Annotated in this window: 49 protein-coding genes and 3 tRNA genes (1 of these 52 running past the window's edge); 20 read left to right on the plus strand and 32 right to left on the minus strand. The window is 61.5% G+C overall.

Annotated features, from left to right (window positions below):
* Positions 1-172: 172 nt before the first annotated feature.
* A complete protein-coding gene (syd, locus tag AC4PR2_RS14825; protein WP_038878762.1) occupies positions 173-721 on the minus strand; it encodes a SecY-interacting protein in 549 nt (182 codons plus the stop codon).
* Positions 722-784: 63 nt separating this feature from the next.
* Between syd and queF the strand changes: the two genes are divergently transcribed.
* The 3 genes from queF to xni all read left to right on the plus strand — a co-directional run bounded on the left by queF (position 785) and on the right by xni (position 4,000).
* Positions 785-1,630, plus strand: coding sequence for an NADPH-dependent 7-cyano-7-deazaguanine reductase QueF (gene queF, locus AC4PR2_RS14830; protein ID WP_055312351.1), 846 nt, complete (start codon positions 785-787; stop codon positions 1,628-1,630).
* A 192-nt stretch (positions 1,631-1,822) separates the two neighbouring features.
* The gene (ppnN, locus tag AC4PR2_RS14835) at positions 1,823-3,187 is read left to right on the plus strand and encodes a nucleotide 5'-monophosphate nucleosidase PpnN (RefSeq protein ID WP_038878760.1); all 1,365 of its coding nucleotides are present in this window, start codon (positions 1,823-1,825) and stop codon (positions 3,185-3,187) included.
* 54 nt (positions 3,188-3,241) lie between these two features.
* Positions 3,242-4,000, plus strand: a complete 759-nt coding sequence (gene xni / locus AC4PR2_RS14840) for a flap endonuclease Xni (protein ID WP_197804241.1) — start codon at positions 3,242-3,244, stop codon at positions 3,998-4,000.
* Between the two features lie 39 nt (positions 4,001-4,039).
* On the opposite strand, the gene rlmM is transcribed toward xni, so the two are convergent.
* The 4 genes from rlmM to AC4PR2_RS14860 all read right to left on the minus strand — a co-directional run bounded on the left by rlmM (position 4,040) and on the right by AC4PR2_RS14860 (position 7,110).
* Complete coding sequence (gene rlmM / locus AC4PR2_RS14845; RefSeq protein ID WP_047729979.1) at positions 4,040-5,143, minus strand: 23S rRNA (cytidine(2498)-2'-O)-methyltransferase RlmM; 1,104 nt, start codon at positions 5,141-5,143, stop codon at positions 4,040-4,042.
* Complete coding sequence (locus AC4PR2_RS14850) at positions 5,136-5,531, minus strand: DUF423 domain-containing protein (protein ID WP_004931896.1); 396 nt, start codon at positions 5,529-5,531, stop codon at positions 5,136-5,138. The genes rlmM and AC4PR2_RS14850 overlap by 8 nt, the downstream gene beginning before the upstream one ends.
* 51 nt (positions 5,532-5,582) lie before the next feature.
* Positions 5,583-6,500: a transcriptional regulator GcvA gene (locus AC4PR2_RS14855; protein ID WP_025304049.1), complete on the minus strand. Its 918-nt coding sequence runs from the start codon at positions 6,498-6,500 to the stop codon at positions 5,583-5,585.
* Between the two features lie 385 nt (positions 6,501-6,885).
* Positions 6,886-7,110, minus strand: a complete 225-nt coding sequence (locus AC4PR2_RS14860; RefSeq protein ID WP_025304050.1) for a YgdI/YgdR family lipoprotein — start codon at positions 7,108-7,110, stop codon at positions 6,886-6,888.
* Positions 7,111-7,306: 196 nt separating this feature from the next.
* Here AC4PR2_RS14860 and csdA point away from each other — a divergent pair, with 196 nt between their 5' ends.
* The gene (gene csdA / locus AC4PR2_RS14865; RefSeq protein ID WP_337046870.1) at positions 7,307-8,512 is read left to right on the plus strand and encodes a cysteine desulfurase CsdA; all 1,206 of its coding nucleotides are present in this window, start codon (positions 7,307-7,309) and stop codon (positions 8,510-8,512) included.
* 19 nt (positions 8,513-8,531) lie between these two features.
* Positions 8,532-8,966, plus strand: coding sequence for a cysteine desulfurase sulfur acceptor subunit CsdE (csdE, locus tag AC4PR2_RS14870; RefSeq protein WP_038878734.1), 435 nt, complete (start codon positions 8,532-8,534; stop codon positions 8,964-8,966).
* Here csdE and tcdA read toward each other — a convergent pair.
* Positions 8,957-9,763, minus strand: a complete 807-nt coding sequence (tcdA, locus tag AC4PR2_RS14875) for a tRNA cyclic N6-threonylcarbamoyladenosine(37) synthase TcdA (protein WP_004931886.1) — start codon at positions 9,761-9,763, stop codon at positions 8,957-8,959. The two genes, csdE and tcdA, sit on opposite strands and share 10 nt — an antisense overlap.
* Before the next feature lie 84 nt (positions 9,764-9,847).
* The gene (gene mltA / locus AC4PR2_RS14880) at positions 9,848-10,984 is read right to left on the minus strand and encodes a murein transglycosylase A (protein ID WP_084827226.1); all 1,137 of its coding nucleotides are present in this window, start codon (positions 10,982-10,984) and stop codon (positions 9,848-9,850) included.
* A gap of 216 nt (positions 10,985-11,200) precedes the next feature.
* Between mltA and AC4PR2_RS14885 the strand changes: the two genes are divergently transcribed.
* The 3 genes from AC4PR2_RS14885 (at position 11,201) to AC4PR2_RS14895 (ending at position 11,554) form a co-directional block, all read left to right on the plus strand.
* Positions 11,201-11,277: transfer RNA gene (locus AC4PR2_RS14885), tRNA-Met, on the plus strand.
* Positions 11,278-11,334: 57 nt separating this feature from the next.
* Positions 11,335-11,411 (plus strand) — tRNA-Met (locus AC4PR2_RS14890).
* Between the two features lie 66 nt (positions 11,412-11,477).
* Positions 11,478-11,554: transfer RNA gene (locus AC4PR2_RS14895), tRNA-Met, on the plus strand.
* A gap of 90 nt (positions 11,555-11,644) precedes the next feature.
* Here AC4PR2_RS14895 and amiC read toward each other — a convergent pair.
* Positions 11,645-12,898 carry an N-acetylmuramoyl-L-alanine amidase AmiC gene (gene amiC, locus AC4PR2_RS14900; RefSeq protein ID WP_047729977.1) on the minus strand — a complete coding sequence of 418 codons (1,254 nt, stop codon included), beginning with the start codon at positions 12,896-12,898 and terminating at the stop codon, positions 11,645-11,647.
* Between the two features lie 221 nt (positions 12,899-13,119).
* On the opposite strand from amiC, the gene argA reads away from it, so the two are divergent.
* Complete coding sequence (gene argA / locus AC4PR2_RS14905; protein ID WP_048234611.1) at positions 13,120-14,463, plus strand: amino-acid N-acetyltransferase; 1,344 nt, start codon at positions 13,120-13,122, stop codon at positions 14,461-14,463.
* Between the two features lie 37 nt (positions 14,464-14,500).
* Here the strand turns inward: argA and recD are convergent, their stop codons facing one another.
* The 12 genes from recD to rppH form a co-directional block, all read right to left on the minus strand.
* Entirely contained in the window at positions 14,501-16,351 is a 1,851-nt protein-coding gene (gene recD / locus AC4PR2_RS14910) for an exodeoxyribonuclease V subunit alpha (RefSeq protein WP_492175259.1), read from the minus strand.
* A complete protein-coding gene (gene recB, locus AC4PR2_RS14915) occupies positions 16,348-19,899 on the minus strand; it encodes an exodeoxyribonuclease V subunit beta (RefSeq protein ID WP_492175260.1) in 3,552 nt (1,183 codons plus the stop codon). The genes recD and recB overlap by 4 nt, the downstream gene beginning before the upstream one ends.
* Positions 19,896-22,784 (minus strand): pitrilysin, encoded by a 2,889-nt coding sequence (gene ptrA, locus AC4PR2_RS14920; RefSeq protein ID WP_492175261.1) that lies wholly within the window; start codon positions 22,782-22,784, stop codon positions 19,896-19,898. Before ptrA ends, recB begins: the two co-directional genes overlap by 4 nt.
* Positions 22,785-23,016: 232 nt before the next feature.
* Positions 23,017-26,388, minus strand: coding sequence for an exodeoxyribonuclease V subunit gamma (gene recC, locus AC4PR2_RS14925; RefSeq protein WP_147840315.1), 3,372 nt, complete (start codon positions 26,386-26,388; stop codon positions 23,017-23,019).
* Between the two features lie 32 nt (positions 26,389-26,420).
* Positions 26,421-26,777, minus strand: coding sequence for a prepilin-type N-terminal cleavage/methylation domain-containing protein (locus tag AC4PR2_RS14930; RefSeq protein WP_060441346.1), 357 nt, complete (start codon positions 26,775-26,777; stop codon positions 26,421-26,423).
* Entirely contained in the window at positions 26,767-27,213 is a 447-nt protein-coding gene (locus tag AC4PR2_RS14935) for a YgdB family protein (protein WP_087763673.1), read from the minus strand. Before AC4PR2_RS14935 ends, AC4PR2_RS14930 begins: the two co-directional genes overlap by 11 nt.
* Positions 27,210-27,788 carry a prepilin peptidase-dependent protein gene (locus AC4PR2_RS14940; RefSeq protein ID WP_060423012.1) on the minus strand — a complete coding sequence of 193 codons (579 nt, stop codon included), beginning with the start codon at positions 27,786-27,788 and terminating at the stop codon, positions 27,210-27,212. The genes AC4PR2_RS14935 and AC4PR2_RS14940 overlap by 4 nt, the downstream gene beginning before the upstream one ends.
* Entirely contained in the window at positions 27,782-28,285 is a 504-nt protein-coding gene (locus AC4PR2_RS14945; protein WP_492175262.1) for a prepilin peptidase-dependent protein, read from the minus strand. The genes AC4PR2_RS14940 and AC4PR2_RS14945 overlap by 7 nt, the downstream gene beginning before the upstream one ends.
* A 174-nt stretch (positions 28,286-28,459) precedes the next feature.
* Positions 28,460-29,254, minus strand: a complete 795-nt coding sequence (gene thyA / locus AC4PR2_RS14950) for a thymidylate synthase (RefSeq protein ID WP_016929918.1) — start codon at positions 29,252-29,254, stop codon at positions 28,460-28,462.
* 7 nt (positions 29,255-29,261) lie between these two features.
* Positions 29,262-30,134, minus strand: a complete 873-nt coding sequence (gene lgt / locus AC4PR2_RS14955) for a prolipoprotein diacylglyceryl transferase (RefSeq protein WP_492175263.1) — start codon at positions 30,132-30,134, stop codon at positions 29,262-29,264.
* Positions 30,135-30,356: 222 nt separating this feature from the next.
* A complete protein-coding gene (gene ptsP, locus AC4PR2_RS14960) occupies positions 30,357-32,603 on the minus strand; it encodes a phosphoenolpyruvate--protein phosphotransferase (RefSeq protein WP_038878700.1) in 2,247 nt (748 codons plus the stop codon).
* A gap of 12 nt (positions 32,604-32,615) precedes the next feature.
* Positions 32,616-33,143 carry an RNA pyrophosphohydrolase gene (rppH, locus tag AC4PR2_RS14965; protein WP_004931849.1) on the minus strand — a complete coding sequence of 176 codons (528 nt, stop codon included), beginning with the start codon at positions 33,141-33,143 and terminating at the stop codon, positions 32,616-32,618.
* 696 nt (positions 33,144-33,839) lie between these two features.
* On the opposite strand from rppH, the gene mutH reads away from it, so the two are divergent.
* The 4 genes from mutH to AC4PR2_RS14985 all read left to right on the plus strand — a co-directional run bounded on the left by mutH (position 33,840) and on the right by AC4PR2_RS14985 (position 36,964).
* Entirely contained in the window at positions 33,840-34,526 is a 687-nt protein-coding gene (gene mutH / locus AC4PR2_RS14970; protein ID WP_038878695.1) for a DNA mismatch repair endonuclease MutH, read from the plus strand.
* Between the two features lie 100 nt (positions 34,527-34,626).
* Positions 34,627-35,343 (plus strand): TerC family protein, encoded by a 717-nt coding sequence (locus AC4PR2_RS14975; protein WP_049273516.1) that lies wholly within the window; start codon positions 34,627-34,629, stop codon positions 35,341-35,343.
* A gap of 155 nt (positions 35,344-35,498) precedes the next feature.
* Complete coding sequence (locus AC4PR2_RS14980; RefSeq protein WP_038878690.1) at positions 35,499-35,717, plus strand: YgdI/YgdR family lipoprotein; 219 nt, start codon at positions 35,499-35,501, stop codon at positions 35,715-35,717.
* Between the two features lie 206 nt (positions 35,718-35,923).
* On the plus strand, positions 35,924-36,964 hold the full coding sequence (locus AC4PR2_RS14985) for an NADP(H)-dependent aldo-keto reductase (RefSeq protein ID WP_060423007.1): 1,041 nt from the start codon (positions 35,924-35,926) through the stop codon (positions 36,962-36,964).
* A gap of 35 nt (positions 36,965-36,999) precedes the next feature.
* On the opposite strand, the gene lplT is transcribed toward AC4PR2_RS14985, so the two are convergent.
* The 3 genes from lplT to AC4PR2_RS15000 all read right to left on the minus strand — a co-directional run bounded on the left by lplT (position 37,000) and on the right by AC4PR2_RS15000 (position 42,944).
* The gene (gene lplT, locus AC4PR2_RS14990; RefSeq protein WP_049202156.1) at positions 37,000-38,184 is read right to left on the minus strand and encodes a lysophospholipid transporter LplT; all 1,185 of its coding nucleotides are present in this window, start codon (positions 38,182-38,184) and stop codon (positions 37,000-37,002) included.
* Entirely contained in the window at positions 38,184-40,337 is a 2,154-nt protein-coding gene (gene aas, locus AC4PR2_RS14995; RefSeq protein WP_492175264.1) for a bifunctional acyl-ACP--phospholipid O-acyltransferase/long-chain-fatty-acid--ACP ligase, read from the minus strand. The genes lplT and aas overlap by 1 nt, the downstream gene beginning before the upstream one ends.
* A gap of 348 nt (positions 40,338-40,685) precedes the next feature.
* Entirely contained in the window at positions 40,686-42,944 is a 2,259-nt protein-coding gene (locus AC4PR2_RS15000) for a molybdopterin guanine dinucleotide-containing S/N-oxide reductase (protein WP_492175265.1), read from the minus strand.
* A 220-nt stretch (positions 42,945-43,164) separates the two neighbouring features.
* On the opposite strand from AC4PR2_RS15000, the gene galR reads away from it, so the two are divergent.
* The 3 genes from galR (at position 43,165) to AC4PR2_RS15015 (ending at position 44,996) form a co-directional block, all read left to right on the plus strand.
* Complete coding sequence (galR, locus tag AC4PR2_RS15005) at positions 43,165-44,184, plus strand: HTH-type transcriptional regulator GalR (protein WP_060422992.1); 1,020 nt, start codon at positions 43,165-43,167, stop codon at positions 44,182-44,184.
* Between the two features lie 159 nt (positions 44,185-44,343).
* Complete coding sequence (locus tag AC4PR2_RS15010) at positions 44,344-44,688, plus strand: type II toxin-antitoxin system RelE/ParE family toxin (protein WP_004931830.1); 345 nt, start codon at positions 44,344-44,346, stop codon at positions 44,686-44,688.
* A gap of 5 nt (positions 44,689-44,693) precedes the next feature.
* On the plus strand, positions 44,694-44,996 hold the full coding sequence (locus AC4PR2_RS15015) for a helix-turn-helix domain-containing protein (protein WP_330113034.1): 303 nt from the start codon (positions 44,694-44,696) through the stop codon (positions 44,994-44,996).
* A gap of 27 nt (positions 44,997-45,023) precedes the next feature.
* Here AC4PR2_RS15015 and lysA read toward each other — a convergent pair whose 3' ends face one another.
* A complete protein-coding gene (gene lysA / locus AC4PR2_RS15020; protein ID WP_197808347.1) occupies positions 45,024-46,286 on the minus strand; it encodes a diaminopimelate decarboxylase in 1,263 nt (420 codons plus the stop codon).
* 133 nt (positions 46,287-46,419) lie between these two features.
* Here lysA and AC4PR2_RS15025 point away from each other — a divergent pair, with 133 nt between their 5' ends.
* On the plus strand, positions 46,420-47,343 hold the full coding sequence (locus AC4PR2_RS15025) for a LysR family transcriptional regulator (protein WP_060422988.1): 924 nt from the start codon (positions 46,420-46,422) through the stop codon (positions 47,341-47,343).
* A gap of 27 nt (positions 47,344-47,370) precedes the next feature.
* Here AC4PR2_RS15025 and AC4PR2_RS15030 read toward each other — a convergent pair whose 3' ends face one another.
* Complete coding sequence (locus AC4PR2_RS15030) at positions 47,371-48,279, minus strand: LysR family transcriptional regulator (RefSeq protein WP_015378928.1); 909 nt, start codon at positions 48,277-48,279, stop codon at positions 47,371-47,373.
* A 108-nt stretch (positions 48,280-48,387) separates the two neighbouring features.
* Here AC4PR2_RS15030 and AC4PR2_RS15035 point away from each other — a divergent pair, with 108 nt between their 5' ends.
* Together AC4PR2_RS15035 and AC4PR2_RS15040 are read left to right on the plus strand one after the other, a co-directional pair.
* On the plus strand, positions 48,388-49,272 hold the full coding sequence (locus tag AC4PR2_RS15035) for an MBL fold metallo-hydrolase (protein WP_330113036.1): 885 nt from the start codon (positions 48,388-48,390) through the stop codon (positions 49,270-49,272).
* 68 nt (positions 49,273-49,340) lie between these two features.
* On the plus strand, positions 49,341-49,988 hold the full coding sequence (locus tag AC4PR2_RS15040; RefSeq protein ID WP_038878652.1) for a DsbA family protein: 648 nt from the start codon (positions 49,341-49,343) through the stop codon (positions 49,986-49,988).
* A gap of 32 nt (positions 49,989-50,020) precedes the next feature.
* Here the strand turns inward: AC4PR2_RS15040 and AC4PR2_RS15045 are convergent, their stop codons facing one another.
* Positions 50,021-50,728 carry a tetratricopeptide repeat protein gene (locus AC4PR2_RS15045; protein WP_197786573.1) on the minus strand — a complete coding sequence of 236 codons (708 nt, stop codon included), beginning with the start codon at positions 50,726-50,728 and terminating at the stop codon, positions 50,021-50,023.
* A 205-nt stretch (positions 50,729-50,933) separates the two neighbouring features.
* Here AC4PR2_RS15045 and AC4PR2_RS15050 point away from each other — a divergent pair, with 205 nt between their 5' ends.
* Positions 50,934-52,661 (plus strand): ABC transporter ATP-binding protein/permease, encoded by a 1,728-nt coding sequence (locus tag AC4PR2_RS15050; protein WP_070914504.1) that lies wholly within the window; start codon positions 50,934-50,936, stop codon positions 52,659-52,661.
* Positions 52,662-52,683: 22 nt separating this feature from the next.
* On the opposite strand, the gene agaF is transcribed toward AC4PR2_RS15050, so the two are convergent.
* The 6 genes in view from agaF to agaR are tightly spaced (at most 23 nt apart) and all read right to left on the minus strand, a layout consistent with a single transcriptional unit that may run on beyond the window.
* The gene (gene agaF, locus AC4PR2_RS15055; protein ID WP_033635782.1) at positions 52,684-53,118 is read right to left on the minus strand and encodes a PTS galactosamine/N-acetylgalactosamine transporter subunit IIA; all 435 of its coding nucleotides are present in this window, start codon (positions 53,116-53,118) and stop codon (positions 52,684-52,686) included.
* 10 nt (positions 53,119-53,128) lie between these two features.
* Positions 53,129-54,022: a PTS system mannose/fructose/sorbose family transporter subunit IID gene (locus AC4PR2_RS15060; RefSeq protein ID WP_060441338.1), complete on the minus strand. Its 894-nt coding sequence runs from the start codon at positions 54,020-54,022 to the stop codon at positions 53,129-53,131.
* Entirely contained in the window at positions 54,012-54,791 is a 780-nt protein-coding gene (gene agaW / locus AC4PR2_RS15065; protein WP_019455697.1) for a PTS N-acetylgalactosamine transporter subunit IIC, read from the minus strand. The genes AC4PR2_RS15060 and agaW overlap by 11 nt, the downstream gene beginning before the upstream one ends.
* A gap of 14 nt (positions 54,792-54,805) precedes the next feature.
* On the minus strand, positions 54,806-55,282 hold the full coding sequence (gene agaV, locus AC4PR2_RS15070; protein ID WP_019455696.1) for a PTS N-acetylgalactosamine transporter subunit IIB: 477 nt from the start codon (positions 55,280-55,282) through the stop codon (positions 54,806-54,808).
* A 1-nt stretch (position 55,283) separates the two neighbouring features.
* Positions 55,284-56,567 carry a D-tagatose-bisphosphate aldolase, class II, non-catalytic subunit gene (locus AC4PR2_RS15075; RefSeq protein ID WP_060422965.1) on the minus strand — a complete coding sequence of 428 codons (1,284 nt, stop codon included), beginning with the start codon at positions 56,565-56,567 and terminating at the stop codon, positions 55,284-55,286.
* Positions 56,568-56,590: 23 nt separating this feature from the next.
* On the minus strand, positions 56,591-57,190 hold the 3' portion of the coding sequence (agaR, locus tag AC4PR2_RS15080) for a transcriptional repressor AgaR (RefSeq protein WP_004931804.1). Its footprint extends 174 nt past the window's final position; only the last 600 of its 774 coding nucleotides appear in the window; the start codon falls outside the window, past its right edge; it ends in the stop codon at positions 56,591-56,593.

Consider the following 57,190-nt stretch of genomic DNA (forward strand, 5'->3'; position numbering starts at 1 on the left):
GGGAGGTGTCTCACACTAAATTAAGACTAAGAGTTATCCTAAAGAAATTCTAACCAATTGATCTGGATAACAATAATCTCATAGCCTGGAGAAAGGCGGGAAAAATTAAGAGCGATCTCTCACAGGCCGTGTGAGAGATCTCTCACACGGGCGACGGCGAATCCGTCGCGATTCAGTCCAACACCGGGCGCAGCGCATCGAGGAAATTCCCCAGCGTCGCCGCCAGCAGGGTGCGCTTATCGCTGCCGAATTGTTCCAGCACCACGTTGCCGCTGACGTTGCACAACGACACCATCGTCATCTCGGATTCGGTGGTCGCCAGGAACAGCGTTGGCGACAGCTTGAGACGTTTTTGCGTCACCAGATGGCCGATCAGGTTCTCCTGCAGGCGGATAAAATCCTCTTCGCTCCAGACCTGCAGCAGGCTCAGGCGATGCTCGCCGAACTGCGCGCTCATGTCACCGGCGTATTGCTGCGTGTAGAAGCGGTGCGCATCCGGCTGCAAACGCAGCTCCAGCGCGGTTTCTACCTTTTCCAGCGTCGCCGCCGGTTCGAAAGGCCGCGGCAACCACAGCACTTCGTCCTCGCGGTTCTCCACGATGCAGGGCGACGGCACGCCGTACAGCGCCTGGCTGGCCGGCGCGTGGCCGCGCTCTTGCTGCCACAACTCGACATAACGTTGAGTGAATTCACGCAGAGCGTGCGATACATCATGGTCCATATTCTTTCTCGCATACGTTAAACTGACGGCCATTGTACCTATCTCTGACCGAGGTGACAGCAGATGTCCTCATATCAAGACCACCAGGCCCTGTCGGGGCTGACGCTGGGCAAACCCACCGCCTACCGCGATCGCTACGACGCCACGCTGCTGCAGGCGGTGCCGCGCAGCATGAACCGCGAGCCGCTGGGCCTGTATCCCGATAACCTGCCCTTCCACGGCGCGGACATCTGGACGCTGTACGAGCTCTCCTGGCTGAACGCCAACGGCTTGCCGCAGGTGGCGGTCGGTGAAATCAGCCTCAACGCCGACAGCCTGAACCTGATCGAATCGAAAAGCTTCAAGCTGTACCTCAACAGCTTCAACCAAACCCCGTTCGCCGATTGGGAAACGGTGCGCAGCACCCTGCAGCGCGATCTGTCCGCCTGCGCCCAGGGCGAAGTCAGCGTCACCCTGTTCAGCGTCGAGCAGTTGGAAGGCACGCCGATCGCCCGCCTGGCCGGCGACTGCATCGACCAGCAGGATATCCGCATCGACAATTATGAGTTCAACGCCGACTACCTGCTGAACGCCGCCGGAGAAGAGGTGGTGGAAGAGCGCTTGGTCAGCCACCTGCTGAAGTCCAATTGCCTGATCACCCATCAACCGGACTGGGGCTCGGTGCAGATAAGCTACCGCGGCGGCAAGATCGATCGCGAAGCGCTGCTGCGCTATCTGGTCTCCTTCCGCCACCACAACGAATTCCACGAGCAGTGCGTCGAGCGCATCTTCAACGATCTGATGCGCTATTGCCGGCCGCAAAGCCTGACGGTCTACGCTCGCTATACCCGCCGCGGCGGGCTGGATATCAACCCGTGGCGCAGCAACGTCGCGTTCGCTCCCGAGCACGGCCGCCTGGCGCGCCAATAAGTGCGAAACATTGCTCAACAACTGAGCTAACGAGCGGTTTGTGTTGGTAAAAGCACAGGGACGGCGGTAAGGTTAAAACGAGGCTGCGGCCGGGCAGAGCGCCCGCTTCGCCGCAGCACGCCAACCATAACGAGATGCTGTTTTGCTGCGTATGGATTACTACCGCCCCGCACCGGGTGCAAAGGAGTTACCTTGATTACACACATCAGCCCGCTTGGCTCTATGGATTTATTGTCGCAGCTGGAAGTAGACATGCTGAAGCGCACCGCCAGCAGCGACCTGTACCGCCTGTTCCGCAACTGTTCGCTGGCCGTGTTGAACTCCGGCAGCCAAACCGACAACAGCAAGCAGCTGCTGTCGCGCTATGAAACCTTCGACATCAACGTGCTGCGCCGCGAGCGCGGGGTGAAGCTGGAGCTGGTCAATCCGCCGGAAGAGGCGTTCGTCGACGGCCGCATCATCCGCTCGCTGCAGGCCAACCTGTTCGCCGTGCTGCGCGACATCCTGTTCGTGCATGGCCAAATCGCCAGCGCCGGCCGCTTCCAGCACCTGAACCTGGAAAACTCGGCCCACATCACCAACCTGGTGTTCTCGATCCTGCGCAATGCACGCACGCTGCATCTGGATGAAGATCCCAATATGGTGGTGTGCTGGGGCGGCCACTCGATCAACGAAAACGAATACCTGTATGCGCGCAAGGTCGGCAGCCAGCTGGGCCTGCGCGAGCTGAACATCTGCACCGGCTGCGGGCCGGGCGCCATGGAAGCGCCGATGAAAGGCGCGGCGGTCGGTCACGCGCAGCAGCGTTACCGCAACAGCCGCTTCATCGGCATGACCGAGCCGTCGATCATCGCCGCCGAGCCGCCTAACCCGCTGGTCAACGAGCTGGTGATCATGCCGGACATCGAAAAACGCCTGGAAGCCTTCGTGCGTATCGCACACGGCATCATCATCTTCCCGGGCGGCGTCGGCACCGCCGAAGAGCTGCTGTACCTGCTGGGTATCCTGATGAACCCGGAGAACAGCGAACAGGTGCTGCCGCTGATCCTGACCGGGCCGAAAGAGAGCGCTGACTACTTCCGCGTGCTGGACGAGTTCATCATGAACACGCTGGGCGACGAAGCGCGCCGCCATTACACCATCATCATCGACGATCCGGCGGAAGTGGCGCGGCAGATGAAGCAAGCCATGCCGCTGGTGAAGGAAAACCGCCGCAACACCGGCGACGCCTACAGCTTCAACTGGTCGATCCGCATCGCGCCGGATCTGCAGCTGCCGTTCGAGCCGACCCATGAGAACATGGCGAACCTCAATCTGTATCCGAACCAGCCGCCGGAGCAATTGGCCGCCGCGCTGCGCCGCGCGTTCTCCGGCATTGTGGCCGGCAACGTGAAGGAAAACGGCATCCATGCCATCGAGCAGTTCGGCCCGTACAAGCTGCACGGTGAACCGCAGATGATGAAGCAGATGGACAGCCTGCTGCAGGGCTTTGTCGCCCAGCACCGCATGAAGCTGCCGGGCAGCGCCTATGTGCCCTGCTACGAAATCGTAGCCTGACCCTCAATCCCGGGCGGCGTAACAGCCGCCCTGTTTTTTCTGACCTTACCGCCCATGATGATACACCTACTGATTGTCGACGCCCTGAACCTCATCCGCCGCATTCACGCCGTGCAGGGCTCCCCCTGCGTCAACGCCTGCCGCCACGCGCTGCAGCAGCTGATCCAACACAGCCGCCCGACCCACGCGGTGGCGGTCTTCGACGAGGACGATCGCCGCGACAGCTGGCGCCACCAAATTCTGCCGGACTACAAGGCCGGGCGCTCGCCGATGCCGGAAAACCTGCAGCAGGAGATGCCGCAGCTGCGCGAGGCCTTCGCCGAACTGGGCGTCGCCAGCTGGCATTCTCCCGGCAACGAGGCGGACGATCTGGCGGCCACGCTGGCGGCGAAGGTCGCCGGCGGCGGCCACCAGGTGACCATCGTCTCCACGGACAAAGGCTACTGCCAGCTGCTGGCGCCGAACGTGCAGATCCGCGATTACTTCCAGAAACGCTGGCTGGACATACCCTTCGTGCAGCAAGAATTCGGCGTACAGCCGCAGCAGCTGCCGGACTATTGGGGGCTGGCGGGGATCGGCAGCAGCAAGATCCCCGGCGTGGCGGGCATCGGGCCGAAAACCGCCGTGCTGCTGTTGCAGCAGTCGGGCAGCCTGGACGGGCTCTATCAGCACCTGGAGCAGGTGCCGGAGAAATGGCGCGGCAAGCTGGAGCAACACCGCGAGCTGGCCTACGTCAGCAAACAGGTCGCCACGCTGCGCACCGATCTGTCGCTGGACGGTAACCTGCAGCAGCTGCGCCTGCCGATACAATAAGGGCGCTGCAAGCAGCGCCCTTCATCAGGCTTAACGCGATTAATCGCGCTCGTCGCGCCGGCCCGGCACCGCCGACCACATGCGGCGCACGTGTACGGTGATCTCTTCGCGGTCGTGATACAGCTGCTTGGCGTGCACTTCGACGCTGATGCCGGCGGCGCCCAGCGCTTCGCGGATGCTCGTCAGGTTTTGCGACACTTCCTCATAGCGCTTTTTCATCGGCAGCTTGAGGTTAAAGATCGCTTCGCGGCACCAGCCTTTCACCAGCCACTGAATCATCAGGCTGGTCACCTTCGCCGGTTTCTCTACCATGTCGCACACCAGCCAGTAGATCTTGCTGCTGTTCGGCTCGAACTTGAAGCCGTCGGCGCGGTGGTGCGTCACCTGGCCGGTTTCCATCAGGCTCGGCGCCATCGGGCCGTTATCCACCGAATGCACCATCATGCTGCGTTTCACCAGCTGATAGGTCCAGCCGCCCGGGCAGGCGCCCAGATCGACCGCGTGCATGCCGCTGGCCAGGCGTTCGTCCCACTCGTCGGCGGGGATAAACACGTGGAACGCTTCTTCCAGCTTCAGCGTCGACCGGCTCGGCGCATCGGCCGGGAAGCGCAGACGCGGAATGCCCATGTAGAACGGCGAGTTGTTGTTGCTGTAGGAGTAACCGACGTAGCAGCAGCCCGGCGCGATGAAGAACACGTGCACCACCGGGCGAGTCGGGTTCTCGCGCGCCATCAGCACCTTCTGCTCGCGCATCGCGCCGCGCAGCGGCACCGTCAGCTTGCGGCAGAACTTCATCAGCTCTTTGCTTTCGTTGGTGTCCGGCACTTCCACCCGCAGCTCGCCGCCGCGATCCACCACGCCGATCAGCATGCCGACGATCGGCGATACCCGATCTTCCGGCGGCAGATCGCGCAGCAGCTCACCCACCACGATCATCTGGCGGGCGAAAATCAGTTCGCGGAACGGAATTTCCCGCGCCAGGCGGTCGGCATCGTCCGGCTGATAGCATTCGAACAGCACGTAACCGCTGTGCTCTTTTACCCGCGCAAAGCCGTAAATCTCCAGTTGGGCGGCTTTGTCGGTGATCTCCGCCGCACACTCTTTTTCAAAGCCGGGACGGCAGTACAACGCAATCTTATTCATGGCGCTCGGCCTTTTTCCTCAGACGCAAAGCGCCAATCAACATCAATATCCAGCCGATCAGGAAGCACACGCCGCCAACCGGCGTGATATATACCCAGACCTTCAGGTGCGACAGCGCCAGGCAATAGAGGCTGCCGCTGAACAACACGGTGCCGAACGCCAACAGCGCTCCGCTCCAGTAAAACCACAGGCTCACTCGGCGCTGCATCGCGACCGCCAGCGCCAGGATGGCCAGGGTGTGGAATCCCTGATATTCCAGCCCGGTGCGGATCCAGGCCATTTCGTTGGCGCCGAGCGTACCACTTAGCACATGCGCGCCGAATGCGCCCAACGCGACAAACACAAAGCCGCTGATAGCGGCGAAAACCAGCATGGAACGGCTGCTCATCGTGATCTATCCCATTAAAAATCACCGGCCGCGGCAAGGCGGCGGCCGGCCTTATTGTTCGTAGCGGAAGCGGAACTTCTCTTGTTCGCTGGCGGCACGCGCCAGGATCCACTGCCGGAAGGCGGCTATTTTACCCAGTTCTGCTTGGCTGTCATGACATACCAGATAAAAAGCGTTTTTACTGACCAGCACATCGTTGAACGGGCACACCAGGCGACCGGCTTCAATCTCGGTTTGCGCCATCACGTTGTTCACCAGCGCCACGCCCTGGCCGTGTACCGCCGCCTGCACCACCATGGCGCTGTGGCTGAAGATCGGCCCCTGCTGCACGTTGATGTGCTGCAACCCCAGCTGGCGCGTATAGGCCAGCCAGTCGCGGCGTGAAACGTCGTGCAGCAGCGTATGATAAGCCAGATCCTCGGCGGTTTTCAGCGGATGATCGCCGGTCAGCAGGCTCGGCGAACACACCGGCAGCAGATATTCCGCATACAGGCGCTCGGCACGCAGCCCCGGCCAGTTGCCGCGGCCGTAGAAAATCGCCACGTCGACGTCATCCGCCAGCTTGTCTTCTTCGCGGTCCACCGCCTGGATGCGCACGTCGATCCCCGGATAAGCTGAGTTAAAGCCGGACAGGCGCGGCACCAGCCACTGAATGGCGAAGCTCGGCGGCAGGCTGACGGTCAATGCCCCCTTGGCGCTGCGCGCCTGCAGCTTGCGCGTCGCCTCGTTGATCGAAGAGAAGATCTCCTTGATATCAAGGTAGTAACTTTGCCCCTCTTCGGTCAGCAGCAGCGAGCGGTTGCGCCGGCGAAACAGCTTCAGCCCGAGGAAGTCCTCCAGCGACTTGATCTGGTGGCTCACCGCGGCCTGGGTCACGAACAGCTCTTCCGCCGCCTTGGTGAAACTCAGGTGGCGAGCGGCCGCATCGAACACACGCAGCGCATTGAGGGGAGGTAAGCGTTTAGACATTAAATTAGCTACTTTTGTGTAACATTAATCCGAATGATTCGGTGCCGAAAATCGGGCGGCTTTGCGTGGCAAGCCATCGGTAAACGCTAACGGCGTATTGCCATTAGTTTTTTTAATCCGAGCCATTATAATTTGTCCGTTGAGGATGCGCCAGCAAATACCTATAGTGGCGGCACTTCCCGGGCCGGAACGAAAAGGGAGTGGGTGTCGAGGACGCCGATGAACTTTTGGCTTGTGGTTGTGATGTTGTGTTTGCAAATTGTCCGGCGATTCCGGACATGGTAGCTAGGCTACTGTTTTTTCACTTCCTGTACATTTACCCTGTCTGTCCATAGTGATTTTATGCAGCACCGCAAAACTTGCGGTGCTTTTTTTTGCCTGACGGTTACTGGTTGCTTTCAACCATCTCTTTCACATCGGCGCGGTTGATCTGCTGCTCGACGCCGTTGGCGTCTTTATAGCTGATCATGCCGGTGTCGTTGTCCACTTTAGGCTTGCCGTCAGCGACAATGGTGCGTCCGTCATTGGTATGCATCACGTAGTTGCTGGAACAGGCGGCCAGGGTGAACGTAAGCATCAGAGCAGAGAGAACTGCGGCTGTTTTCTTCATTGAGGACTCCTTTGTAGTTTTAAATGCTGATAAATACCTTTTATCTGTATAGATGCGATTAATTAGCGCACATTTAATAGCATAACAAACTTTCCAAATTTTGCCAGGCGATAAGTCCTAATAGGCAGGATCGCTTGTCTCCGGCGGCAAAATAGGACAGGATCACCCATCGACTCAAGCCAGTGACAATCAGGGTATGACGCCTTTTAACCCCAGCCTTTTTCGCCAACAGTTTCCCGCGCTCGCGCAGGACGGCATCTATCTGGACAGCGCCGCCACCGCGTTGAAACCGCAGGCGGTGATCGACGCCACGCAGCAATTTTATCGCGATGACGCCGCCACCGTGCACCGCAGCCAGCATCGGGCAGCGCAGGATCTGACCGCCCGTTTCGAACGAGCGCGCGTCCAGGTGGCCCAGTTGATCAATGCGCCGTCGGCCGACGACATCGTCTGGACGCGCGGCACCACCGAGGCGATCAACCTGGTGGCGCAGAGCTACCTGCGTCCGCGCCTGCAGCCGGGCGATGAAATCCTGGTAAGTGAAGCGGAACACCACGCCAACCTGATCCCCTGGCTGATGGTGGCAGAGCAAACCGGCGCGCGGGTGGTGAAACTGCCGATCGGCGCCGATCGGTTGCCGGATTTGACGCAGCTGCCCACCCTGCTCAACGACAACACCCGCCTGTTGGCGCTGGGGCAAATGTCCAACGTCACCGGCGGCTGCCCGGATCTGGCGCCGGCGATCGCACAGGCGCATGCCGCCGGCGCACGCGTGATGATCGACGGCGCTCAGGGCGTGGTTCACGGCCCGGCCGACGTACAGCGGCTCGACATCGATTTCTACGCCTTCTCCGGCCACAAGCTGTATGGCCCGACCGGCATCGGCGCGCTGTACGGCAAAGCCGAGCTGCTGGCGCAGATGGCGCCGTGGCAAGGCGGCGGCAAGATGCTGACCCAGGCGTCGTTCGACGGTTTTACCCCGCAAAAACCGCCGCACTGCTTCGAAGCCGGCACGCCGAACATCGCCGGCGTGCTGGGGTTGGCCGCGGCGCTCACCTGGCTCAACGAGCAGGACATGGCGGCGGCGGAGCGCTACAGCCGCGAGCTGGCGGACCAGGCGGAACAGCGGTTGGCGCAGCTACCGGGCTTTCGCAGCTTCCGCAGCTCCGGCTCCAGCCTGCTGGCGTTCGATATCGCCGGCGTACACCACAGCGACATCGTCACGCTGTTGGCGGAGCAAGGCATTGCGCTGCGCGCCGGCCAACACTGCGCGCAGCCGCTGATGGCGGCGTTAGGCGTCAGCGGCACGCTGCGCGCATCGTTCGCCCCCTACAATGCGCAACAGGACGTCGATACGCTGGTCAGCGCGTTGACTCACGCCCTCGATCTGCTGGCCGACTGACTTGATTCCCGGAGACGCTATGCTCGCCCCCCATCCTTTTGGCCGAGAGGTCACCGCCGAAGCGTTGATCGCCACCTTCAGCACGCTGAAACAGTGGGAAGACCGCTACCGCCAGCTGATTATGCTCGCGAAACGGCTGCCGCCGCTGCCGGAGGCCTTGCGCAGTGAAGAAATAGCGTTGAGCGGGTGTGAAAACCGCGTCTGGTTGGGGCACCAGTTGCTGGAAGACGGCACGCTGCACTTCTATGGCGACAGCGAAGGCCGCATCGTGCGCGGCCTGTTGGCGGTGCTGCTGACCGAAGTGGAAGGGAAAACGCCGCAGCAGATCGCCGCATTGGATCCGCTGGCGCTGTTCGACCGCCTGGCATTGCGCGCGCAGCTGAGCGCCACCCGCGCCAGCGGCCTGGCGGCGTTGGCCGCCGCCGTAAAGGCCATCGCCGCCCGTTACGCCTGACGCGCCGCCTTCGCCACCATCTTTTTCAGCGCGTGCGACACGGCGACGAAGCCGAAGGTCGCGGTGACCATGGTCGCCGCGCCGAATCCCGCGCTGCAATCCATTCTTTTCGGCCCTTCCGCCGTGCTGCGCGAAGCGCACACCGAACCGTCCGGCTGCGGGTAAACCAGCGGCTCGCTGGAGAAGACGCAGTCGATGCCCAGCTTGCCCTTGCCGTTTTTCACCACGTTGAAATCGTGCTTCAGCCGCTCGCGCAGTTTGGCGGCCAGCGGATCCTGGATGGTTTTCGCCAGATCGGCCACTTCGATCTTGGTCGGGTCAATCTGCCCGCCGGCGCCGCCGGTGGTCACCACCGGGATCTTGAAGCGGCGGCAGTATGACAGCAACGCCGCCTTCGGCCGCACGCTGTCGATCGCGTCGATGACGTAGCTGAAGTTATGGTCCAGCAGCTCGGCGACGTTGTCCGGGGTGATGAAATCATCGATGCAGGTCACCCGGCATTCCGGGTTAATCGCCAGGATACGCTCCGCCATCACCTCGGTTTTCGATTGCCCGACGTGTTGGCGCAACGCGTGGATCTGGCGGTTGGTATTGGTGACGCAAACATCATCCATGTCGATCAGGGTGATGGCGCCGATGCCGGTGCGCGCCAGTGCCTCAGCCGCCCAGGAACCCACGCCGCCGATGCCGATCACGCAGACGTGCGCCTGCGCGAACACCGCCAACGCCTGCTGGCCGTACAACCGCGCCGTGCCGCCGAAACGCTGCAGATAGGCTTCCGAATAAGCTGTGCTCATAACGCTTTAATTACCTTCGTAATGCAAATGATAAGGGCCGGAAAATCCGGCCCTTGCGGGTCACTCTTTTCACGCCGTATGCGTTTAGCGGGTGGCCAGCAACGAACCGCCGCCGTTTGACTGATTGGCGCTGAACAGCTGGCCACCGCCGTTGTTCTTCAGCACCCAGACGCGGCCATAGTGGTTGTAGTATCCCGCCGAGTGGCCGGCTTCCGGCCCGATGCCCTGATACATGTCAAAATGCTGGCCCTTGATGGCGCCGCCCACGTCGAGCGCGACCATCAGGCGCATCTCGTATTTTCCCGTGAATTTGCCCTTGTTGTCCAGCAGCGGCACTTCGGCCAGCAGCGTGGTGCCCGCCGGGATCAGCGAACGGTCGGAGGCCACCGAGGCTTTGGCGATCAGCGGCACCGCGCTGGCGCCCTTCACCGGCGCAAAAGCTTCCGGGCGGAAGAACACGAACGACGGATTTTGCTCCAGCAGCTCACGCACCTCTGCGGCGCTGTGGGTATCCGCCCACTGACGGATCGCCTGCATCGACATGTCCGCCTTGGCCACTTCGCCGCGATCGATCAGCACCTTGCCGATGCTGCGATAGGCGTGGCCGTTCTTGCCGCCGTAGCCGAAGAACACCAGCGGCTGGCCGTTGCCGTAGTCGACGTAGCCACTGCCCTGGACTTCCATCATGAAGTTGTCCATCAGCGAGTTGGTGTAAGCGATGATATAGCGATCGTCGAGCGCGCCGGAATAGATGCCCGCGCGATCCGGCAAGCGGCCTCTGCCCTTCGGCGGCATGCGGTACAGCGGATAGCGGAACTCGCCCTGTTGGGTATAGCGCGCCTGCACCACCGGCGTGTAGTAGCCGGTAAACTGCACGTTGCCGTAATTGTCGACGCCTTCCATCTGGTAAGCGCTGAGGCCGTACTGGCTCAGCATGCGCGTGTCGGCGCCGGACGCCATCCAGCTTTGCACCGCCTGATAGGTGCTGTTGTTGCGGTTAAACAGCGAAGGCGATGCGTACTTGATCTCCATCAGCTGATCCGAGTAGTCCTTGGCGTTGACCGGCGAACCTTTGGCGTTGGGCTGATTGACCAGCTCCAGCGATTGATCCAGACGGCCGTCTTTATATTGCTGACCCCGATCGGTCGGCTTGGACGAACAGCCCGCCAACACCGCCACTATCAACCCGCCCAGCAGGTATTTGCCCCAACGTCCTTTCATCGCGCACACTCTCAAACTGATATGATCTACCGGCTGAACGATAACAAACGCTCATTGATAAAGGAATCGCTGCAAATAAAAAAAGCCGCACGGAGGATGGTGATGAAAAAGAAGGCAAATTGCGGGCAAATCCAGCAGAAAAACGGGTTTAGGCCAATAAAATGCAAAAAGGGTTTGCAACAAAACGCACGGAGAGTATAGTGCGCATCCATCGGACGCGGGGTGGAGCAGCCTGGTAGCTCGTCGGGCTCATAACCCGAAGGTCGTCGGTTCAAATCCGGCCCCCGCAACCAACCGATGCCGCATTGGCGGTATTTGCGTTTGGCTTCGATAACAAAGTATTATACGGACGCGGGGTGGAGCAGCCTGGTAGCTCGTCGGGCTCATAACCCGAAGGTCGTCGGTTCAAATCCGGCCCCCGCAACCAACCGAATGTCGTACCAGCGGCATACCATGAAACGGTGGTTTCGTAGTAATACAGCATCAAGACGGACGCGGGGTGGAGCAGCCTGGTAGCTCGTCGGGCTCATAACCCGAAGGTCGTCGGTTCAAATCCGGCCTCCGCAACCAACTCTTGATGACAACAGACAAGCACCCTGACGGGTGTTTTTTTGTATCTGCAATCCGCAAAAATAGCCGGACTCGCGCCCGGCCCTGCTTCTATCGGCTCGCCAGCGCGCCGCCGTTGGCGAAATAAGCCTTGATGCCCGCCAGAATCGACTCCGCCACCTGCTGCTGGAAATGGCTGGTGCGCAGCTTGCGCTCCTCTTCGATATTGCTGATAAACGCCGTTTCCACCAGGATCGACGGGATATCCGGCGCCTTCAACACCGCAAAACCGGCCTGATCGACGCGATTCTTGTGCAACCGGTTGATTTTCCCCATCCGATTCAACACTTCCTTGCCGAACTTCAGGCTGTCGTTGATGGTCGCGGTCTGGATCAGATCGAACATGGTATGGTCGAGATAACGGTCGCCGCTCTTGCTGACGCCGCCAATTTGGTCCGACGCGTTCTGCGTCTGCGCCAGGAACTTGGCCGCCGAGCTGGTGGCGCCCTTGGTGGACAACGCGAACACCGATGAACCGCGCGCCGCGCGGCTGGTAAAGGCGTCGGCGTGAATCGAAACGAACAGATCCGCGCGCTGCTTGCGCGCCTTGGCGACGCGCACCTTGAGCGGGATAAACACGTCTTCGTTGCGCGTCATGAACACCTTCATGTTCGGCTCGCGCTTGATCATGGCGCTCAGCTTGCGGGCAATCTGCAATACGATGTCTTTCTCGCGCGTCTTGTACTTGCCGATAGCGCCGGGATCTTCGCCGCCGTGGCCAGGATCCAGCATGATGACGATCGGCCGATCGCGCCCCGCCTTGCCGGCCTGCGGCGCTTCCGGCGGCAACGTGCGCTCCAGATCGCCCTTGTTGTAATCTTCCAGTAACGCCAGTAGCGGATCATACTCCTCACCGCCGCTGCCGGCCTTGGTCGGGTAGAGATCCATGACCAGACGGTTGCGATACTCCGGCACCGGCGCCAGCGTGAAAATATGCGGGCTGACGCTCTGCTTGAGCTCCAGCACCAGCCGCACGGTATTCTGATCGAACTGGCCAACGCGCGCCTGCTTGAGATAAGGGTCGTCGGCACGTACCTGCCCGGCGATGCCTTTCAGCACGCTGTTAAGGTGAACGCCTTCAATGTCCACCACCACGCGATCGGGATTGGTCAGGGCAAACTGCTTGTATTTCAGCTCGACGTTGGATTCCAGCGTGACGCGGGTATAGGTGGAGGATGGCCAGACGCGCACGGCGATCACGTGCGATGACGCGGCGAAGCCCGTGCGACTCACACTCAGCAACCAGCTGGCGGCAACGCCCTGTAATAAACGACGGCGGCCCAGATTGTGATTAGAGTTTGGCATGCGGCTCCGGCAGTAATAGCTGTTTACAACAGATGAAAAAAACACCAATAAAATGGGGATGCCGAAAACTTTAACCAATCATTCCAGCCCTGTCATCAGAAAATCTTTTTATGGTTTTTCAATTTATTAACGATTTAGCACCCTTAGCGCACTCTTCATGACGATTTCTCGCTTGCCATCGGCGCAATAAAAGAATAAAAATACAAAAATACCGTATAAATATGCAAAAGAGGTTTGTCGTGAAGGAACGTAGTACAGAGCTGGTGCAAGGATTCCGTCACTCAGTCCCCTATATCAATGCCCACCGCGGCAAGACGTTTGTCATCATGCTCGGCGGGGAAGCCATCGAACACGAGAATTTCTCCAACATCGTCAACGATATCGGGCTGCTGCATAGTCTGGGCATTCGCCTGGTGGTGGTTTACGGCGCACGGCCGCAGATCGACGCCAATCTGGCGCAGCACAACTATGAGCCGATCTACCACAAACACACCCGCGTGACCGACGCCCATACGCTCGAGCTGGTCAAGCAGGCCGCCGGTTTGTTGCAGCTCGATATCACCGCCCGGCTGTCGATGAGCCTCAACAACACGCCGCTACAGGGCGCGCATATCAACGTGGTCAGCGGCAACTTCATCATCGCGCAGCCGCTGGGCGTCGATGACGGCATCGACTACTGTCACAGCGGCCGCATTCGCCGCATCGATGAAGACGCGATCCACCGCCAGCTCGACAGCAACGCCATCGTGCTGATCGGCCCGGTCGCGGTTTCGGTCACCGGCGAGAGTTTCAACCTGACTTCGGAAGAAGTGGCTACCCAGTTGGCGATCAAGCTGAAAGCGGAAAAAATGATCGGTTTCTGCTCCTCGCAAGGTGTGACCGACGCGGAGGGCAACATCCTTTCCGAGCTGTTCCCCAACGACGCGCAAAAGCGCCTTGAAGAGCTCGAGGAAGGCGGCGACTACCATTCCGGCACCGTGCGCTTCCTGCGCGGCGCGGTAAAAGGCTGCCGCAGCGGTGTGCGCCGCAGCCACCTGATCAGCTACCAGGAAGACGGCGCGCTGGTGCAAGAGCTGTTCTCACGCGACGGCATCGGCACCCAAATCGTGATGGAGAGCGCCGAACAGGTGCGCCGGGCGACGATCAACGACATCGGCGGCATTCTGGAGCTGATCCGGCCGCTCGAACAGCAGGGTATTCTGGTGCGCCGTTCGCGCGAACAGCTGGAGATGGAGATCGACAAGTTCACCATTATCGAACGCGACAACCTGACCATCGCCTGCGCGGCGCTGTACCCGTTCTTAGAGGAAAAAATCGGTGAGATGGCCTGTGTCGCGGTACATCCCGATTACCGCAGCTCTTCGCGCGGCGAGATGCTGCTGCAGCGGGTGGAAAACCAGGCGCGGCAGATGGGGCTGAAGAAGCTGTTCGTGCTGACCACCCGCAGCATCCACTGGTTCCAGGAACGCGGATTCACCCCGGCGGAAGTCGACGTGCTGCCGATGCAAAAGCAGGCGCTGTATAACTACCAGCGCCGTTCCAAAATCCTGCTGGCCGATCTGTAATCCCCACGGCGCGGCCGTTGCCGCGCCCCTTCAACGCTTATTCCGTCGCCTGAAGCCGTTCAGCCAATCCGCTGCGACGCTGAGTCGGCATGCGAATGGCCCGCAGCAACACCGCCTCCGTGGCATACAGCGAGAGCTGCTTACGCGCGCGAGTGATCGCGGTATAGACCAGCTCACGCGTCAGCACCGGCAGGAAGTGATTCGGCAACACCAGGACCGTATGGTCAAACTCCGATCCCTGAGATTTGTGCACCGTCATGGCATAGGCGGTTTCATGCGCCGGCAAACGGCTCGGCTGCACCGACTTGATGCTGCCGTCCGGCAGTTGGAAATGCACGCGCAAATCGCCGTGCTCATCCGGCAGCGTAATGCCGATATCCCCATTGAACAGCCCCAGCGCGCTGTCGTTGCGGCCGATCATCACCGGCCGCCCCCGGTACCAGCGGCCGAGCATGCCCGGTTTGCGGTCGATCAGACCGGCACGCTGCAGCCCGAGCTCAATACGATCATTCAAGCCGGCGACGCCGAATGGCCCTTCACGCAGCGCGCACAGCACCTGAAAACGGCCAAAGGCCGCCAGCACCGCCGCCGCGTCCGCGCCTTCGGCGGTCAGCCGCAAATAGTCGCGATAGCCCGCCACGCAGGCATCCAACAGCGCCTGATACTCTTCGCTCGTCGCCAGCGCATAGCCCGTGACATCGCCGAAACTGCCGTTTAATGCCGCCAGCGCGCGATCCCCCGCACCGGCGTTGACCGCCAACGCCAGCTGACCGATGCCGGAACGGGCATCGAAACGGTAGCTCTTGCGCAGCAGACACAGGCTGTCGCGCACCGCCGCTTCCGCATCGGCCTGCCGCCCTGCGAGCGAACAGCCGGTCAGGCGGCTCAGCTCTGCGGCACGCGCGTCGCTGTATCCCTGCTCGGCAAAGCGGCAAATATCTCCCAGCACCGCGCCGGCCTCCACCGAGGCCAGCTGATCGCGGTCGCCGAGGAAAATCACCCGCGCCCGATCGGGCAGCGCGGCAATCAGGCGCGCCATCATCGGCAGATCGACCATCGAGGCCTCATCCACCACCAGCACATCTAAATGCAGCCGGTTGCCACGGTGATAGCGCATGCGCTGACTGTTCGGTTGCGCCCCCAACAGACGGTGCAACGTCGCCGCCTCCGTCGGGAACAGCGCCTGCTGCGCCGGGGTCAGCGCCAACTGGCGGCTGGCGCTGCCAAGCGACTCCGTCAGGCGCGCCGCCGCCTTGCCGGTCGGTGCCGCCAGTTGAATGCGCAAGCGCGCGCCTTCATCCAGCTGCACCAGCGCCGCCAACAGCTTGGCGACGGTGGTGGTTTTACCGGTGCCAGGCCCGCCGGAAATGACCGCGATACGCCGCGTGGCGGCCACTGCGGCGGCGATCTTCTGCCAATCGGGTTCGTCGCTCGCCGCGCCGAACAAGCGGTCGAGAATAATGCGCAACTCAGCCTCCGGTACCGCCAACGACTCGCCTTCACCGCCGATAAACGCCGCCACTTCACCTTCGTTTTGCCACATGCGCTGCAGATACAGGCGCGGCCCGCGTAGCACCAGTGGCGTAGCGCTACTGCCGTCCCCGACCGCTGCGCTGGCCGCCAAACGCTGCTGCCAACGCACGCTATCCGGTCGCCCGGCCGCCTCCCACACCGCCAACGCCAACGCCGGCTGGCGCCCTTCAAACAGCGTGTCCGCCTGCAGTTGCTCCAGCATCAGACAGACGTGGCCGGCCCCCGCCTCTGCGCTCAGGCAGGCGGCGGCCAGCAAAATATCGGGCTCGTCTTCGTTCGCCACCACGCGGGCGAACTGCACGTCCAGCGGGCGCAGCACGCCAAGCGCCACCGCCTGCTCCAGCAGTGCGATCATGAGCCTTCCTCCGTCGCCGCAGCTTCGCCGCTGAACAAGCGATCCATCCCCTCCACCAGCTCAAACTCGGGAAGACAGGTGAAAATGCCGTTGCCCGGGTGCGCCGCATCCACGCCGCGCAGGAACAGATAAATCACCCCGCCAAAATGGCGCCGATAATCGTAATCCGGCAACCGATGACGCAGATAACGATGCAGCGCCAGCGTATACAGCTGGTATTGCAGATCGTAACGATGCTCCGCCATCGCCTGCTCCATCGCCGGCCGGGTATAGGCGCTACTGTCTTCCCCCAGCCAGTTGGACTTGTAGTCCAGCAGGTAGTATTTGCCCTGCCAGCAGAACACCAGGTCGATAAAGCCTTTCAGCATGCCCTGCACCTGATGAAAATCCAGCGCCGGACAGCGGGCGGAAAGCGGATCGTAACGCTTCACCAGGGCATCGAGCTCCTTCGCCTGCAACAGCCGGTTGATCGGCAAATAGAACTGCAGCTCGGCCTGCTTGTGCTGCGGCGTCAGCGCCGCCAGCGTCACGCCGCTGTCGGCGAGCGGCGTGTTGAGCAACACCTGCATCCACGCCAGCAAAATCGGCTGCCAATGTTCGGCGAACCCGTGCTGTTGCAGCTGTGCCAGCAGCCACTGTTCGTCTAACGGCTGAGTGAAATCCAATGTTTCGAACAGGCTGTGCAGGAAGGTGCCGGGCGTTGCGCCGCGCGGGAAGGTATGCGGTGTGAGCGCTGGCTCACTTTCTTCCCCGCGCTCGCCCGCGGCGTCGACATCCAGACGCGGCAGCAGATCCTGCATCAGGCTCGCGCCGTGCTGTTGCAAACCGGTATAGCTGGTCACCCGCCAAAAATCCTGGATCCGCCGGGTAAAGTTTTTCGCCGCCAGCGCTTCAGCCAACGCCGCCTGGGGCTGCCAGGGCGCCTCGTCCGGCGGTTCCACCAGCGACAGCGCAATGCCGCCGCCCGCCAGTTGCTGCAGCCGCTCCTGCAGATACGCAGCGTCGCCGGCCTGCCCGCCCTGCACCAGATAACCCAATGCGCTGCGGTGCAGATCGGTCTCGCCCTGTTTCTTGCGCGTGCCCTGGAACAACGGCGCGATGCCGATGCTGCAGTGGTACACCGAGCGGGTCAGCGCCACGTACAGCAGACGCAGGTCTTCCGCCAACCGCTCCTCCTCCGCCCAGGCCTGGCTCTCTTCATTGGCGTCGAGATCCAGCAATGCCTGGAAGCTGTGGCGATCGTGATACAGCGCCTGTTGCTGCTGGCGGAAATTGCCGACGAACGGCAGCCACACCAGATCGAATTCCAGCCCCTTGGACTTGTGGATGGTGATCACCTGCACCAGATGCCGGTCGCTCTCCAGCCGGAGCTGTTGATTGTCGGACTGGCGATTAGGCTGGGCAATCTGCTGCGCCAACCAGCGAACCAGCGCATGCTCGCTGTCGAGCTGCGCCGCCGCCTCTTGCAACAGCTCCCCCAGGTGCAGCACGTCGGTCAAGCGACGCTCGCCGCCGGCGCTGGCCAGCAGGTTCTCCGCCAGCTGGCGCGCTTTCATCACCTCGCTCAGCATCGGCAACACGCCGCGGCGCAGCCAGAGCGTGCGGTAGTTGTCGAACTCGTTAACCAGCGCGTCCCAGGCGCGCTCATCGCGGCTCAGGCCGTCCAGCGTCGGCGCGTCCAACCCCATCAGCCCGGTGGCCATGGCGCTGCGCAGCGTGCGCTCCTGTTCCGGCGCCAACACCGCCTGCAACAACCACAGCAGGTCTTTGGCCTCCGGGGTGTCGAACACGCTGTCGCGGTTGGACAGATACACCGACGGAATGGACAGCGCGCTCAGCGCATCGCGCACCAACGCCGCCTCATTCCGGCTGCGCACCAGCACTGTGATATCGGAGGCTTGTACCGAACGAGGCTCCTTGCCGCCCTGCAACCATGCCTGGCCCTGCTGCCCGGCGCTGAGCCAGTCGCGAATTTGCGTGGCGCACAGGCGCGCCATCAACTGTTGGTAATCACTTACACCGGCGCCTTCCCCCTGCTGCAGCCAGAACTGCATCGCCGGTTGCGGCTTGCCGTGCAGGTCAAACGCCAACCCTTGGTTCTTTTCCGCCGCGCTGACCTCGATAAAGGGGATTTGGCCGAACAGGAAAGGCTTTTCTACCTGAGAAAACAGGTGATTGACGCTGGCGACCATCGACGGCGACGAGCGCCAGTTGGTCTCCAGCGTATAGTGGGCGCTCACCTCTGAACGCGCCCGCATGTAGGTAAAAATGTCGGCGCCGCGAAAGGCGTAAATCGCCTGCTTGGGATCGCCAATCAGCAGCAGGCCGCAATCGGGCCGGCCGACGTAAAGCTTTTGGAAAATACGGTATTGCTGCGGATCGGTATCCTGGAATTCATCGATCATCGCCACCGGGTAGCGCTGACGGATCGCCTGCGCCAGCTGTTCACCACCGCCGCTTTGCAGGGCGCCGTCCAGCCGGCTGAGCAGGTCGTCAAACCCCAGCTCGGCACGCTGGCGCTTTTCCTGCTGAATGGAAGTGCGGATCTCGCTGAGCGCACGCGCCATGATCAGGTCGCGCAGCGTCAACGGCTCATCGAACAGCTCGTCGATCGCCGTGAACAGCGCATGCCGCGGCGGCTCGCCTTTCTTGGTCTTCTCCAGCAGCACCGACTGGCGAAATTTATCCAGTTCCTTCGGCAGCTGATAGTCCTGAGTCTCCTGCCCGCTCCATTCGCCGACCTTGTTCAGCCAGTTTGGCAGGTGCTTGCTGCTGTAGCTGCGCTTATCGACGCCGGACTGGGCGATCAATGCCTCCAGCTCGCCCGCCGCCGCCCGCCATTGCGCCTTGATGGCGTCGATGCGCGCGACGATCTGCTCGTGGCGCATCAGGACGGTTTCTTCATCCTTCGGCGGCCGACGCAGCGCCGGCGCCTCACCGTGCAGATAGCCGGAAAGATCGGCCAGCAACGCTTCCGGGCCGCTCCACTCCTGGCTGACCGCACGCGCCACGCCCAGCGGCAACGGATAGCAGTGGCGACGCCAGAAGTCGGCACAGGCCTGCCGCCGCAGCGGCAGTTCGTCCTGCACCAGCGTTTGTTCAAACAGCATGCCGGACTCGAAGGCGTTGTGCGTCAGCATTCGTTGGCAAAAGCCGTGAATGGTGTAGATCGCCGCTTCGTCCATCTGCCGCTCCGCCGCCAGCAGCTGCGAGGCGGCGTCGGTCAAATCGTCAATTTCAGCCATCAGCGCCGAAAACAGCGGGTTGGCGCTGACACCCCGTACGCAGGCGATGCGTAATCCGTGAATATTGTCGCGGATACGCCCGCGCAGCTCCTCGGTGGCGGCCTCGGTAAAGGTCACCACCAGGATTTCTTCTACCGTCAGCGGACGAGGAAACGCCGCTTCACCGCCCAATCCCAGCAGCAAACGCAGGTACAGCGCGCCGATGGTAAAGGTTTTGCCGGTGCCCGCCGACGCTTCGATCAGGCGTTCGCCGAACAGCGGCAGCGTCAGCGGCTCCAGCCTCTGCGGGGCCGTTTCCGTCATGGCGTCGCCACTTTGCGCGGTAGGATCTGCTGCAATGCAGACGCGTTCGGATAGGTGACCCAGTCCTTAGGCGCCGCGTAATCCGCCTTATCTTGCCCGCTGCCGCTCACCTGTGACAGCACCGCCAGCCCCTGTGGCTGGATCACCGCCTGGTGGAAATAATCCGCCAGCTTGGCCGGCGTCAGCTGCTGCACCTGCGCGATCAGCTTCTGACGGGTATCGAAGGCGAAATTGCCGCGATCGAAATCGTTGGCGAACCGGCTGGCCTCTTCGCTCAGGGTTTGCGGCCGCTGCTTCAGCTCATTGATGAGCGCCTGTTTGTACTGCTCAAAGTCCGCCTCGCTCATGTCGCGCAAGCGCTTCTCGGTTTTCGGGTAGAAATCCTGATAACGCTGGTACAGGTAGGCCGGCTGCTTGCTGTTGCTCTGCAACAGGAAGCCCACGCCCCACTGGCGCCCCACCGACATCGGGAAGGCAAAGACCGCATACCCCAATTGCTCCTGAGTGCGCAGTTGGCTATAGAACCACGGCTGAATAATCTGCCCCAGCAGCGAGCTGTAGGCCATGCCGGTCACTTCGTCGTAGCCGGTCGGCACATAGACCGCCGCCAGCGCCGAGTCAGTGCTGCTGCCCACCTGTTGCAGGTTGGCCAGCTGATTCTTGTCCACCACCACGTCTTCGCCGTGCCACCATTCGATGCCGGTACAGCCCAGGCGATGTTTCAGCGTCGACGCCAGCGTGTCGACCTGCTGCTTGCTCATGTTGCCCACCACCAACAGCTCTGGCGTGGCCTCGGCCAGCAGGCTATCGCGATAGGCCAGCACGTCTTTCAGCGTCAGCGTCTTCAGCACTTCGCGGCGCTCGCTGCGTTCGGAATACGGCACGCGGGAAACCATCTGCACCGGCTGAATGGCCAGCTCAAACGCCTTGCCCTTCTCGGCGGCGTCCAACTGTTCCAGATACCAGGATTTGGCCTGCGCCAGCTGATCTTCCGTCGGCGTGAAGCTGGAATAGCCCTCGATCAGCGCCGTCAGCAACTGCGGCAAACGCTGGGTAAAACCGTTGGCGTTAAACATCAGGCCGTTGTTCGGCGAGGTCGAGAAGCTCAGCCCGCCGACCGATGCCTGATAGCTCAGCTGATCCAGCGCGAGGCCGGCCAGATAATCCGTCAGCGAGAACAGCACCTGGTTACGCGCGGAATCCATGGTTTTGGCGTTGCGGAAAGCGACGGTGACGTCGGCCTTCGGCTCGTCGGCGAAGTAACGGCTCGGCATGTACAGCACGCGCAGGCCAGGTTTATCCACCACCATTTCCGGCTTTTTGAACTCGTGCGACGGCTTGGTCAGGGTAAAGTCATCCGGGATGTACGGGTTGAGCGCTGGCAACGACAGGGAAATGCCGCTGCCCAGCTGCTGCCACTGCGTAAAACGCTGCGGCGTGATTTTGTCGACCTGGTAAGGCGCGTTGACGAAATAGGCCGTCTTGTTGTGCGGCTCATCCGGGCTGACGAACCAGATGCGCGCGTTTTGCGGCGTCATGGCATCCAGACGTTCGGCGATCGCCTTAGGATCATAACGATCGGCCAGGTAAGGCGCGTCCAGCGCATGCTCAACCGGCACGCGCAGCATGGTGTCCACCAGCCATTCGATGTAGTCCATGTCGCGCGTAATCGACGGATAACGGAAATCCAGGTTCAGAACATGCGAGATTTCATCGAAGTAGCTCTGCTTGATGCCTTCGCTGCGCAGCATTTTCAGGTAGTTGAAAATGGCGGCGACGACTTCGTCGCGCTGGGCCAGGCCTTTGTCGGTCAGTGAAACGCTGATGGCGAAGACGCCGCCGTTGCGATCGACCATCGGATCGGCGCCGGCATTGATGGCGTCCGCCAGCCCCTGCTTCTGCAACCAGTCAGACAGGGTGTTCTTGCTGCGGTTGCCGATCAGGTAGCTGATGTAGGTATCGGTTTTGCTGCGAAACGCGGCGCTGTTGTTATCGATGCGGAACTCGACCTTCAGCTGCTTGCGCGGCTGCGCCGGCACATAGTGAATGATGATGCCCTGCTGTTCCGGCGTCACGGCCGGCACGGTGATCGGCGGCACGCTGGCGTCGTGATTCGGCACGCGGCCAAAGGTTTTTGCCGCAATATCAGCCAGCTGCGACAGTGGCTGATTGCCGTACAAAACGCCCATCATCAGGTTGGCGGAGTAGTAGCGTTTATAGAAGCCGGTCAGCTCATTGTGCAACTTGCTGTCCGGCTTGTCTTTCAGCGTATCGAGATTACCGCCGGAGAAGCGCGCGCTCGGATGCGCCGGGTTAAGGGTTTCCGCGCCGACCTGCGCCATACGCATGCCGTCGCGCGAACGTGCCATCGTCAATTCGGCGTTCACCGCGTTGCGCTCGCGATCGGCATTGCCCGGATCCAGCAGCGGCTCGGCAATGGCGTCGGCCATGCGATCGACCGCCGGCTCCAGCGCGTCATTTTCCACTTCCAGATAGAAGGCAGTGCGATAAGAGGCCGTGCTGGCGTTGTGGCTGCCGCCGTGCTTTTTCAGGAATTCGGACAGGTTCTCCGGCTCTGGGTAACGTTTGGAGCCCATCAGTACCATATGCTCCAGATAGTGCGCCAAGCCCAGTTGGCTGTTCGGATCTTCGAGTGACCCGACCGGCAATGCCAGCGCCGCCAGCGATTTCGGAGCCTGGGCATCGGACACCAGCAACACCGTCATGCCGTTAGCCAACTTGATCGCTTCATACTGACGTGGATCGTGTTCGCTCTTGTTGATCTTCTCCGCCAGCGGTTGCCATCCTTGCGCGGCCCAACTCAACGGTGCCCAACACATAGCCAATAATACCAGCCCGGCGATACGGGCCAACTGTCTGCGCATATCCAAAATAAACCCCTATTCTGACGTCGCTACGCCCACTCCCTGACGTTGGCGACGTGCATCAAAACCACATAACCAAATCGGTACTCGCCGGGTTCTTCGCCAATGTGGCGGCCCGAAACACGGCGGGTATATGCCTGTACGTTATGTAAGACCGGGAATTACCCCAATGGTTGAATATAACCTTCGTTATTTTTACCACCTCCCGCCGCACAGCACCACCGGGGGATTGTTACCCCAGGTTATGCCGCGCCACCGGCAACAGATAACGCTCTGTTTCGGCCAGTATTTGCGCCAAGTATTCATTATCCAATTGGCGGAACACTCGCTGCACGTAGGGATCTTCCCCTTCTCCGGGAATGCGCTGATCGCCCTGCCAGGCCTGCAGCAGTTTGGCGCGTGCCTTAATTTGCGCTTCTTCCTCCCAGTCGATTTCCTGCGTTTCCGGCAGATAGCACTGACTTAGCCACGCCCAGCCGCTCTTGTTCAACAACAGCAGCGGCTGACTCAGACCGCGCTGATAGCCCGCCAGCAGTTCCGCCAGCTGCGCCTGTGCCTCTTCTGGCGCCAGCGCGGCAAAGCGCCAGGCGGAATTCTTGCGGCCATACATGCGGCTCTCGCCGGTGCCGCCGGCGCAGCAGTACACCAGGTGCTCCAGCCACAGCAATATGCCGTCCACCGCCGACAGCGTAGCAGGCCGCCAGCGCAGCAGGCCGTCATCCTGCACCTGATGCAGCCAGCCGCTGAGGCGCACGCCGGCGATATCGATATCCAGCTCCAGGCTATGGCTCTCTGCGCGTTCCGCACGCACCTGCTCGGCCAGTTCGCTCATCTCCTCCTGCTGTTTTTGCCAATAGATTTCGCCGAAGGCGCCATAGGGCAAGCCGCCGGCGGCGCGCACCCGCTGGAACAACCGTTCGGGATCGTCGCCGTCTATCAGCGTATTCAGCAGCTGGCTGTTGAACTGGTAACGGCTGAGGTTATCCAGCGTGAAGGGTTCTTCGTCGGGCAGCTCGGTCTCTTCCAGGATAAAACTGACGCCCAGCCGCAGTTGGAAAAATGCGCGAATCGGATGGCGGTAAAATCGCAGCAGCTCATCCAACGATATTTGCTGCAGCGCTTCGGCAGGCAGCGGCTGGTTGAACGCCGGATGCGCCGCACCGCGCCCATCGGCGGCGGGCAGCCACTCGGCGGCATAGCTTTGCGCCTCCGAGCCCGGCAAGAAATTCTCGGCGGCGAACGGCATGCGCGCGTGCCACTTCAGCAAGTGCTCACCAACCCGCCGGGCGCTGTCGTCTGCGCTGAGTTCCTCATCTCCCGGCAGACAATAGCTTTGCTCCAGGTACTCCAGCAGCTCGGTGACCAGCACCGAAGGGTAGCGCGGGCTGTTGTCCTGAATGGAACGGCCGATGAAACTGATATACAGCCGCTGCTGAGCGGACAAAATCGCTTCCAGGAACAGATAGCGGTCGTCATCGCGACGGCTACGGTCGCCGCGTTTGACCTGCTGCGCCATCAGATCGAACCCCAGCGGCGGCAGCGTGCGCGGATACACGCCGTCGTTCATGCCCAGCAGGCACACCACCTTGAACGGAATGGAACGCATCGGCATCAGCGTACAGAAGTTGATTTGCCCGGCGAGGAAGCGCTGGCTGATGCGCTCCTGATCGAGGCGCGCCGCCAGATCGTCACGCAGAATGGTCAACGGCACCTCATCGGGATAGCGCGCCGCCAGGCCAAAATTGATGGCCTGCTGCCACTGCTGTTCGATCAGCGCCAGCACAACTTCGGTGTCGCTGTCCGCAGCGAAGAAGGCATCCAGCAGTTGCCGGCACAGCGGCAGCCACGCTTCGAGCGGGCGCGCTTCGCTCAAGATTTGCCGCCAGTGGCTGAGCTGCGCCAGCAGATCCGCCAACTGCCCCGCCAACTCGGCGACCAATCCGCTCGATTCGTCGTAAGGTAAAATGCCCTGCCAATCGCCGGCATTGCTGTCCATCGCGTAGCCGAGCAGCATACGCGTAATGCCGAAGCGCCAGGTATGCTGGCCGGTGGCGGGCAGATCCAGTTCGCGCACGTTATCGTCGTCCAGGCCCCAGCGCACGCCGGATTCACCGACCCAATGACGCAACAGGCGCAGCCCCTCTTCGCCAATAGCGAAACGGGCGGCCAGGGCCGGCACCTCCAGCAGCGCCAGTACCTGTTCCGAGGTAAAACGGCTTTGCGGCAGATCGAGCAGTGAAATGAACGCCTGCAGCGCCGGATGTGCCTGGCGCGCTTTACGGTCGGAAATGGCGAACGGCAGGTAGCGCTCGGCGGGGGCATTGCCGAACACCGCCTGAATGTAAGGCGTGTAGCTGTCGATATCCGCCACCATCACGATGATATCGCGCGGCGTCAACGACGGATCCTGCGCCAGCATGCTCAGCAGCTGATCGTGCAAAACCTCCACTTCCCGCTGCGGGCTGTGGCAGGCATGCAGGCTGAGGGAACGGTCGTTCTCATCAAGTGGACGTTTGCTGAAGCTGCTTTCCAGCGTTTCCGCAGTAATACCGATTACCGCATGGTCTTCCAGCTCCAGCATATCGCGCTGAACGACATGCAGCATGGTATCGGCCGGGATATCGACAAAGGCGTCGACCTCTTGCGCCCCTTCCATCTGCGACAGCAGATAGAGGTGATCGCGCCCCAGCTTGCCCCAGGAGGCCAGCAGCGGGTTACTGAGCTGCTGCTGGCCTTCGGCGTCAAACAGGCGCGCCGCGTCATCCGGCTCGCGGAACAGCCCCTGCTCACGAGCCTGGTGGTAGTGACGGCGCTTGCGGCTCTGCAAGCGAGCCAAGAAAGCGTAATCCTGAATGTCGCCCCAGTAATAGCGACAGGGGTTGGTGAACATCAGGTGGATATCGATATGCCGCCCCAGCGCCTGCAGCGCCTCCAAATAGACCGGCGGCAACGCCGAGATGCCGCAGATAAACACCCGCGGCGGCAAACCGGGCGGGCACGTTTTTGCCTGCTCCAGCGCGTGGATAAAGCGGCTGTACAGATTGGCACGGTGCCATTCCGGCTGCCCCAGCTCTTGCGTGTACTCCACCAATCGCGCCCAGAGCGGCGCCTGCCATTGCTGAGCTTCCGCCAGACCGTCGATGCGCTCACCGCGCTGCCAGCTCTCCAGCCACTGCGGGCGATAAACCAAATACTGGTCGAACAGGTCGGCGACCCGGCCGGCCAACTGGTGGATCTTGCGCTTGTCGCCGTCATCGGTCAGATAGTGCTGCAGTGGCGCAAACGCCGGCTGGGTCAGCATCTCCGGCAGCAACCACATCAGCTTCCAGGTCATCGCGTCCTTGCTGAAGGCGCTCTCTTTCGGGATATCCGGCAACACCCGGGTGAACATGTCCCAAATAAAGGTCGCCGGCAGCGGAAACGCAACATTGGCGGCGATGCCGAACTGTTCCGCCAGCTGCATCTGCAGCCATTGCGCCATGCCAGGGCTCTGCACCAGCACCACTTCCGGTTGAAAAGGATCGGCCAACGGATCTCTGGCTATCAGCGCGCTGGTCAGCGTTTTCAACAAATCCAGCTGATTGGAATGATAAACCGTGAACATCAAGGCTCCTTTAAAACAAAAGACATACCGGCTTAAAAGCGGGTGCAATACCAGCGGCTCAGCGTTGCCCACTGCCGCTGCGGCGTTTGGATCCTGACCGTCAATCGGCGGCAATCACTCTCGGCATCGTCAAGCGCCGTCTCGCGTCGCCACCCTTCCGGCAGCGGTTCAGCCTCGAGCCGCCCGGTGACGGCAAACGCCTCCAGCTGCTGATGCGCCAGCCCCCAGGCTTGCCGGTAGTGCCACTGGCGCTGAAACGACTGCAACAGTACCTGATGATACTGTAACAAGCCCAGCAGCGACACCGAGAACAGCAAGGCCGCCACCAACACTTCCGGCAGGCTGAAGCCGTTGCGGGATATCCGCCCAGCCCGAGCGTTAGCCGTCACAGTCGGCCAGCCTTTTCTCGGGGCAAAAATCCAGCCGACCGCCCGGCTGTGCTTGCACCTTGCCAGCGGCCTCCGCGCCGTTAAAAGTGCCCCATTGATACAACCATAGCGGTTCACCGCCGCGCATCTCGCCAAGGCCGCGTACCGTCACAACGCCCGCTCTGGCAGACAGCCGAGCGCAGGCCGTCAGCTCCGCGCGCTGCCTGCATAACCAGGCCGCCGCACTCAGCTCGGCGCGTGGCCAGCGCTGGCTCATGCCCCAACTCAGCGCCGAAGCGGCCTGATTGTAAGCCTGAAGGTAACGCTGCTGATCGGCAGCCAGTAACAGCGCGTTATCCAACTGCCGATGCTGAGCGTTAAGCAACATCAGCCCGAGCGCCAGCAGCAGCATCACCGCCGCCAGGGTGCTACCGCCTCGCTGGGTGCGCCGGTTCATGGCAGCGCCGCCATTTCGACGCTCCCGCTCAGGCTGCGCCCGATACGTGCATCGCTGGCGGAGCGCCCCGCCAGCGTCAGGCGAGCCAAGGTCGCGCCGTGATTGCCCCGCTCTATCGCCACATGAAACCGCTCAATGCGCACCTCGTCATGGTCGAGCAGCCGCTCCCAGCCACCGCCATCGCATTGGCTCACGCCGCGCTGCCCTTCCAAGCCGCCATTGCGCAGCCGGTAACCAAAGTAGCCTGCATCCTCGCCCGAAGTGAGCCATTGCCCGCTGCGAGCAATGTCGTAGGCAACGATAACGCAGCTGCCCGCCGCTTCTCCCGCAGCCTGGCCGATCAGCAGCGGCCGGCCGGCGCACTGCCCGGCGCAAAAACCGGCGCGGCGCAGATCTTTCTCAATGCCGAACGCCAACTGCCGCAGCGTTGACTCCAGCCGAAAGTGCTGGCCGACGGCCACGCTTTGCTGGCGCAACAGCGGGTAAGTTTTCGCCGCGCCGAGCGCGATTACGCTGCCGAAGACCAACGCCAACATCACCTCCGGCAAGGTAAAACCGCGTTCTGGAGTCAACATAGCGCCATGCCCCTGAGCCGCTGCCCTTCGCTGCACAAACGCAGCCGCCCACGGGCGGACAGCACCAGCCGCAGGCTGCCTGCGTCGTTGCTGAGAAGGATGTGCCCCGCCTGCGCGGTATTGCGCAAACCGTAAACCCCAATCTCTTTGCCGGTGTAGCCGCTCAGCGCAACGTCGCGATAAGACGGCGAGAAGGCAGAGCCTTCGGCGGAAGCGCAATCCGGCGGCGGCACGCCACCGCCCAAACACCAGGGCGTGCCGTTCTTGAACCACAGCAGCGTCGTGCGGTTACGCCAGTTGGCGTCCGCCTGCAAGCGCAGCAGAAACGCCAGCAGCTGTTGGGCCGTGTGTTCCAGCCGCAGCGCTTGCTGATGATAGCGCCATTGCCCGACGCCCCAGCCGGTAAGCATGGCGGCGATCAATATCGCCGCCAACAGCTCAATCAACGTCATGCCACGCTGGCGATCATCAATGTTCGAGAGAGTATTGTCGTTCATGCCGCCAGTGTAAGGGCCGTAACAACGCGGTAAAGCCACATGCGCAAGCGCTGCGGCAAGCTGCGCAATGTTTCCTCTACGACGGCAGGCGGCGACAAAAAAATGCGGCGCGGTGCGCAATGCGGATAAAAAAAGGGGCGCAATCGCTGCGCCCCTGATGTGATGCGGTTAAGGTCAGATCGCGACCGGCGCCTTGATGGCCGGATGCGGATCGTAACCTTCGATCTCGAAGTCTTCGAAACGGTAATCGAACAGCGAAGCCGGCTTGCGTTTGATCACCAGTTTCGGCAACGGACGCGGTTCACGCGTCAGCTGCAGCTGAGTCTGTTCCATGTGGTTGCTGTACAGGTGGGTATCGCCGCCGGTCCAGACGAAATCGCCCACTTCCAGATCGCACTGCTGCGCCATCATGTGCACCAACAGCGCGTAGCTGGCGATGTTGAACGGCAGGCCGAGGAAGACATCGCAGGAGCGCTGGTACAGCTGGCAAGAGAGCTTGCCGTCCGCTACGTAGAACTGGAAGAACGCGTGGCACGGCGCCAACGCCATCTGATCCAGCTCGCCGACGTTCCAGGCGGAAACGATGATGCGGCGCGAATCCGGATCCTGCTTCAGCTGTTGGAGCACGTTGCTCAGCTGATCGATCTGACGGCCGTCCGCTGCGCCCCAGGCACGCCACTGTTTGCCGTACACCGGGCCGAGATCGCCGTTTTCATCGGCCCACTCGTCCCAAATGGTGACCTTGTTGTCACGCAGGTAGGCGATGTTGGTATCGCCGTTCAGGAACCATAACAGCTCATGAATGATCGAACGCAGATGACATTTTTTGGTGGTCACCAACGGGAAACCTTCCTGCAAGTTGAAACGCATCTGGTGGCCGAAAATCGACAACGTGCCAGTGCCGGTACGGTCGGCTTTAGGGGTGCCCTCGGCGAGCACCTTGTTCATCAAATCCAGATACTGTTTCATTTGTCCCTCACGACAGTTGTTGCTGCGGGCGACGACGGTACGCCCAAATCATCATAATAACACCGGCCACCACCATCGGGATGGACAGGATCTGCCCCATGCTGATCACGCCGTCGAACAAGCCAAGCTGGGCATCCGGCTGGCGGAACGCTTCAACGATGATGCGGAATGCGCCATAACCGATCAGGAACAGGCCCGATACGGCGCCCATCGGCCGCGGCTTGCGAATAAACAGGTTCAGAATGATAAACAGCACCACGCCTTCCAGCAGCAGTTCATACAGCTGCGACGGGTGGCGCGGCAGTACGCCGTACTGGTTCAGCAGCGGCAGCAGAGAAGGATCGGCGGCGGCGAGGGGCACGTCTTCGCTGCGCGAGCTTGGGAACAGCATTGCCCAAGGGGTATCGGTGGTCACGCGGCCCCACAGTTCACCGTTGATGAAGTTGCCGAGGCGGCCGGCACCCAGACCGAATGGGATCAGTGGCGCGATAAAATCGGAAACCTGGAAGAAGGTGCGTTTGGTGCGGCGAGCGAACCAGAACATCACCAGAATCACCCCCATCAGGCCGCCGTGGAACGACATGCCGCCATCCCAGACCTTGAACAGATAGAGCGGGTTATCCAGGAACAGCGGCAAGTTGTAGAACAGCACATAGCCTACGCGGCCGCCGACGAATACGCCCAGGAAACCGGCGTAGAGCAGGTTTTCAACTTCGTCTTTGGTCCAGCCGCTGCCCGGCTTGTTGGCGCGGCGCACCGCCAGCCACATGGCAAAAACGAAACCGACCAGGTACATCAGGCCGTACCAATGCAAAGAAACCGGGCCAATGGAGAAAATGACCGGATCAAATTTAGGAAACGCCAGATAGCTATTGCTCATCTATCACCACAACATGTCTGTTATTTTTCCCCATGCGGGGGCGGCAGGTGCCAAGCGGCGACGGAGATTATCCCGCGCCTTGCAAACGGCAGCGTTAGCCGCTGTGGTGTGCAAGGCGACGAGCATGCGCCGCGCTGAGGTTGCGCATCATAACATAGGCTTAACGCGGTCCGGTCCGGCAGGGCGGGAAAAGTTCTGTAAAAAAATCACACCGCACGGCGGCTATCGGCCCCCGCGGATCAGCCCGCCCATGCCGCGCCGCTCCATAAACGCCGCCACCAGATGGCGCACTTCGGTGGTCATCTGGGTGTTCAACACCCGCTGCGCCAGCACTTCGGCGTCGGCCAGGTCGATATGCCGCAGCAGGTATTTGATGCGCGCCACGCTGCGGCCGTTCATGCTCAGATTACGATAGCCCATACCCACCAGCAACAGCGCGCCCATGGGATCGCCGGCCAGCTCACCGCAGAGGCTAAGCTGCAACCCGGCTGCTTTCCCCTGCTCGGCAATCAATCTCAGCACCTGCAACATCGCGGGATGCAAACTGTCGTACAACGAGGCGACCCGGGTGTTGTTGCGATCCACCGCCAGCAGGTACTGCGTCAAGTCGTTAGTGCCGACCGAGATGAAATCAACGCGACCGGCCAGATGCGGGATCAGGAAAATCATCGACGGCACTTCCAGCATCACGCCGATTTTCGGTTTCGGGATCGCGTAGCCGAGCACTTCTTCCACCTCGCGCCCGGCGCGGTCAATCAGGCGCTTAGCCTCGTCGACCTCTTCCAGGCTGGTGACCATCGGCAGCAGAATGCCCAGGTTGCCGGTGCCGGCGTTGGCACGCAGCATCGCGCGCACCTGAATCAAAAAGATCTCCGGCTGATCCAAGGTAATACGGATGCCGCGCCAGCCCAGGCAAGGGTTCTCTTCGCTGATCGGCATATAAGGCAGTTGCTTGTCGGCGCCGATGTCCAGGGTGCGCAGCGTGACCGGCTTGCTCGGGTAAAGCTGCAGCATGCCCTGGTACTGCGCGACCTGCTCCTCTTCGGAAGGGAAGCCGCTTTGCAGCATGAACGGGATTTCGGTGCGGTATAGCCCCACGCCATCCACCCGGCCGCCCAACAGCTGTTCATGTTCCGGGCTGAGGCCGGCATTCAGCATCACCTGAATGCGCTCGCCGCTTTTCAACTGCGCCGGCTGCTCGACGTCGTCTTCCGCCAGCTTGCTCAGCTCCAGCTCTTCGCTGATCAGCCGTTGATATTCCTGCACCAGTACCGGCTCAGGATCGACCAGCAGTTCACCGCGATAACCGTCGACGATCAGCAGCCGCTGGCTGAGCAGAGAAGGCTGGATGTCGGCGCCCATCACCGTCGGCACCCCCATCGCCCGCACCAGAATCGCCGCATGCGAGTTGGCGGCACCGTCGCGCACCACCACGCCGACCAGACGATCCTGCGGCACTTCGGCCAGCAATGTCGCGGTCAGTTCATCCGCCACCAGCACAAAACGCGCCGGCCACTGGGTGGCGCCCTGGGTGGTGTCGTCGAGGTGGAACAGCAGGCGCTGGCCCAGCGCGCGCAGGTCGCTGCCGCGCTCGCGCATGTAGGTGTCCTGCAGTTTGGCGAACTGCTCGGCAAAGGTTTCTATCACCTGTTTCACCGCCCACTCCGCCACCGAACCGTTGTCGATTTCGGCGAACAGTTCGCGCTTGAGACGGGCGTCGTTTAACAGGTGAGAATAAAGATCGAAGATCGCCGCGCTCTCTTTTTGCGAACTGGCGGCAAAACGCTTGCTGAAGCGGCGAAACTCCGCGCCGGCCTCTTCCAGCGCCAGCGTCAGGCGCTCGCGCTCGCTAGCGGTGTCCAGCGTCGACGCGCGGTAAACCTGATCGAGCGAAGGCTGGCTGCTGTCCTGCCACCCTTCCGCCACCGCCACGCCGGGCGAAGCCGCCAGCGCGCGCACGCGCGTTTGGCGATACTGGCCGAAAATGGCGTTGAGCTGCGACTGTGACAGGATCCCGGCCATCTGCGTGGCCAGGGTGACCATGAAAGACTCTTCGCTTTCGTCGAACTGGCGCAGTTCGCGCTGCTGCACCACCAGCACGCCCAGCAGCTGGCGCCGATGAATGATCGGCACCCCGAGGAAGGATCGGAAACGATCCTCTTTCACCTGCGGAACGTATTTGAAACTGGGGTGGCTTTGGGCATCGGCCAGGTTGATAGGCTCGGCCCGGCGGCCGACCAACCCGACGACGCCCTCGTCAAACGCCAATGCGATAGTGCGCCCGCGCGGCTTTTTCAGCCCGCGCGTGGCCATCAGGTAGTAACAGCGGCGATCGTTGTCCGCCAGGTAGATGGAACACACTTCGGTGTCCATCGCCAGACAGGTTTCATTGACCAGCAGATCCAGCGCATCCGTCAGACTGGCCGCCGCGGCCACCTTCTCTACAATTTCTCGCAAGCGCGTGAGCATAGTCGGCTTAACTTAACCTCTCTTTCGGCGATAAGCGGGGGCCTGCCGCGGCGCCGCCTGCTCTTGCATCGGCATCACGGTCACGGCGAATTCTTTCATCACCCGGCGGTAGACGTCGCGTTTGAACGACACCACCTGGCGCACCGGATACCAGAAGCTCACCCAGCGCCAACCGTCGAACTCCGGCGTGCTGCTGCGCTGCATATTGATATCAGCGTCATTGCACAGTAGCTGCAACAAAAACCATTTTTGCTTTTGGCCGATACAAACCGGCTTTGTGTCCCAACGCACCAAACGTTTCGGCAATTTATAGCGCAACCAGTTGCGGGTCGAAGCCAGGATGCGCACATCCTTTTTACTCAGCCCCACTTCTTCGAACAGCTCACGGTACATCGCCTGCTCCGCAGTTTCGCCAGGGTTAATCCCACCTTGGGGAAACTGCCAGGAGTGCTGACCGTAACGGCGGGCCCATAAGACCTGCCCCTGACGATTACAGATTACGATACCAACATTCGGGCGGTAGCCATCATCATCGATCACCGGACTACCTCGATAAGCTTAAATTCGCATAGATGTCCTGATTGTTTCACACAAGCTACAGGCGGTAAACCACTGCTTTACGGCGCTGCGGACCGGATAACATTGGGATAACTCACAGATATAGGCAAAGTTATAAACATACCCCAGCCTTTCGGGCCGGTTTTATTCACTTTTTCTGTGGATAGGTGTGTGCAGAACTCGAGGGATAAGCCGGTACAACTCTTAAACCCCAAAATCCCCCACCGCCCCCCAAAACACACATTTACTTTAAAAACAAATAATTAATCAACACCCCATCATTATGTACAGGGTAAAAATGTGATCTATGCACGGTAAGGATCTTACCCTGGCGAAAGATCCACCAACGCCGTTTTTATCCACAGATTATCCGAGCAAGTTACGCACAAAACGGACAAATTCGTAAAAAACCGCCTGAGTCAAGGCTGTAAATTGAACCAGTGATCGGTAAAAATTTGGGTTATCCCATAAATCTGTGGATAAATAGGTGTAAGATCCTGTTTATTGTCGGTGGCTTCAGGTGAACAAGCCCCGCCAGTGCATTGCCTCCCCCGCAAGGAAATGAAAAAAGTCATGTAAAATCATGCTACTATTATTCTTTTCCCCAGGCGATGACGGTTATCGTTCGTCGTGCATAATTGCAGTACGTTTTTCAACCAAATTCGACAGGCTTGATTTATGGCGTTTTTATCCCCTTTGCCGCCCCCGCCGGAAAATGAACGGCAGCTGTTCGAGCGTGCTCAGGCGCTGGCCGGCGCCAGCTTTGGCGAGCTGGCCGCCCGCGCGCAGCTGCCGATCCCCAAGGATCTGAAGCGCGATAAGGGCTGGGTGGGCATGCTGCTGGAGCTGTACCTCGGCGCCATGGCCGGCAGCAAACCGGAGCAGGACTTTCCCGAACTGGGCATCGAGCTGAAAACCATTCCTGTCGACGCCGCCGGCAAACCGCTGGAAACCACTTTTGTCTGCGTCGCCCCGCTTACCGGCAACAGCGGCGTCACCTGGGCCAGCAGCCACGTTCGCCACAAGTTGGCGCGCGTCTTGTGGATACCGGTAGAAGGCGAACGGCAGATCCCGCTGGCCGAACGCCGCGTCGGCTCGCCGCTGCTGTGGAGCCCGAGCGCCGCAGAAGAAGAGAGTCTGCGCCGCGATTGGGAAGAGTTGATGGATCTGATCGTACTCGGCCACGTAGAGCGCATCACCGCGCGCCACGGCGAAGTGCTGCAGCTGCGCCCCAAAGCCGCCAACAGCAAGGCGCTCACCGAAGCCATCGGCGAACAGGGGCAACCTATCATGACGCTGCCGCGCGGTTTCTATCTGAAAAAGAGTTTTACCGGCGCGCTGCTGGCAAGACATTTCTCAATCTAAGCGATTTCGTTTAACTCTGGTTTAGCTAACCCTGTCAGCGCCACGATAAACGCGTATAATTCACGCTTTGCATTTATTAAGTATTAAGGTGTGCCGGGCAATGTTCGAATGGATTATGGATCCCAATGCCTGGTTAGCGTTAGGTACGCTAACCATTCTTGAGATCGTACTGGGTATTGATAACATCATTTTTCTGTCGCTGGTGGTGGCCAAGCTGCCCAAAGCGCAACAGAACAAAGCTCGCCGGCTCGGTCTGGCCGCCGCCATGATTATGCGCCTGGCGCTGTTGGCCTCCATCGCCTGGGTGATCCGCTTGACGCACCCGCTGTTTACCGTGTGGGATCACGCCATTTCCGCCCGCGATCTGATCCTGCTGTTGGGGGGGCTGTTCCTGATCTGGAAAGCCAGCAAAGAGATCCACGAAACCATCGAAGGCACGGAAGAAGAGCACCACACCAAGGTGCACAGCTTCTTCGGCGCGATCGTGCAGATCATGCTGCTCGATATTATCTTCAGTCTGGACTCGGTGATTACCGCCGTGGGCCTTTCCGACCATCTGTTCATCATGATGGCAGCAGTAGTGATCGCCGTCGGTGTGATGATGTTCGCCGCCCGGCCGATCGGTGAGTTCGTCAATCGCCATCCGTCGGTGAAAATGCTGGCGCTGGCGTTCCTGATCCTGGTGGGCTTCACGCTGATGCTGGAAAGTTTCCAGGTGCACGTGCCGAAAGGCTACATCTACTTCGCCATGTTCTTCTCGATGTCGGTAGAAGCGCTCAATCTGATGCGCAGCAAGAAAAACCGCTCGCCGGAATAACCCTACCCGGAAGCCGCCATCGGCGGCTTCCATCGCTTCGTTGACCTCTCATTTCACTTTTTCTTATCAGATAAAGACTTATCTGAGACGCCCTTCGCCGAGAGTTTGCTAATCTTGAAATAACAACCTTTTCTGGATAATCGAGGATCCGCAGGATGAAAAAGTGGGTAATGGCAGTGTCTGCGCTGGTGATGGTGGCCGGCCTGGCGGGATGTTCCAGCGACTACGTGATGGCGACCAAAGATGGCAACATGATCCTGACGCAAGGCAAGCCAGAGATCGACAAAGATACTGGCCTCATCAGCTATAAAGACGAGAAAGGCAACCACCGCCAGATTAACGGCGATCAGGTTTCCCAGGTTATCGAACGCTAATCACCGCCCGCCGGCTATCGCCCGCGCGAGCGCGGTAGCCCTCATTCGTGTCCGCACGGAATCCGCTTCCCCCATCTTCACCGCTTGGTTATAGTCAGGAAAGGCGACATCGCCGCCCGACGGACTTTGCGCCGTCTTCTGACATTGGGCTCCTGTTTCACCGGGCCGCGCGGCCCGTCAGCGCTAACAAGAAAGGAAGGCCGTTAATGCAATACCACCGTATTCCCCACAGTTCTTTAGAAGTGAGCGTGCTGGGACTGGGCACCATGACCTTTGGCGAACAGAACACCGAAGCCGACGCCCATGCGCAACTGGACTATGCATTGGCCGCAGGCGTGAACCTGATAGATACCGCCGAACTGTATCCGGTGCCGCCCCGCCCGGAAACCCAGGGCCTGACCGAGAGCTATATCGGCAGCTGGATCAAGGCACGCGGCAATCGCGAAAAAATCGTCCTGGCCAGCAAAGTCTCGGGCCCGGTGCGCGGCACCGACAGCAGCATCCGCCCGCAGCAGGCGCTCGATCGCAAAAACATCCGCGCCGCTCTGGACGCCAGCCTCAAGCGGCTGAACACCGATTATCTCGATCTTTACCAATTGCACTGGCCGCAGCGCGCCACCAACTGCTTTGGCAAACTCAACTATCAATACACCGATGACAAAGCTACGGTTACGCTGCTGGAAACGCTGGAGGCGCTGACCGAGCAGGTGCGCGCCGGCAAGATTCGCTATATCGGGGTTTCCAATGAAACGCCCTGGGGCGTGATGCGCTACCTACAGCTGGCGGAGAAACACGAGCTGCCGCGCATCGTGTCGATTCAAAACCCGTACAGCCTGCTGAACCGCAGCTTTGAGATTGGCCTGGCCGAGATCAGCCAGCACGAAGGGGTGGAACTACTGGCCTATTCCAGCCTGGCGTTCGGCACCCTGAGCGGCAAATACCTCAACGGCGCTAAACCGGCCGGTGCGCGCAATACGCTGTTCACCCGCTTCAACCGTTATTCAGGACAGCAAACCCAGCTGGCGATCGCCGAGTACGTGGCGCTGGCCAAAAAACACGGGCTGGATCCTTCGCAGATGGCCTTGGCCTTCGTGCGTCAGCAGCCGTTCGTCGCCAGCACCCTGCTGGGCGCCACCACGGTGGAGCAGTTGAAAATCAACATCGACAGCCTCGATGTGGTATTGGATGAGGACGTGCTGCAGGCGCTGGAAGAAATCCATACCCGGTTTACCATTCCGGCACCTTAATACAGCCGGGGCGCAGCCAGGCTGCGCCCCGTTTTTTACCGCCGCTGCGACCACCACAGCACGCTAATCGCCAACGCAAACACCACGCCAAACCCTACGCCGACGCCCACCACCGGCACGCCCAGCTTCACCACCAGCGAATACAGCGCCAGCATCAGCAACATGGCGGCGTTTTCACCCAGGTTTTGCACCGCGATCGCATTGCCGGCGCCGACCGAATGCTTGCCCCGCTCCTGCAGCAACGCATTGAGCGGCACCACGAAGAAGCCCCCCAGCATGCCGATGATCGCCAGCAAGACATAGGCATTGAGCATGGTGGTTTGCAGCGCGAACACCGCGACCGCAACGCCTATCAGGATCCCGGCCGGCATGCAGCGTTTTACCGTCTTCAGCGTGACGAAGCGCGCGGCAGCGCCGGCCCCCACCACGATACCGACGGCCACCATGGCGTTCAGCAGCGTCGGCGTGGCGTTATCGGCGATGCCGAGCGCCACCGGCACCCACAGCACCAGCAGAAAACGCAGCGTCACGCCGGCCCCCCAGAACAGGCTGGTGCCGATCAAGGAGAAACGCGTCTGCCCATCGCGCCATAACGTGACGCAGGCGGTAAAGAAGCTGTTCGTCATGGCCCGCGGGCGCCAGGAAGCCCCCGGGCGCGCCGCCGCCAGACGCGGAATATACAGGTTGGCGACCACCGCTCCGGCGTAAACCAAGGCGCAGGCCGCCAGCGCCGCGACCACATGCCAGTCCGCCAGAATACCGCCGGCCACCGACCCGGTCAGAATGGCGGCGATGGTCGAGGCCTCCATCAGGCCGTTAGCCTTGACCAGCTTCTCGCCGCTGGTGATCTCGCCCAGAATGCCGTATTTGGCCGGCGAATACGCGGCGGCCCCCACGCCGACCAGGCTGTAACCGAGAAACGGGTTGAACCCAAAGCAGATCACCAACGCCCCTGCCAGCTTCAGGGCGTTGGCGAACATCATCACCCGTCCTTTGGCGAAGCTGTCGGCCACCTGGCCGACAAACGGTGCCAGGATGATGTAGGTGGCAACAAAGGCCATCTGCAGGATCGGCTGGCTCCAGTCCGGATACAGCTGCTGCTTGATCAACGCCAGCGTGGCGAACAGCAGCGCATTGTCGCCGAACGCCGAGAGGAACTGCGCGCTGATGACGGCGATCATGCCGCGTGACAACAAAGGGGATTCGGTCGAAGGATTCATCAGGCACTCTCCGGCTGTTCGGCCATATGACGCAGGGTGACAAAATCGGGTTTGCCGCTGCCGAGCACCGGCAGCGTTTTCAACAGGCGAATATCGCGCGGCACCGCCAGCTCCGGGCTGCCCAGCTCGCGCGCCACCCGCAGCAATGCCTCGCGGGTGATGGCGGGATCGGTGGTGAACAGCACCAGCGCCTCGCCTTTACTGCTGTCGCTTTTGGCGGTGGCGGCATGCAGTTTTTCCGGCGACAGCCGCTGCGCCAGCAATTCGACGCTCTCGAGCGACACCATCTCCCCCGCCAGCTTGGCGAAGCGCTTCACGCGGCCGCGAATGGTGCAGTAACCCTGCTCATCCAGGCTGACGATATCGCCGGTGTCGTACCAGCCCGGCTGCAGCACGCCGTTCTCATCTTCCGCCGCCGGCGGCTCCAGCTCGCCGGGGCGCTCAACCCGCAGATAGCCTTTCATGATATTCGGCCCCTTCAGCTGCAGGCGGCCGCCGTTATCGATGCCCGGCACCGCGATCAGGCGCGCCTCCATCTGCGGCATGATGCGGCCAACGGTGCCCACTTTCGTCGCCAGCGGCACGTTAATGGAGACCACCGGCGCGCACTCGGTCACGCCATAGCCTTCCAGAATGCGAATGCCGTATTTGTCCTGGTAGATCTGTTTGGTGCTGTCCGCCAGTTTCTCCGCGCCGGCCACCACGTAGCGCAGGCGGGCGAAATCATACGGATGCGCGAAGCGCGCATAGTTGTTGAGGAAGGTCGCCGTGCCGAACAGCACCGTGCAATTACGGTCATACACCAGCTCCGGCACCACGCGATAGTGCAGCGGGCTGGGGTAGAGGAAAATGCGGCTGCCGGTGATCAGCGGCGTGAGCAGCCCCACCGTCAGGCCGAACGAGTGGAACAGCGGCAGCGACGACATGAAGCGGTCGCGCGGCGTGAAATCGGCGATGGTGCGAATTTGTTCTACGTTGGCCAGCAGGCTGGCGTGCGAATGCACCACGCCCTTGGGGTGGCCTTCGGAACCGGAAGTGAACAGGATCAGCGCCGCGTCTTCCGGGCGTTGCGGCAACGCCGCGCGCTGCGGCTGCAGCAAATGCCGCAAAATCCACAGCTTGTCCGCCAGCGTGACCGTATCTTTCAAATCTTCCAGATACACCCAGTTGGCCTGCGGCACCTGTTCCGGCAGGTGAGTCAGCTTGCCCTTTTCCAGAAACTGGCGCGAGGTGACGATGGTCTTGATGTCGGCGGCAGTCATCGCGCTGTTCAGGCCGTTGGCGCCGGCGGTGTAGTTGAGCATCGCCGGGATGCGGTTACGCAGCGAAGCGCCAAAGATCGCCGCCGCGGTGATGGTGGCGTTCGGCAACAGCAGGCCGACGTGTTCCCCTTCGGCGGTAAAGCGCTGCAGAATACGGCTGACGCCCAGCGATTTCTTGATCAACGTCTGGTAACTGTCTTCTTTGAAAGCGATGTCTTCGATACAGGGCTTGCGGCGCCCGTAGCGGTGCTGCGCCGCCAGCAAGGCATGGAACAGCGTCTGCGGTTCACACGTATCCATCCGCGCCCGCATCATGATCTGCATCAGCCGATCGCCCGCCAGCGCCCGGCGTTCACGCGCGCGCGGCGCTTCCGGCATCGGCAGCGTGGTCGGCGGCAAGATGCGGATGCTGATTCGCGGGAACCAGCGGATCTTGAATACCCCGGCCATGCGGCCGAACCGGCTGAATTCGGGGCCGTCGATCCGCACCGGCACCACGGTGGCGCCCGATTTGGCGGCGATAAACGCCGCGCCATCGTAGATTTTCATCAGCGCGCCGGTCACGGTGATACGCCCTTCAGGGAACACCACGATCGGCCGCCCCTGCTCGACCATCCGCACCAGTTGCTTAATGGCCATCGGCTTGGTGGGATCGAGCGAGACGAAATCGATGTAAGGCCGCAGCCAGCGCATAAACCAGCTTTCGCCGATGCTGGCGTAAACCGCAAACACCGGTTTAATCGGCAGGAACAGCGCCAGCAGTACGCCGTCGAGGAAAGAGACGTGGTTAGGTGTAATCAGCAGTTTTTGCCGATCGAAGTGCTGGACGTCCCCTTCGACCCGAACCCGAAACAGCAGGCGAAACAGCGCGCGCAGCAGTGAAAAGATCATGCCCTTCTCCCTTGGCCATGGAGGCGTAAATCGTTGTAGGGAAAAGAATACTATATGGCAGGCAAAAAAAAACCTACGCATCCGCGTAGGTTGGTGCAATTGAAAATGGCTTCAACATACAGAGTATGCTGATTTCTCACCAATCAATACCTCTGGGATCACCTACTCTAGAGAGATGGCGTGCAGGAAACTACCGGCGAATCGCAAGAGTTCTGCTCCAAATGCAACCAGCTGTAAATTTCCCGCGATCTGCTGTAATAACTCAATGAAACTTAAACCTTCCCGCAGCGGCGAAAAAATAAATATAACAACGACGGCGAGCCGGTTATCCCGACGCGAAATCGTCATTCATCGCGCGCTAACCTCGACCAGGCAACTCATGGCGTTCGGCCCCTGCGTCAACGATGAGGTGCCGATATCCAGCGTCAGCACGTTCGGGTTGCCCGCCTGTTCGACCGGCCGGCGCTGCGCGTCGTAACCCGGCTCGAACCAGGCGCCGGTCGCCATCAGCACCACGCCACGCGTCACGCCGTCAGTGAGGGACGCCCCCGCCAGGCAGCTGCCGCGCTCATTGCTGACCAGCACTTCGCTACCCTCTGCCACGCCGCGCTGCGCCGCGTCTTCCGGATGCATATACAGGGTTTCACGCCCGGCGGTCTTATTGCCCTGCGCCAGCGGCGCCGGATCCATCTGGCTGTGCAGACGATCGCTCGGCTGGATGGAGATCAAATGCAGCGGCCAGGTTTTGGCCTGCGGCGCGCCCAGCCACTCCACCGGCGGCCGCCACTGCGGATGCGGCGCGAAATCCTCGTAGCGGTAACCGGCGATCCGCTCGCTGAACAGTTCGATCTTGCCGCTGGGCGTCTGCAGCGGACTAGCCAGGGGATCGGCGCGGAACGCGTCAAAAAAGACGAACTCCTTGGCCGGCGCGGGCAGCTCGACATAGCCCCGGCGCCAAAAATCCTCAAACTCGGGCCAGGCGACGCCGGCACGCCGCTGCGCCGCGCCGCATTGCCGATAGATCTCTTCGATCCAGGCCCGCTCGTCGCGGTTTTCGGTAAAGCGTTCGCGATAGCCCAGGCGCTCCGCCAGATCGGCGAAGATATCAAAATCGTTGCGCGCCTGATGCTGCGGCACAATCGCCTGATGCATCGCCAGCACGTAGCGATCGCGCGAGGAGCCGCCGATGTCGTTGCGCTCCAGCGAGCTGGTGACCGGCAACACGATATCCGCCATTTTGGCCGCCGCCGTCCACCAGATATCTTGTACGACCACCGTATCCGGCTTCTGCCAGCCTTCCACCAGCCGGTTCAGCTGCTGATGATGATGGAACGGGTTGCCGCCGGCCCAGTGCACCAGGTGGACATCCGGGTACTGGCGCGTCTCGCCGCAAAATTGATAGGCTTCGCCGGGGTGCAGCAGCATGTCGCAGATGCGCGCCACCGGGATCGCCAGCCCGGCCGGGTTATCCCCTACCGGCATGGTCGGCGCGGGGGTGTCCACGCGCGGGTTACCGACGCCGTTCATCGATCCGTGGCCGAAGGAAAAGCCGCCGCCCGGCAGCCCCACCTGGCCCAGCATCGCCGACAGCGCGATCATCATCCAATACGGTTGCTCGCCGCGGTGCGCGCGCTGCACGGAGTAGGAACAGGTGATAAAACTGCGCACGCCGATCAGCTGCCGCGCCAGCCGCGCGATGCGCGCCGCCGGAATGCCGGTAATGGCGCTGGCCCAGGCCGGCGTTTTTACCACGCCGTCGCTCACGCCGTTCAGATAATCCGCCAGCTGTTGATAGCCTACGCAGTGGCTGTGCAGGAAGGCTTCGTCGTGCGCACCCAGCTGCTGGATTTCGTAAGCCAGCGCCAGCATCAGCGCCACGTCGGTATTCGGCCGGATCGGGATCCACTCCGCGTTGACGAACCCGGGGCAGTCGTCGCGCATCGGGCTGATGTTGACAACCGGCGTGCCCTTCTGCGCCAGCTTTTGCAGCCAGGGCTTGAGCGCATGCTCCGCCGCGCCGCCGGAAGAGACCTGGGCGTTTTTCAGCGCCAGCCCGCCAAACGCCACAAACAGCTCGCAATGCTCCACCACGCTCGGCCAGCTGGTGACGCGCCCGGTCAACGGCGAGAAAGTGCCGATCACATACGGCAGGAAAAACTGCGCCGCGCCCCAGCTGTAGTTGCCCTGCTGATCGACCCCGCCGCCGCCGCTGAAATAGAACCGCCGTACCAGCGAACGCGCATGATGCAAACGCCCGGCCGACGACCAGCCATAAGAGCCGGTAAACAGCCCGGAGGCACCGTAGCGATCGCGCACCCGGCGGTTCTCCTGCGCCACCAAATCGAGCGCCAGCTCCCAGTCCACCTCGACGAAGTCTTCCCTGCCGCGCAGCGTACGGTCGCTGCCCTCGCGCTTTTGCAGCCACGAGCGGCGCACCGCCGGCTTGCGGATACGTTTGTCGGAGTAAACCATCGGTGCGATGGAATCGAGCAGCGGCGAAGGATCGGGATCGTCGGCGAAGGGTTCACAGCGGATAAGCCGGCCGTCTTCAACCACGGCGGTATAAGCGCCCCAATGGGCGAGCTGCGGATAGCGTTTAATGGACATGGCGTTCTCGGCGCAAATCGGAATGCACAGACGTTACCTCAGCCCGCCGCCAGAGCCAACGTACAAATTGCGCTATCGTTCGGCAGCCGATGGTTATGCGTACAGACGCGAAGAGATTCTGCAACGGCCGCCACAAGTTGCGCACGAGACCGCTTGCAGCCCCGGTTGTTTTCCGCAAAACTGAGGGATGTAAGCGATTACCCAGGATGTATTGACTGATATGGCTACGATAAAGGATGTTGCCAGGCTGGCGGGTGTTTCCGTGGCCACGGTATCCCGCGTGATAAATAATTCCCCCAAGGCCAGCGAAGGGTCACGCACCGCGGTGCTGGCCGCCATGGAACAGCTGCAGTATCACCCTAACGCCAACGCTCGGGCGCTGGCGCAGCAATCCACCGAGACGCTGGGCCTGATCGTCTCCGACGTTTCCGACCCCTTCTTCGGCGCGATGGTCAAAGCGGTCGAGCAGGTGGCCTACGCCACCCACAATTTTCTGCTGATTGGCAACGGTTACCACGACGCCGAAAAAGAGCGCCAGGCGATTGAACAGCTGGTGCGTCACCGCTGCGAGGCTCTGGTGGTGCACGCCAAGAGACTGAGCGATCGGGAACTTTGCGGCTGGATGCAACAGATCCCGGGCATGGTGCTGATCAACCGCACGCTGCCGGGTTTTGAAACGCGCTGCGTGGCGCTCGACGATCGCTACGGCGCCTGGCTGGCGACCCGGCATCTGATCCAGCAAGGGCATCAGCGCATCGCCATCATCTGCTCCACCCACCAGATTTCCGACGCCACCGATCGCCTGCAGGGCTATCTCGACGCGCTGCAGGAGCACGGCATTGCGGTGGATGAAAAGCTGATCGCCTACGGCGAGCCGGACGAGATCGGCGGCGAACAGGCGATGACTGAATTGCTCGGCCGCGGCCGTTCGTTCTCCGCCGTTACCTGCTACAACGATCCGATGGCCGCCGGCGCGCTGTCGGTGCTGAGCGACAACAGCGTCGACGTACCGGGGGAAATTTCGCTGATCGGTTTCGACGACGTGCTGATTTCGCGCTACCTGCGGCCGCGCCTGACCACCATTCGCTACCCGATCGTAGCGATGGCCACCCAGGCGGCAGAGCTGGCCCTGGCGCTGGCCAACCGGCAACCGCTGCCGGAAATCACCAACATGTTCAGCCCAACGCTGGTGCGCCGCCACTCGGTCGCCACCCTCAACAACGCGCACGAACAGCCGTAATTCGCGCCGCCGCATGGGTGAGCCATCACCCATGCGCTCAGATTGCGCAGCCCGCCGCATTTCCCGCTTTTGGATTTTTTCCGCTCCCAGCGTTCGTGCATATTGTTGGCACAATAACCTTTACACTATATAGCATAAACGCTATATTCGGAGCGCATCATGTGGCAAGTGGTGACCGTCGAACGGTTTGACGACTGGTTTTTAGCGCTGAACAACGCTCAGCAAACAAGCATCCTGGCGGCGATCTACAAATTGCAGACGTTCGGCCCGCAATTAGCGCGGCCGCATGCCGATACGCTGCATTTTTCCGACGCGGTCCGGCAGTTGAAGGAGCTGCGCATTCAACATCGCGGGCGCCCTTTCAGAGTGTTTTTCGCCTTTGATCCGCAGCGGCAAGCGGTATTGCTGTGCGGCGGCGATAAAACCGGCGACAAACGCTTTTACCAGCGCATGTTGCCCATCGCCGCCATGGAGTTTTCACATTATCTGGCAACCCGGAGGTAGTGCAGATGGCCAAACCTTTATCCCAACTGATCGACAAGCTCGATCCCGCCGTCGTTGCCGCCGCCAGGCAAAAAGCGGACCAAGAGATTTTCGAGCTGCGGCTGGCGATGCTGAGGGAAGAGTTGGCGGTTTCTCAGGTTGAATTGGCGAAGCGGCTCGGCATTAGCCAACCCTCCGTCGCCAATTTGGAAAAGCGCGGCAGCGAAATCAAACTGTCATCGCTCAAACGCTATATCGAGGCCATGGGCGGCACGCTGTCGCTGGATGTGCAATTGCCCAATGGCCAGCGCCGCCGCATGACGCTGTAAAGCGGGCGCAGCACGCCCGCCCGCTTATTAGATAAGCTCCAGCGCGATCAGTTCTTCGATGGTTTGCCGGCGGCGGATCAGGCGCGGCTCGCCGTTTTCGAACAGCACTTCAGGCAACAGCGGACGGCTGTTGTAGTTGGAGGACATCGATGCGCCGTAGGCGCCAGTGTCGTGGAACACCAGATAATCGCCGATCTGGACCGGCGGCAGTTCGCGGGTTTCCACGCCGCCGCCCGCCTGCTGGGTGAACACGTCGCCGGATTCGCACAGCGGCCCGGCGATCACCGTTTCGCGCAGCGGTTGCCCCGAGGTATCGCGCCCATCGGCCGGCAACAGCGAAATATGATGATAGCTGCCGTACATCGCCGGGCGCATCAAATCGTTAAAACCGGCGTCCACCAGCACGAAGTGGCGGCTGCCCATGTCTTTTACCGCCCGCACTTCGGCCACCAAGACGCCCGCTTCCGCCATCAGGAAACGCCCCGGTTCGATCTCCAGCTGCACCGGATGCCCCAGATGCGCGGCGATGCGTTCACGTGCCCGGTTCCACAACCCGAAATAGTGTTCGGTATCGATCGCCTCTTCGCCGTACTGGTACGGGATAGACAGGCCGCCGCCGGCGGAAATGGCGCTGATGTCATGACCGAGATCGATCACCTGCTGCACCATCGCATCACAGACCCGTTCCAGATGCTGGTAATCGACGCCGGAACCGATGTGCATGTGCACGCCGATCAGCTTCAGGCCGTAGCGGCGGATCTTCTCCACCGCCTGCGGCAGGTCGGCATACCAGATACCGTGCTTGCTGTTCTCGCCGCCGGTGTTGGTTTTCTGGCTATGGCCGTGGCCAAATCCCGGGTTAATGCGCAGCCACACCGGGTGCCCTGCGGAAACCTGGCCGAGCTGATCCAGCATGTCGATGGAACCGGCGTTGATCGGGATCTTCAATTCGCTGACGCGCGCCAGCGTGGCGTGATCCAACACGTCCGCAGTAAACACGATCTCGCTCGGTTCGCCGCCCGGCTGAAAACCGGCCCGCAGCGCCCGCTCGATCTCGCCCAGCGACACCGAATCCACCTTCACGCCCTGCTCGCGCATCAAGCGCAAAATATGAATGTTCGAACAGGCCTTCTGCGCGAAACGGACGGTATCGAAATGGCGCAGCTGAGCGATGCGCTGGCTGATGATGTCCGCATCATAGGCCCAGACCGGGCAGCCGAAACGTTGCGGCAAGGCCAACAGGTTAGCGGCGTTCAACGCGGTGGAGGTGTCGTGCAACGGGCGTGGCATGGCGATATTCCCAATTCGAAAATGACGGCAGATAACGCCATAGTGCCGCACGCTGAATCGGGTGGAAAATATCTATTTAGCCGTAGTCTATTCATTTATGATATGGTTTTCCCCTTAATCGAGCGGCCTCGCCATGCACAGCATCTCTTTGCGGCAGATCGAAATTTTTCGGGCGGTGATGACCACCGGCAACCTGACCGAGGCGGCGGCCCTGCTGCAGACCTCGCAACCGACCGTCAGCCGCGAGCTGGCGCGCTTTGAGAAGCTGATCCGGCTGCAGCTGTTCGACCGGGTGCGCGGTCGCTTGTCCCCCACGGTGCAGGGCCTACGGTTGTTCGAAGAGGTGCAGCGCTCCTATTACGGCCTCGATCGCATCGTCAACGCCGCCGCCGGCATTCGCCAGTTTCAGCAGGCGCAGCTGTCGATCGTGTGCCTGCCGGTATTTTCTCAATCGCTGCTGCCGGCGGTGTGTCGGCCCTTTATCGAACGTTACCCGGAAGTCAGCTTCAGCGTCATCCCGCAAGAGTCGCCGCTGCTGGAAGAGTGGCTGTCTGCCCAGCGTCACGATCTCGGGCTGACGGAAACCACCCTGACGCCGGCGGGCACCGAGCGGGTGACGTTGATGACGTTGAACGAAGTCTGCGTGCTGCCGACGGGCCACCCGTTGCTGGTGAAAGATCGGCTGACGCCGCAGGACTTCGCCGGGCAGAACTTTATCAGCCTGTCGAGCACCGACAGCTATCGCCACCTGCTGGATGCGCTGTTCGGCGAACAGGGCGTCGAGCGCCGCATGGTGATGGAAACGCACAGCGCGGCGTCGGTGTGCGCCATGGTGAGGGCCGGCGTGGGGGTGTCGATCGTCAACCCGCTGACGGCGCTCGACTATGCCGGTAACGGTGTGCACGTGCGGCCGTTCAGCATCGACGTGCCGTTCACCGTCAGCCTGATCCGGCCGCTGCACCGCCCTTCATCGGCGCTGGTCACCGCCTTTATCGACCACCTTCATCAGCAGGCCGCCGCCTTTGCCGCCCGGCTGGCCGCCGCCGTCAGGCGCTGAAAGCGGCGTGGGAATATTGCCGAAGCATCAGCGCAGCGTCGCCTGCCACTGCGGATCGGTGGCGAACCACTCCACCAGAAAGTCCAGCATGGTGCGCAAGGTGGCGGGCATCTGGCGGCGTGAGGTATAGATGCCGTAGATGCCCATCGACTGCGGCCGGTAATCCGGCAGCAGTTCGACCAGCTCGCCGCTGGCCAGCAGCGGCGCCGCCGAATAATAGGGCTGCATGGAAATGCCTGCCCCCTGCACCGTGCCGGCCATCAGCACCACCGACTCGTTGGCGCTCAGGTTGCCGCTGACCGCCACCGCCGATTTCACGCCCTGAGCATCGAAGTGCCACAGGCTTTTGCCGAAATAGGAGTAGGTCAGGCAGTTGTGCAACGCCAGGTCCTGCGGTTGACGCGGGGTGCCGTGCGCCGCCAGATACGCCGGCGCGGCGCACACCACCGATGCGCAGGTGGACAGCGGGCGGGCGATCAGGTTGGGATCCAGCTCGTTGGTGATGCGCAGCGCCAGATCGATGCGCTCTTCCACCAGGTTCACCGCCCGGTTGTTCATCTGCAGATCGACCGCCACCTGCGGGTGACGCTTCAGATACTGAGCGACGGCCCCCACCAGCGCCGTTTGCCCGAGCGACTGCGAACAGGTGATGCGCAGCAGGCCGCGCAGCTCATCGCTCTGCCCTTCCTCCACCAGGTCGATCTCCCCCGCCAGCGCCAGCATTTGCCGGCAGCGTTCCAGAGTACGCTCCCCGGCGTCGGTCAGACTAAGCTTACGGGTAGTGCGGTGCAGTAAACGCGCCCCGGCCCATTGCTCCATCTGCGCCAGGTAGCGCGTCACCATCGCGCGCGACATCTCCAGCGTTTCCGCGGCGGCGATCATGCTGCCGCGATCGACGATGGTGACAAAAACCTCAGCGGCGGTAATGCGATCCATGATTAGTCCGATTTATGCAACGAATAATTGCTTATTATCCGGTTTTTCTATCGCTTTATGCAACCTAACATCATTACAACATTAACCGATACCCAAGGACCTCTGCCCATGTTTAAGAAATCACTGTTAACTCTGGCCTTCACCGGCGTCGCCACCCTCAGCACCTACGCCACCGCGGCCGATACCCTGACCATGGAAGTGTATAATCCGGGCGAGAAAAGCGTGTTCCCGGTGTCTTCCGAAATCATCAGCGGCAAACACGAAGTGGCGCTGATCGACGCTCAGTTCCAGCGTAACGATGCCGAAGCGCTGGTGAAAAAGATCAAGGCGACCGGCAAGAAACTGACCACCGTTTATATCAGTCACTCAGACCCGGATTTCTATTTCGGTCTGGACGTGATTAAAGCGGCCTTCCCGGAGGCGAAAATCATCGCTTCGCCAGGCACCATCAAGGACATCAACGCCACCAAAGACGGTAAAGTCGCCTATTGGGGCCCGATCCTGAAAGACAACGCGCCGAAAACCGTGATCGTGCCGCAGCCGCTGCAGGGCGACAGCTTCACCATCGACGGCCAGAAAGTGGAAGTGAAAGGCCTGAACGGCCCGACCCCCGATCGCACCTTCGTGTGGATCCCGGCGCTGAAGGCGGTCGTAGGCGGTGTCGCCGTCGACGGTGACAACATCCACCCGTGGATCGCCGACAACCAGAGCGTGGAATCGCGCCAGCACTGGCAGCAGACGCTGAAAAACATCGAAGCGCTGAAGCCGCAGGTCGTCGTGCCGGGCCACTTCCTGCCGGGCGCAGCGCAAACGCTGGCATCGGTGCACTTTACCCAGAAATACCTGACCACGCTGGAAGCCGAACTGCCGAAAGCCAAGGATTCCGCCGCGCTGATTGAAGCGATGAAAAAGCACTACCCGACGCTGAAAGACGAGTCGAGCCTGGAACTGAGCGCGAAAGTGCTGAAAGGCGAGATGAAGTGGCCGCAATAAGCGCCCGTGCGTGATTGAACCAGCCCTGGCGCCGCGGTGAGCTGCCGCGCGCCAGGCGAGGAGTAAAGATGACCGAAACCACTCTGCATTACATTTTCGATCCGCTGTGCGGCTGGTGCTACGGCGCCGCGCCGCTGGTGAAAGCGGCTCAGAGCCTCCCCGGGCTGAAGGTCGTGCCGCACGCCGGCGGCATGATGACCGGCAACAACCGCCGCCAAATTACCGACGAATGGCGCAATTACGTCATTCCGCACGACAAACGCATCGCCGAGATGACGGGCCAGCCTTTTGGCGAAGCCTATTTCAACGGCCTGCTGCGCGACACCACGGCGGTGATGGATTCCGAGCCGCCGATCACCGCTATCCTGGCGGCGGAAAAGCTGGCGGGACGCGGGCTGGACATGCTGCACCGCATTCAGCAGGCACACTATCAGGAAGGCCGACGCATCGCCGACACGCCGGTGCTGGAAGCGTTGGCGAAAGAGCTGGGGTTGCCTTCGGCGGCGTTTATCGCCGAAATGCGTTTCAGCAGCGGCGCGCCGACCGCGCAACACATCGCGGAAAGCCGGGCGCTGCTGGCCAAAGTGCAAGGCCAGGGCTTCCCGACCTTTGCGCTACAGGACAGCGAAGGCCGCCTGCATCTGCTGCCGGCCGGCAACTATCTGGGTAATGTAGAAGCCTGGAAAAACCTGCTGGGCGCCGCCGCGCTGGCGTAACCAACCTTTCTCGCCCCGACTGCCGGGGCGGGTCATTCGACCCGTACGAACCGCCCTTCAGCCCGCACGTTGTGACCGAACCCGCAATCCCCGCGCGTGTGCATCTCCAGCGCTTGCTCACCAAACGCCAAAGTGACGTCGCAGACCTGCGCGCTTTCCGAGTCATGCTGATGATAAACAGCTTTGCCGTGCTCGATCGGCAGTTCGGCGGTGAAGTCGCCCATGTTCGGGCCGTAATACAGCCCCATTTGCGGCATGGCGTAGCCGGAGAAATCGATCAGCCAGCGCTCGCCCTGCGGCTTCACCACCACTTCGCTCCACACGCCGCGCCCGGCGTATTGCCAATACACGCCGCCCGGCCCCTGCGGCTGCGGCCGCTGCGCCAGCCGTTGGCGCAACAGGCTCATGTTGTGCTGCGATTTGTCATCGTGCGGCGCCAGCGCCAGATAGGCCTGCGCCTTGAGCAATTCGCCGGCGTGCATCAGCGACAGCGCCACGTTGTTGTAGGCCGTGGCGACGGCCTGCTCGCTCAGGCCGCAAAACTCGCTCCAGGCCGCCTGATCGCGAAAGATGTCGGCAGCTTTGGCGTAATCCTGCCGCTGATAGGCCTTTTTTCCCAGCTCGGCGTAGCTCGCCACCTTTTGGCAGTCGGCGGCGATGTCCGGCTCGTCAATGTGCGCCCAGGCCCGGGCGCTGGCGAAGACGCCGCAGGTCAGCAACAGGGGAACCCAAGCCTTCATCGTTTATCCTTTCTGCAAAAATTCGGCGCCAGTATAACCGCCCGGCGGCGGAGTGTATGCCGCAATTGCGCCCATCTGCGCACCGCTGACGATTCAACCGCCTTATTTCAAACGGTTAGCGAGGTCAAAACTGCTTACAGTCGCGGTTTGTTTGTTACCGGCCCGCGGCCCATGCTGAACAAAATGCCGCAATTAACGAGTCGCTATGAACGCAACCCCCTTGCAGAAACACGCCGTTTGGCAGCTGATCAAACCCTTTTGGGTGTCGGAGGAGCGATGGCGCGCCTGGATGATGCTGATTGCCATCGTCGTCCTGTCGCTCGGTCTGGTCTATATCAGCGTGCAGATCAACCAATGGAACCAGGTGTTCTACGATGCGCTGCAGAACAAAAACTACCCGGTATTCAAGGCGCAGCTGTGGCGCTTTACCTATCTGGCGCTGATCTTCATCGTGCTGGCGGTCTACAAGATCTACCTGACTCAGGGGCTGCAGATGCGCTGGCGGCGCTGGATGACGGAAAAGTTCATGGAAAAATGGCTGGCGCACCAGGCGTATTACCACACCGAGCAGCAGCAGATCGTCGATAACCCCGATCAGCGTATTGCCGAAGATCTCAACGTATTGACCCAATATACCCTGTCGCTGTCGCTCGGGCTGCTCTCCAGCCTGGTGACGCTGTTTTCCTTTATCGACATCTTGTGGCACGTCAGCGGGCCGATGACCTTCGCGCTCGGCCAGCACGCCATCACGCTGCCCGGTTATATGGTGTGGTTCGCGCTGCTGTATGCGGTGCTGGGATCGCTGCTGATCTGGTGGGTCGGCAAACCGCTGGTCATGCTGGGCTTCAATCAGGAACGGTACGAGGCGAACTTCCGTTTCGGCCTGATCCGCATCCGCGAAAACAACGACGCCATCGCGCTGTACCACGGCGAACCGCGCGAGGCGCAGCAGCTGGGCGATCGTTTCGACACCATTCGCAGCAACTGGTGGGCAATTATGCGCATCACCCGGCGGCTGAACATCGCCACCAACTTCTACGGCCAGTTCGCCATCGTGTTTCCCCTGCTGGTGGCCGCGCCGCGCTACTTCTCCGGCGCCATTCAGATGGGCGGCCTGATGCAGATAGCCTCAGCCTTCGGCCAGGTGCAAGGTGCGCTGTCATGGTTTATCGACGCGTTTAACGATTTGGCGACCTGGAAAGCCTGCGTCAACCGTTTGGCCGGCTTCAACGCCGCCGTCGATCAGGTGCATCATCAGCCGCGCGGCGTTCAGCTGCGGGAAGAGACCGCCCATCCGTTAACGCTGGATAACCTCAGCCTGAACTTGCCCGACGGCCAGCCGCTGCTGGCCGGCGCCGAGATGACGCTGCAACGCGGCGAACGCCTGCTGATCGTCGGCCCTTCCGGCTGCGGCAAGTCGACGCTGCTGCGGGCCATCGCCGGTATCTGGCCTTACGGCGCGGGGACTATCGGGGTAGCGGCCAACGCCAACACGCTGTTCCTGCCGCAGCGCAGCTACATTCCGATCGGCACGCTGCGCGAAGCGTTGAGCTACCCGAGCCTGGCGTCGGAATACAGCGATCCGCAGCTGATGCGGGTGCTGGAAAACTGCCGCCTGAAGCACCTGCAGCGCTGGCTGGATACCTCCGCCAACTGGAGCCATCGCCTGTCGCCGGGCGAGCAACAGCGGCTGGCGTTCGCTCGTGCCCTGTTGATTCGCCCGAGCATCCTGTTCCTCGACGAGGCCACCAGCGCGCTGGACGACGAAACCGAACAGTTGATGTACTGCCTGCTGGTGGATGAACTGCCGGACGTAACGCTGATCAGCGTGGCGCACCGCAACAGCGTGGCGAAGTACCACCAGACCTGCTGGCGCTTCAGCCGCAGCGAAGATCAACCGGCGCGCCTGGCGCTGAGCCCGCTGCCGGTATAACCCGCAGACCGACGGCGTTCGTTCAGATGCCGTCGGTTTGCACGTCTTCGCATTTCACCCGGCGGCGCTCATGCCACAGGCTCGTCAGGCCGCGTTTGCCGCACGCCAGCGCCACCTCGCGAAACTCATCCAGGCTCAACCCGTCGCGCTCCAGCATCATTTCCGCCGCCAGCTGCATATTGACGCCGGTCAGCACTTCGCAATCGCCCTGCGCATCCGCCAGTTCGCAGGCGCTGCGGAACGGCGAGCCGCCGAGCATGTCGGTGAGAAACACCACGCCGTCCGGTTGCGCCACCGCCGCCAGCGCCGAGCGCAAGGCGTCGTTGAGCTGCGCGGTGCTCATCTGTTCAGGGAAATCGACCGCCGCGCAGTGCGGCTGCGGCCCCACCACCTGCTCCACCGCCTGCAACAGCCCGGTGGCGAAGCCGCCGTGGCCGGTAATCACAATGCCTGGCATACCCCACTCCTCACAAAATGCCGATAAATTTGCCCGCTACGCCGATCGCTACGGTGACGCCAATCAGCTTCACCGGCGAGAAGCCGCGCTTCATCAGGAAGAAAATGAGCAGCGTGAAGCACAGCGGCAACAGGTTGGGCATCAACTTGTCCAACACGTCTGTCTGCAGCGCCACGCTGGCCTTGCCGGCATGCATGACCAGCGGCGTGGACAGGTGCACATACGAGGCCACCAGTGCGCCGATCACCGTCATGCCGACGATCGACGCGGCATGAGAAATGCGCCGGGTGTGGGTCTTCAACAGCGCCAGCGCGCTGGTGCCGGCCTGATAGCCGTAGTGCGCCAGCCCAAAGCGCAGGCCGAAGTGAAACAGATTGAACAGCAGCAGGAAGACGATCGGCCCGAACAGGCTGCCCTCCAGCGCCAGCGAAGCGCCTATCCCGGCGCAAATTGGCAACAGCGTCAGCCAAAACAGCGCGTCGCCGATGCCGCCGAGCGGCCCCATAAGCGCCACTTTCACCGCGCGAATGGTGGAGATCTTCTCCTTGTTCTGTTCCATCGCCAGCACCAGGCCGGACAGGAAGGTGACGTCGAACGGGTGCACGTTGATAAATTCCATGTGCATCTTCATCGAGTTGGCCAGATCCTGCGGGTTGCGGTGGATCTTGCGCAGCCCGGGGATCAGCTGATACAGCCAGCCGCCGGCCTGCATACGTTCATAGTTGAACGACGCCTGCAGCAGCAGCGAACGCCAGGCCATGCGGTTGATGTCGCCGCGCGTCAGCGCTTCGGCGGGTTGGTTATCCAGGTAGTCGTCCTGCTCCACCTGGCTGGTGGCCAGCGCCTGCGCCATGCGTTGCTCGGCCTTTTGCGCCAGCAGATCGTCGGAATCGTTAAATGCCATCTTCGGCGTCCTCCTGCGGAGCGGGCCGGGCCGTCGCCTCTGCCGCGCCGCGTTGCGTGTTGAAGAAGTCGATCAGGGCGATCGCCAGGGCACCCAGCGCCACCGCCAGGATCGGCAGCTTGAGGAACGTGACCGAGATGAAGCCAAGGATAAAATAGGCCACGTAGGTTTTTTTCATCATCACCTTCATCAGCAGCGAGAAGCCGATCGCCGGCATCATGCCGCCCGCCACCGCCAACCCGTCCAGCAGCCAGCCTGGCGCCTTCTGCACCATGGCGCTGGCCGCATCGGCGCCGAAGTAAATCGGCAGGAATGCCACCACGAAATAGAAGATGAACAGGATGCTGATGCCGAGATAGTTCACCCGTTCGATGCCGCGCCAGTTCAGCTCCTTCACCATGCGATCGCAGCGGTGCATCATCGGCGAGAACAGCGTAAACAGCAGCGTAATGCAGCCCTGCACCGCAATCGAGAACGGTACCGCCACGCCGATCGCCACTTTCGGGTCGGCCTTGGTCAGAATGGCGAACGCGGTGCCGATCACCCCGCCAATCACCACGTTAGGCGGTTGGGCGCCCGCCAGCGGCACCATCCCCATCCACACCAACTCCAACGTGCCGCCCACCAGCAACCCGGTGTAGACATCGCCCAAAATCAGCCCCACCAGCGGCCCCATCACCACCGGCCGGTGGAAGTGGGTCAGGCCGTCGAACAGGTCAACCCCCGCCAGCCCGGCCAACAGCGCAATCAATAACGCATCCGTCAACATGCTTTCCCCCTGGCTCAAAAGAGCAGTTTGCCGATCGCCTCGCCCGCCTCATCCGGCACCCGGCGCACTTCGCACTCCACGCCCAGCGCCGCCAGCGCGCGAAACGCGGCCACGTCGCCGTCGTCCAGCGACACCGTTTTGTGCACCTGCCGCTTCCCCTCGGCGAAGTGCATATTGCCGACGTTGACGAACCGGATCGGCACCCCGCCGCGCACCAGCGTCAACACGTCCTGCGGCGTTTTGCACACCAGAAAAATCTTCTGCCGATCCGCCGCCTTGTGGATCACGTCGATGGTTTTCTGCAGCGTGAAGTAGCGGGTCTGCACCCCTTCCGCCACCACCATGTCCATCAGGTTCTGCTGCACCGGATCGGCGGCCGCCTCGTCGTTGGCCACCACCACTAGGTTGGCGCCGAGGGTGTTGGTCCAGGTCACGCCCACCTGGCCGTGCACCAGGCGATTGTCGATACGGGTCATTAAAATGTTCGGCATGCTAGCGGCCCTCCGGGTAGCAGGCGGCGTGATAATCGTCGAGCACCTGCGTCACTTTATGCAGCACCCACTCCTGCGGATCGGCGCTCAATTCGCCGGCGTTCATCGCCCGCGCCTGATCCGGCAGGTACTGGCTGAGCAGCGCCAGCGGCGCCGGGCTGCGGCGCAGGTTGTCCAGCAAACCGTCGACCGCCTGCTGCACCTGCGGCTGCGGCCAGTAGTAACGCACCCGATCGCTCAGGCTGTAGTGGCGATCGAGATACTGCTGGTGCGGCGTGCCGTGGTAGTAGCGGCTCCACTGCTGCGGCTGCTCGCGCATCACCTGCTCCAGCGTGGCGCACAGCTGCGCCGACTGGCGTTCCCCCAGCCATTCACGCTCGATGCGATCGAGGGCGAACAGCGCTTCGCGCAGCGCGAAGGTCAGCGCCGGCCCCACCTTCAGGATGGCGAAGTGATCGCGCACCAGTTGGCGGTAGGCCTGCGGTGGTTGGTAGTCCGTAGAGTGCGCTTCATAGATCATGCCCGGCTGCCGTTCGATGAAATGGCTCAATGCGTCGGCGCGCTGCGGTTGGTAATGCTCAACGCTGTGGTGATCGAACTCGACGCCCGGCTGTACCACCAGCGCGATAGTTCGCTGCCAGGCATCGTTCAGCTCGGCTTTTTGCCAGGCGATGCGGTGCGTTTCCAGCGTTTGCGCCACCGCCTGCGGCGTGGTGACCTGCAGACCCGCCAGCGCCTCCTGCGCGCCGCCCGGCACCGGCACTTCGGTGCCGATCACATAAACCGGCGCTTCGCCGCCGCTCTGCGCCCAGGCCCGCTCCGCCACCGCGCACAGGCGCGCCGCACGCTCGGCGACCGTGGCATCCCCCAGGGGCGAGGGATCGCCGGCGCACGACATGGAACAATCGAGGTGAATTTTGCGAAATCCAGCGCGAACGTAATCGTCGATCAAGGTTTCCGCCAGCGCCATCGCCTCCTGAGCCGGGCGATCTTGCCAGGCGTTGGGCCCCAGATGATCGCCGCCCAGCCACACTCTCTCGCGCGCCAGGCCAACCTCATCCGCCAGGCGCCACAGCGCATCGCGGAACTGGGCCGCCGTTTGGCCGGTATAGCCGCCGAACTGATTGACCTGGTTGGACGTCGCCTCTACCAATACCGGCGTGCCGCGCGCTTTGGCCTGCCGCAGCGCGGCCTTCAGAACCCAGGGATGGGCGGAACAGACGGAAAAGATCCCGACCGGCATACCGGCCTTGTGCTGCTCGACAAGCTGTAACAACTGCTGCATGAAGCCCCCATGCAGGCGCCCTGCTACCGATCGGCGATGATGACCTCCACGCCCAGCTCGGTTAACGCCCGCTCGTAATCGTCCGGAAGACGGCTGTCGGTGATCAGCCGATGGATTTGTCCGGCTTCGCGAATCATGCAAAAGCTCTTGCGACCGAATTTGCTGGCATCCGCCACCGCGATAATCTCGCGCGCCACCTCGCACATTACGCGATTGAGGTGCGCCTCACCGGGGTGAGGCGTGGTGATGCCGGCGCTCAGATCGAACCCGTCGACGCCCAAAAACAGCTTGTCGAAGCGGTACTGACGCAATTGCTGCTCGGCAGCCGGACCGTAGAGCGAGTAAGAGTTGCGGCGCACGCTGCCCCCCAGCACCATGACCTCCACCCCGTCGTTTCCCGAAAGCTCGTAGGCAATGTTCAGCGCATTGGTCATCACCACCAGATCGCGCCGCCCCTTCAGGAACGGCACGATCTGCGCGGTGGTGGAACCGGAATCGAGGATCAGCGCATCGCCGTCGCGCACATAGCCGGCCGCCGCGTTGGCGATCAGCGTTTTGACGTCGCGATTCAACCGCCCTTTGTCCCGCAGCGGCCGATCGAAAGCGAATTGCTGATTGAGCAT

Source organism: Serratia sp. A07 (assembly GCF_058725505.1).

What these genes read in the sequence shown, in the direction of transcription:
- syd (WP_038878762.1), bottom strand. Translation starts at nt 721, where the DNA reads ATGGACCATGATGTATCGCACGCTCTGCGTGAATTCACTCAACGTTAT.
- queF (WP_055312351.1), top strand. Translation starts at nt 785, where the DNA reads ATGTCCTCATATCAAGACCACCAGGCCCTGTCGGGGCTGACGCTGGGC.
- xni (WP_197804241.1), top strand. Translation starts at nt 3,242, where the DNA reads ATGATGATACACCTACTGATTGTCGACGCCCTGAACCTCATCCGCCGC.
- rlmM (WP_047729979.1), bottom strand. Translation starts at nt 5,143, where the DNA reads ATGAATAAGATTGCGTTGTACTGCCGTCCCGGCTTTGAAAAAGAGTGT.
- AC4PR2_RS14850 (WP_004931896.1), bottom strand. Translation starts at nt 5,531, where the DNA reads ATGAGCAGCCGTTCCATGCTGGTTTTCGCCGCTATCAGCGGCTTTGTG.
- AC4PR2_RS14855 (WP_025304049.1), bottom strand. Translation starts at nt 6,500, where the DNA reads ATGTCTAAACGCTTACCTCCCCTCAATGCGCTGCGTGTGTTCGATGCG.
- AC4PR2_RS14860 (WP_025304050.1), bottom strand. Translation starts at nt 7,110, where the DNA reads ATGAAGAAAACAGCCGCAGTTCTCTCTGCTCTGATGCTTACGTTCACC.
- csdA (WP_337046870.1), top strand. Translation starts at nt 7,307, where the DNA reads ATGACGCCTTTTAACCCCAGCCTTTTTCGCCAACAGTTTCCCGCGCTC.
- csdE (WP_038878734.1), top strand. Translation starts at nt 8,532, where the DNA reads ATGCTCGCCCCCCATCCTTTTGGCCGAGAGGTCACCGCCGAAGCGTTG.
- tcdA (WP_004931886.1), bottom strand. Translation starts at nt 9,763, where the DNA reads ATGAGCACAGCTTATTCGGAAGCCTATCTGCAGCGTTTCGGCGGCACG.
- mltA (WP_084827226.1), bottom strand. Translation starts at nt 10,984, where the DNA reads ATGAAAGGACGTTGGGGCAAATACCTGCTGGGCGGGTTGATAGTGGCG.
- amiC (WP_047729977.1), bottom strand. Translation starts at nt 12,898, where the DNA reads ATGCCAAACTCTAATCACAATCTGGGCCGCCGTCGTTTATTACAGGGC.
- argA (WP_048234611.1), top strand. Translation starts at nt 13,120, where the DNA reads ATGCAAAAGAGGTTTGTCGTGAAGGAACGTAGTACAGAGCTGGTGCAA.
- recD (WP_492175259.1), bottom strand. Translation starts at nt 16,351, where the DNA reads ATGATCGCACTGCTGGAGCAGGCGGTGGCGCTTGGCGTGCTGCGCCCG.
- recB (WP_492175260.1), bottom strand. Translation starts at nt 19,899, where the DNA reads ATGACGGAAACGGCCCCGCAGAGGCTGGAGCCGCTGACGCTGCCGCTG.
- ptrA (WP_492175261.1), bottom strand. Translation starts at nt 22,784, where the DNA reads ATGCGCAGACAGTTGGCCCGTATCGCCGGGCTGGTATTATTGGCTATG.
- recC (WP_147840315.1), bottom strand. Translation starts at nt 26,388, where the DNA reads ATGTTCACGGTTTATCATTCCAATCAGCTGGATTTGTTGAAAACGCTG.
- AC4PR2_RS14935 (WP_087763673.1), bottom strand. Translation starts at nt 27,213, where the DNA reads ATGAACCGGCGCACCCAGCGAGGCGGTAGCACCCTGGCGGCGGTGATG.
- AC4PR2_RS14940 (WP_060423012.1), bottom strand. Translation starts at nt 27,788, where the DNA reads ATGTTGACTCCAGAACGCGGTTTTACCTTGCCGGAGGTGATGTTGGCG.
- AC4PR2_RS14945 (WP_492175262.1), bottom strand. Translation starts at nt 28,285, where the DNA reads ATGAACGACAATACTCTCTCGAACATTGATGATCGCCAGCGTGGCATG.
- thyA (WP_016929918.1), bottom strand. Translation starts at nt 29,254, where the DNA reads ATGAAACAGTATCTGGATTTGATGAACAAGGTGCTCGCCGAGGGCACC.
- lgt (WP_492175263.1), bottom strand. Translation starts at nt 30,134, where the DNA reads ATGAGCAATAGCTATCTGGCGTTTCCTAAATTTGATCCGGTCATTTTC.
- ptsP (WP_038878700.1), bottom strand. Translation starts at nt 32,603, where the DNA reads ATGCTCACGCGCTTGCGAGAAATTGTAGAGAAGGTGGCCGCGGCGGCC.
- mutH (WP_038878695.1), top strand. Translation starts at nt 33,840, where the DNA reads ATGGCGTTTTTATCCCCTTTGCCGCCCCCGCCGGAAAATGAACGGCAG.
- AC4PR2_RS14975 (WP_049273516.1), top strand. Translation starts at nt 34,627, where the DNA reads ATGTTCGAATGGATTATGGATCCCAATGCCTGGTTAGCGTTAGGTACG.
- AC4PR2_RS14980 (WP_038878690.1), top strand. Translation starts at nt 35,499, where the DNA reads ATGAAAAAGTGGGTAATGGCAGTGTCTGCGCTGGTGATGGTGGCCGGC.
- AC4PR2_RS14985 (WP_060423007.1), top strand. Translation starts at nt 35,924, where the DNA reads ATGCAATACCACCGTATTCCCCACAGTTCTTTAGAAGTGAGCGTGCTG.
- lplT (WP_049202156.1), bottom strand. Translation starts at nt 38,184, where the DNA reads ATGAATCCTTCGACCGAATCCCCTTTGTTGTCACGCGGCATGATCGCC.
- aas (WP_492175264.1), bottom strand. Translation starts at nt 40,337, where the DNA reads ATGATCTTTTCACTGCTGCGCGCGCTGTTTCGCCTGCTGTTTCGGGTT.
- AC4PR2_RS15000 (WP_492175265.1), bottom strand. Translation starts at nt 42,944, where the DNA reads ATGTCCATTAAACGCTATCCGCAGCTCGCCCATTGGGGCGCTTATACC.
- galR (WP_060422992.1), top strand. Translation starts at nt 43,165, where the DNA reads ATGGCTACGATAAAGGATGTTGCCAGGCTGGCGGGTGTTTCCGTGGCC.
- AC4PR2_RS15010 (WP_004931830.1), top strand. Translation starts at nt 44,344, where the DNA reads ATGTGGCAAGTGGTGACCGTCGAACGGTTTGACGACTGGTTTTTAGCG.
- AC4PR2_RS15015 (WP_330113034.1), top strand. Translation starts at nt 44,694, where the DNA reads ATGGCCAAACCTTTATCCCAACTGATCGACAAGCTCGATCCCGCCGTC.
- lysA (WP_197808347.1), bottom strand. Translation starts at nt 46,286, where the DNA reads ATGCCACGCCCGTTGCACGACACCTCCACCGCGTTGAACGCCGCTAAC.
- AC4PR2_RS15025 (WP_060422988.1), top strand. Translation starts at nt 46,420, where the DNA reads ATGCACAGCATCTCTTTGCGGCAGATCGAAATTTTTCGGGCGGTGATG.
- AC4PR2_RS15030 (WP_015378928.1), bottom strand. Translation starts at nt 48,279, where the DNA reads ATGGATCGCATTACCGCCGCTGAGGTTTTTGTCACCATCGTCGATCGC.
- AC4PR2_RS15035 (WP_330113036.1), top strand. Translation starts at nt 48,388, where the DNA reads ATGTTTAAGAAATCACTGTTAACTCTGGCCTTCACCGGCGTCGCCACC.
- AC4PR2_RS15040 (WP_038878652.1), top strand. Translation starts at nt 49,341, where the DNA reads ATGACCGAAACCACTCTGCATTACATTTTCGATCCGCTGTGCGGCTGG.
- AC4PR2_RS15045 (WP_197786573.1), bottom strand. Translation starts at nt 50,728, where the DNA reads ATGAAGGCTTGGGTTCCCCTGTTGCTGACCTGCGGCGTCTTCGCCAGC.
- AC4PR2_RS15050 (WP_070914504.1), top strand. Translation starts at nt 50,934, where the DNA reads ATGAACGCAACCCCCTTGCAGAAACACGCCGTTTGGCAGCTGATCAAA.
- agaF (WP_033635782.1), bottom strand. Translation starts at nt 53,118, where the DNA reads ATGCCAGGCATTGTGATTACCGGCCACGGCGGCTTCGCCACCGGGCTG.
- AC4PR2_RS15060 (WP_060441338.1), bottom strand. Translation starts at nt 54,022, where the DNA reads ATGGCATTTAACGATTCCGACGATCTGCTGGCGCAAAAGGCCGAGCAA.
- agaW (WP_019455697.1), bottom strand. Translation starts at nt 54,791, where the DNA reads ATGTTGACGGATGCGTTATTGATTGCGCTGTTGGCCGGGCTGGCGGGG.
- agaV (WP_019455696.1), bottom strand. Translation starts at nt 55,282, where the DNA reads ATGCCGAACATTTTAATGACCCGTATCGACAATCGCCTGGTGCACGGC.
- AC4PR2_RS15075 (WP_060422965.1), bottom strand. Translation starts at nt 56,567, where the DNA reads ATGCAGCAGTTGTTACAGCTTGTCGAGCAGCACAAGGCCGGTATGCCG.